Below are 57671 nucleotides of genomic sequence, written 5' to 3' on the forward strand. Positions count from 1 at the left end.
GCTGTGGCGCAGCTTGGTTAGCGCGTTGGTCTGGGGGACCAAAGGTCCCGGGTTCAAGTCCCGGCAGCCCGACTGGCAGAAGCCCTTGCCGGACAAGAGTTGTGGGCGGTGCCGTCGCCTGGTATGCCGACAGTGACGCGCTCACCGACGAGGATCGCTACTACCGGGAGCATGCGCGCGAGGACGTGGTCACGTGGGGGGAGCGACTCGCTTGCGTGGACGGTGGTCGAGGTCTCGACGTGCGTCGCCGGTCCGCGATCTCGTCGGTGGTGGCGCGCACCGCGCGCGCGCTGACGCGCGTCTATCGATCGTTGACCAGCCCAGCGATGCGCGGTGCCAGCCCAGCAGGAAGAGTCACGGGGACGGTCGCGAGCAGGTCCCGGATCTCTGCTGTCGGATCGGGTTGTTCGAGCTTCGGGGATACGAGGCGGATCGTGGTGACCGCGTCGAGGTCGTGCACGCCGCCGAGCAGCGCCGCGTAGGCGATCGTCGGCCACAGCCCGACCTCGAAGACGCGCGGCCCGCGCGGGAGGGCGAACGTGCTCAGCGGAGGTGGCGGGCCGATCGGTGTAAAGAGCGGATCGAAGGGCACGCGCGGGGAGAGGGTGAGCGGCCCCGTGACCTCGTACGGCGCCGCACGGTCGAACCGCACCGGGCGGTCGGCCCACTGCGCACGCAGCACCGCCCCGGGCGCGATCGCGGCGGCGCGGAGGAACTGCTCGATCCAGTCGCCCGTGGGAAGTTCGCCCGGACCAACGCAGGCGACGTACGGCGCGTCGGACTGCGCGAGCGCTTGCGCGTAGCTCGTCACGACCCTCACGCGCGACGCGAACGACGGCGAGAAGAGATCGAGCATCTCGCGCGCGGTGTCGCCGTCATCGGTGACCACCGCGACGTCGACGTCGTCGGTGACCTGCCCGGCCAGGCACGTGATCGTCTCGAGCGGAATGGGTGGCGGCGCGCCGGCGATCACCACCATGGCGAACGTCGCGACCGGGAGAGCCTCGATGGGCGCATCCAGCTCGTCGTTGGGCATGGGGTGTTCCCCGGCCTCAGAACCGGTGCGGCCCGAACGACCCGCCACTCACGAAGTCGGCGACCCGCGCCGCGCCCGGCTCCTCGCTCGGTAGCGTTCCCGCACGTTCACGCGCGCGGTAGTCGTCGATCGCGCGCTTCACGTCTGGATCGTCGCTCGCACCAGCCGCCACCAGCGTTTCCTCGACGATGTCGGGTCGTGCCCACTTGTGCGCGAGAAGCAGCCGGGCGAGGAAGGACCAGTAGATCTCGAGCGGCGACGACGCGGTAAACGGGCGCCCGTCGAGCACGCCGACGCGCTTGTCGTGGAAGAGCACGGCGGTCGGAACATGGACGACGCGAACGCTCCGGGCGCGTACGCGCCACGAGAAGTCCACGTCGTCGCAGTACATCGGAAAGTTGACCGCGTCGTATCCTCCGACGTCTTCGAAGACCGACCGGCGGACCAGTGAGCAACATCCGCTCGCAAAACTCGCGTCCCCGGTGACCGGGTCGAACGCCTTGGGGTGCTCGAGTGGGATCTGGCGGCCTTCGGCGACGGCGACGGTCGGGTCGTCGAGCACCTGCAGCAGTTCGGTGATCATCGTCGGCGCAGGGTACGTGTCCGGGTTCAGCACGAGTAGCGCGTCGGCGGTCGCACCCCCGGCGAGCCGATTGCTGCCCCCGGCCGACCCGAGGTTCTCGCCGAAGTGCGTGGAGGTGGTCGTCGCGAGCTCGCTGCTCAGGGGCAGCGCCCGGAATTCCTCGACGTCAGCCGAGCTCAGGCACGGATCGGGGGAACAGTCGCCGATCACGAGCTCGGCGCGTTCGAGCGGTGTATGCGCCCGTGCGTGGCGCACCGCCGCGCCCACCGCGTCGACTGTGCGGCGCGCGGTCGCGGGGCTGGTTTGGTACAGCACGAGCTGGATCTGCAGCGATGCCGGGGCGCTCACGGCAAGGAAGGTACTCGCGGCGCGCCAGGCGCGTGGCCGACCACGCGAGCCGTTGCGCTCCCATCACAGTGCCATCACTCGCGCCGCGAACAGCTCGCGATAGCTGTGCACCAGCGTGCAGACGCGGTGACGAGGCCGAGCGTTCTGGGCGATCAAAGGTCCCGGGTTCAAGTCCCGCCAGCCCGACCACAAAGATGCGGGGTCAGTGACCCTCACGCGTGACGTCCGCTCTTCCCCGACCTCAGAGATACAGTCGGAAATGCTTTCGTGGCGGGTCGGAGCAGGCCTTCGTGCCGCGGTCACGGGCGCAGGAGCCGGAGAACCGCTCTCGACCGAGGAGCGTGTTCCTTCCGCCGCCGAACCGAAGCAGGAAGACGGAGCCGCACAGCCGCCTTCTGGTCTGCGATCGATCGCCCTCGGACTGGGATGGGTGGGCGTACTTGCCCCGTTCGTCTTCGAGCTCGGAGCGATCGCGCGTGCGAATCACACGGCGCTCATCAATCGTGTTCCGGATGACGCCTTCTACTACTTGGAGATTGCCGCTCGCCTGGCACGTGGACAGGGGTTCACATTCGACGGCATACACGAGACAAACGGCTTCCACCCGCTGTGGCAGGTGTTGCTGGCCCCCTTCGCAGCTTTCCTACACGGAGACGCTCTGGTGCGGGGCGCGCTCGTCTTCGGTTTGTTGTGCTCGCTCGCCGCCGTGTTGCTCGTGATGCGGGTGGTCTGGCGTCTCGGCGGCGCGGGTCCGGCTCTACTCGGCGCGATCATCGCCTCACAACTCGCGATTCGATCTTGGGTCAACGGGATGGAAGGCCCGGCAGTGCTGCTGGGGGTCGCGCTGGTCTTGACCGCGTTGGTCGCAGCCGCAGAAGTACCCGAGCCGCGACGTTTCATGATCTTGGGGCTCGCGTGCAGTGTTCTCGTGCTCGCTCGACTCGACTTCGCTCTGGTTGTCCTCGTCGTCCCCTTCGCGCTGACGTGGCGAACGCGGTCGTGGCGATCAGGAGGTTGGTGGACCGTTGGGGCCGCGGTGATCGCAGTGCCGTTCAGTACGTGGTGGCTCGCCCACTGGAAGCACCTGCTCACGGTGAGCGCAGTCGTCAAGAACGCATCGGTCGCGCAGGCCATCCGCGAGCGCTTCGGCGGCCGTACCTCCGTGGCGTACGTGCACTACCTCGCGGAACGCGCCGAGGACTACCTCAGCAGCCTTCGCCTTTGGAGCTCCACCGACCGCCTGACGATCGGGTCGAGCGGCTTCACTCGGCTGCTCGCTTTCGGTCTACTGGCCCTCGCGGTGCTCGGCTGGTTCACCACGGCTCTGCGCTCGTCTGCCGTCACGGAGCGTCATCGCCCGCGGTTTGGTCCATGCGCGTGGGGGACTCTCGTCGTTTTCGCGATGCTTGCTCTCAAGGCGATCTTTGATCTCGCCGTCGCGCCGTTCTGGGCGGCTGGGTGGTACTCGGCACCGCAGCGCCTCGCAGCCGGTTTTGTCGTCGGTGCCGGCGCGTGGCGAGGACTCCAGTGGCTTTTCAGGCGAGCCGCTCCACTCGCGTACGTGGCGCTCGCCGCAATTGTCCTGACCGCGGTCCCTCTCAACGCGACCGATTGGAACGACGATGCTCACCAGCGCCGTGAATCGACCTCATGGCTCGACCAGATCGATCTCGCGAGCAATTGGATCATCCGCCACGGCCCTGAAGGGCGTTATGGCGCAAACGACGCCGGCCTTCTCGGACATCGCCTCGACCGAGTCCATTCGGTCGTCAACCTTGACGGGCTGGTCAACGACTACGCGGTCGCGGACCTCGTCATCGACAACGTGTCGCGCCGGCGGCGAATATCTGACACACGGATCGACTACTTCGTCGGACGGCTCACCCAGCGTCAGCTCGATGAGCAGCTCGCATGCGGGAAAACTCTGTGGGCGTCGCCAGGCAAGATCCCGTACAGCGATTTGCTTCACGCGTACTCCGTTGGCCGACTCTACGTGCTCGACGTGCGCGCCTGCCGGAGCACCTAACCCGAGGTCAGGCCTCGTCGAGCTTGCCGCCGTGGCGAACGACCCACGACGACGCCGTCGTCACGGGTGCACCCTGGACGAGCACGTTGTCGACGAGGCGATAGTCGGCGCGCCATTCGTCGGGACGGACGTCGTGGAGCACCCACCCTTGGCGTGTCGTCTCGGACCAGCGGAGGTGGGGGCTGTTCTCGTGGATCGTCGGTTCGATCCCCGCGAGGGCGCGACTCGGCGTGGTCGAGACTGCGGGGCCGACGAACTCGACGCCGACGACCGACGAGCTCGGGTCGTCGAAATCCTCGGCCAACGTGCCGACCCAGCTCGAATGTACGTCGCCGGTCAGCGCGACGGTGTCGGCGACTCCGCGGGCGCGGCGCGGCGCTAAGAGCGGGCCGGGCGCGACCGGGTACCCGTCCCACTGGTCGAGGTTCCAGACCGCGTTGCCGGGCGCGAAGCGCCACTGTTGCATGACGACCTGGTTCGCGAGCACGTTCCACCGTGCGTCGTTCCCGCGCAACCCGGCGCCGAGCCAGCGCTCCTGGGCCGGGCCGAGCACGGTGGTCGCCGGGTCGAACGCAGCCTCGCACCGAGCACCGATGTCTCCGACACCACACGTCTGGTCGGTGCGGTACTGACGGGTGTCGAGCACGTGGATCGTGGCGAGTCGGCCCATGGAGGAACGGCGATAGATGCGGGCCCTGGGGCCGGTCGGCGCCGGGAGCCGCACCGGCTGGTGCTCCCACCAGGCCCGGTACGCGGCCGCCCGGCGCGGGAGGAACGACGCGGTGTCGGGCGTGAGGCTGCCGGGCACAGGACTATCGGACGTGTAGTTGTTCTCGACCTCATGGTCGTCCCATGTCACGAGCCACGGCGCGATGGCGTGCGCGGTCTGGAGGTGTTCGTCCGACTTGTAGAGCGCGTAGCGCAGCCGGTAGTCGTCGAGCGTCACGGGCGTTGGGAGCATCGGGTCGCGGACCGGGCCGCCGGAGTACTCGTAGATGTAGTCACCAACGTGCAGGACGAGGTCGAGGTCGTGCTCGGCAAGGTCGGCGTACGCCGTGTAGTAGCCCTGATCGAAGCGCTGACACGAGACGTGGGCGAAGCGCAGGCGGTTGGGGAGCACGTGATCGGCGGGTGCGGTTCGAGTGCGCGCGATCGGTGTCTCGTCGTCACCCGCGACGAAGCGGTACCAGTACGGTCGGCCGGGCTCCAGGCGCTGCACGTCGACGTGGACCGCGTGCCCGTGTTCCGGACGCGCCGTCGCCGTTCCGGATCGGACGATCGTGCGCATCCGATCGTCGCTCGCGACCTGCCACCGCACCGTGACTCCTCTGGCGGGCATTCCACCGCCCGCCAGAGGATCCGGCGCGAGCCGGGTCCAGAGGACGACGCCGTCGGGCAACGGGTCGCCGGAGGCGACCCCCAGGGAGAAGGGATAGCCCCCGCTCGACGGTGGGGCGCCCACCGGCCCGAGAAAGCGGGCGGGGAGCGCCGTCGCGGCCAGTGTTGCAGCCGCTCCACCGAGGAACGCCCGGCGGGACACGCGGCGCCCCGCGAGTGAGATCCCCTCGGATCGGCTGTCGTCCATTGCGCTCCTCTATCAGATCGCGGCCCCACTTGCCGGAGCGCCGGGTGCCGAGACAAACGGCCGTGGGCGTCGTACGCTCTCGGCACACTCGGAACCCTGGGGGGAACGCATGGCAGGTACCGGCATCAGCCGTCCGTCGAAGTGGAAGGTCTGGTTCGCTGCGCTCGTGGTGGTCGCGCTGGCGCTCGGTGCGAGCGGGGGTGTGGCCGCGGCAGGGAGCACCAAGCTGAAGGACCTCGGCCACGGCGTGAGCGCGAAGGACATCAAGGTCGGCATCGCCATCATCAACTACGACTCGATCGCCGAATACGTCGACTTCGAACGAGGAGATCAGGAGAAGACCGCGCAGATCTTCGTCGACAACATCAACAAGAACGGTGGCGTCGACGGCCGCATGATCGATCCCGTCTACAAGACGTACGAGCCGATCCCCGGGCGCACGCCCGACCCGCTCGCGCTCTGCACGTCGTGGACGGAGGACGAGGGTGTCTTCGCGGTGCTCGGCGTGTTCATCGACTTCAGTGGTCAAGGGCAGCTCTGCATCGCCAAGGAGCACAACACCATCCACATCGGGCACGAGCTCGAAGACAAGTGGATCGAGCAGTCGCCTGGCGGACTGCTGCTCACTCCCGACACCACGAAGGAGACCGCGGTCAAGGTCTTCGTGCCCCTGCTCCTGTCGAGCGGCAAGCTCAAAGGCAAGACAGTCGGGTTCCTCACCGATCAGAACGCCGAAGGCCGGGTCGAGGACCTCGTCGTACCGGCGCTGAAGAAGGCGAAGATCAAGACCGGCTCGACGGCGGTGCTGAGCATCACCGGCACCGACACGTCGGCCGCGCAGGCCCAGCTCGACAGCTTCATCGAGAAGTGGAAGAGCGAGGGCGTCAACACGATCTACATGGCCGGCCTCACGGCCTCGGCGAAGCAGTTCGTCGAGAAGATCAAGCAGGCGATGCCGAACGTGCTGTTGCTCGCCGATGCGAGCTCGACGGCGGAACAAGCCCAGGACGAGGTGAAGGCCGGGAAGAGCCCGAACCCGTACGAGGGCATGCTCGGCGTCATCGGGGAGACCTCCGAGGAGAGTTGGGGGAGCAAGACCAAGCTGCTCCAGCAGTGTGTCGACATCTACGAGAAGGCCACGAAGACCACGGTGCCCGGCCCCGACGAGGTCACCACCAACGCCAAGGGCAAGACGGTGGAGCTCTACATCGCGGTCACCGACTTCTGTGGCGAGCTGTTCATGTTCCGGACCATCGCGGAGGAGGTCGGCCCGAACCTGACGATCAAGAACTGGCAGAAGGCCGTCGACAAGTTCGGCAAGATCGAGCTGGTGGCCACCGATATCGCGTCGCTGTGCAAGGGCAAGTACGCGGCCGATGACGCCTTCCGGCTCGCCGCCTTCGACTCGGCCGTCGGTGAGGACGGTGACTGGAAGTCCGTCACCCCGCTCAAGGACGCCAGCGGCGGTCGGTGCACGAAGGCCACCAAGTCATGAGGTAGAGGGACCGTAACGACGATTCGGGGCCTCGCGCGAGCGGGGCCCCGAATCGCGTTATGCCGGCGCGTTGCTGCGCTGGATGGCGCGCTCGTCGGTGCCGAGGTACGACGCCACCACGCGGGGGTTGTCGCGGATCTCGCCCGGCGCGCCGTGGGCAATGATCTGACCGGCCTCGAGGCAGTACACGCGGGTGCTGATGGAGAGGATGAGTGGCAGGTCGTGCTCCACGACGACCAACGTGGCGTCGAGCTCCTGCTGCACCCGGAGGATGAGCGGGCCGAACGCCTCGGCCTCGCGTTGCGCCACTCCCGCGGTCGGCTCGTCGAGACAGATCACGCGGGGAGCGACCGCGAGCACGGTCGTGAGCTCGACGATGCGGCGGGTGCCTGTCGACAGCTCGGCGATGTACCGGTCGGCGTAGCGGCCGAGGCCGAGGAAGTCGATGAGTTCGCTCGCCTCGGAGTGCTTGGAACGCTCTACCTTGATCGACGGGAGCCACAGCAACGATCCCCAGAACGACGTACGGCGACGCGCTTCGAGTGCGAGCTCGATGGTGTCGCGGACGGTCAACTCGGGGTAGAGGCGGGCGGCCTGGAACGTGCGGCCGAGCCCCGCCCGAGCGCGCTGCTGCGCGTTCTTCTTGCTCACGTCGCGTCCGAGGAGCGCCACGGAACCGCGACTGGACACGAAGCCACCGATCGCATTGAGCAACGTCGACTTCCCGGCGCCGTTGTTGCCGATGAGGCCGATCACCTCGCCGGGGTTGGCGTGGAAGTCCACGTGGTCGACCGCCACGAGGCCACCGAACTGCACGCTGAGCTGGTGGGTGGCGAGCACGCTTCCGTCGGCATTGCACCGCGCCGGCTCGAGCGTGGCAGCTCGACGGAGCGACGCCGGGGGCGCGGTGATCGTCTTCGTCTGCTCGACCGGGCCCATGCGCTTGTCGACCCATCGCAGCAGCGAGTCGCGCACGTAGTGGCCGATCTGCACGAAACCCCCGGGGATGTACAGCAGGATCAAGAGCAGCCCGATGCTCGACGTGAACAGAGGCACGATCTCGTTCTGCGGCCAGAAGGCTGGGAGACCGACGACCCAGACCGCCCCGACGACCGCGCCCGACAGGCTGCCGAGGCCACCGATCACCGCGATCGAGATCAGGCGGATCGAGTCCTCCACCAGGAAGAAGCGCTCCGCGGGACCGAACGTGAGGTTCACCGCGCCGAGGAGCACACCGCCGAGGCCGGCGATGAAGCCACCGACGGCGAAGGCGATGAGTTTGGCGCGCGCAGGAGAGACGGTCATCGCCGCGGCCGCGAGCTCGTTCTCACGGACACCGACGATTATGCGACCGATGCCGGTTCGCTTGAGATGCCCGACCAGGAGCAGGACGACGACGAGGACGATGAGCACGAAGTAGTAGTACGCACGGTTCCGGTGCGTGAGCTCCAGTGGCCCGATGTCCGCGCGCGGGATCTCGATGGTCGAGAACCCGGCGGTGAAGAACGGGCGGCTGAACAGGTACAGCTGGGCGGCGATGGCGAACGCAAGTGTGCTGACCGCGAGCAGGAGCCCGCGCACGCGTAACGCTCCGACGCCCACGAGCACGGCGACGAGGCTGGCGAAGCTCGCACCGAGGAGCAGTGCCCACGGGAACGAGACCCCGGGGAGGCTCCCGTTGATGAGGCGCAGGCTGTGCCACCCGATGTCGGCCGAGAGGCCTCGGATGAGCGCGGCGGCCGTGAGCGCGCCGAGTCCCGCGAACGCCATCTGCCCGAGCGACAGTTGGCCGCCCCACCCCGTCAAGACCACGACCGAGACCGCGCACAGGGCGAACGCGACGACCATCGTCCAGGTCTGGTGACGCTCCGACTTGTCGACCAGTAGGGGCCCCACCACCGACGCAACCAGCGCGAGGCCTGCGAGGAACTGCGGCATGCGCTTGACCCACCAGATGTCGCGCAGCCGTTCAGGCACCGCGGCGATGCGCGGCGCGAACTGGAAGCTCTCACCCGCGGAAGCCGTGTCGCGTCGGCTCACGACCGCGACCAGCACGAGCACGGCGAGGAAGAGAACGAACTGCACGAGGCCGGTCTCGTTCGTGTAGTTGAAGAAGAGCACCCGGTCGATGATGCCGATAGCGACGCCTCCGAGCATGGCGCGCGGGAACGACACCATTCCCCCGATGAGTGCGGCGGCCATGCCGCGCAGGAGCGTGTCGGGCCCGATGTTCACGAGGTCGGCGGAGACCTGATCGGTGGCGGTCAAGAAGACGGCAGTCGTCGCGAGGAAGCCGGCGATCGCCCAGACCCCGGTCGACACCATCTTGGGGTTGATGCCGGTCATGCGCGCGAGATCGGCATTTGTCGCCGAGGCGCGCACGGCGTCGCCGAAGGCGGTGTGGCCGAGCAGCCACCACAGCCCGAGCGCGATCAAGGGGACCACGATCAGCACGAGGATCTGACTCGCGCTGACCTCGATGTCGAGGCCGGGGTGCCAGGTGCCGGTGAACGGCAGCGGAAACTGGGTCTGCAGCGAGCCGGTCCGGTATGCGGGCAGCGAGAGCGTGATGGCCTCGCACAGTTGGGCCACGCCGATGGTCGCCACGAACACGATCACCCGGGGCGCCTTGAACAAGCGGCGGATCACCGCGAGCTCGATCAACACACCGGTGAGCACGCCGAGCACGAGCGCGAGGGCCAACGACAACCAGTAGGGCCACCCACTGACCGCGACCATCACCGCGAAGAGCGCGGTGGCGGGCACACCCATGTTGCCGACTGCGAAGTTGATGACACGGCTCGATCGGTACACGAGGACGATGCCCATCGCCACGAGCCCGGTGATCAGGCCACCGACGACGCCCTTGAACAGCAGGTTCCAAGTGACGAACGACGCGAGCGTCATCAGCCGCCTTCGGTCCCGAAGAACACTGCGCGGGCGAGGTCGCCGCGTTCGAGGAGACCCGCGGTAGGGCCTTCGAACTTGACTTCGCCCTTCTCCAGGAAGATCGCACGGTCGGCGACGGCCATCGCCACGTTGAGGGACTGCTCCACGATGATCATCGTCTGGCCGCGCTGCTTGAGCTGCTCGACCAGCTCGAGGAGCCGTTGCACGACCAGGGGCGCGAGGCCCAGCGAGAGCTCGTCGATCATGAGCAGCTCGGGCTCGTGGATCAGGACCCGCGCCAGCGCGACCATCTGTTGCTCGCCACCGGACAGGCTGGACGCAAGCTGCCGTCGATGGCCCGCAAGCTCGGGAAAGAGCTCGAACACGTTCGCCACGCGCCGCTGCACCTCGCTGCGTCCCGACGCGTTGAGCCGCGCGCTCACGTTCATGTTCTGTTCCACCGTGAGGTTGCCGAACACGCCGTGGCCACCGGGGAGCTGCATGACGCGGAGGAACTTTGCCCGTTGCTCGGGCGAGACGTAGGTGATGTTCTGGCCGTTGAGCCGGACGACCCCGCGTTCGGGCACCGCGAGCCCGCTGATCACGCGCAACGCCGTCGATTTACCCGCGCCGTTCGTGCCGAGGAGCGCGAGGGTCTCGCCTTTTCGTACCTCGAAGTCGACTCCGAAGAGCACCTGCACCGGGCCGTACGAGAAGTCGATGTTCGCCAGCTGCAGGAGCGGGATGTCTTCGTGGTCGACGAAGCGCTTCCGGTGTTCTTCTTGTTCCTCGAGCAACTCCTCGACGACCAACGAGAGGTCGTTGCGGATATAGCGCGCGCCGTTCATCAGTAACGCGCCGCCGATGATCGCGCTCGGTACACCGAGGACGATCACCGTGCCGCGTACCCCGATCGCGTCGGTGAAGAAGGCCGCCACCAGGCCGCCCATGAAGCCGCCGATGAAGAAGATGTAGAGGGTCGACATCGCGGTGCCCATGCCGCGCAGGCGGTACGGCACGACTGCCTGGAGCACCGGGCCGACCATCGCGAACGCCGACGCGGTGAGGATCGACTGCGGGATCTTCAGGATCCAGAACCACGTGCTGCTGCTCACGCTGAACTGGATGGGTACGAGGAGTGCCGACGGCAGGATGAGCGCGCCAACGATCGCGAGAGCCTTGGCCGGGTCCAGGCGGTAGACCCGGTCGAAGTAGCGACCCACGAAGGGCAGGATCGGCAGGGCCGCGATACCCGACAGGCTGAGGATGAGTCCCCGCTGCAGCAGATCGTTGACGTGCAGGGTGTCGTCGAGATAGAGCGATTCAAGGGCTGGTTGGCTGAACAGGCCGAAGCCGAGCGCGCAGAACGCCACGAGCACCGTCCGGATCGTGCGGACCCGCTTGATGCGGGCGAATGCGGCTTCCATCGAGATGGGCGCCGGCTGCGCGTCTTCGATCACCTCGCCGAGCACGTCTTGCTTCTCGAACTGGCCGCGCGGGGGTTCCTTCATGAAGAAGGCCAGCACCGCGACGAGGATGACCGGGATACCGAGGATGAACCAGGCCCAGCGCCAGCCCTCGACACCGCCGGCCCAGGTGGCGATCGCGGCGCACAGCACAGGGCTCGCGAGCCCGATGCCGTGGGCACCCATGTTCATGACTGCCGACATCCGGGCGCGGATGCCGATCGGATAGTTGTCGGCGATCAACGACTGGTGCACCGGGATGCTGTTCGCCTTGGCGATCCCTGTCGCGAACCGCGTCCAGAAGAGCATGAACGCGCTCGTGGCCAGCCCCGAGCAGAACACGAAGAAACCGAACGCCATGCTCGCCCACCCGACGATCGGCACGCGCTTCACACGGTCGGCGAGCCATCCCATCGGAACCGCGCCGAGCACGAAGAACGCCGACGAGGCCGTCGCGATGAACACGATCGCGCCCTCGCTGATCCCGAACGTCCTTCGGATCTCGGGTGCGAGCACGCTGATGGCCGCGCCCTCGAGCTCGTCGAAGGCGAGCAAGAGCCCGAGCACGATGAACATGAGCTTGCCGCCCACCCGGAACGCATCGGTGAACGACACCGGCTCCGAGTTGACGCCGGGGAGCAGCTCGTCGGGGAAGATGACCTGCTCTCGAGCGCGCTTCTGGGCGATCTCGCGCGCGTCTTCCTCCTCGAGAACCGTCGCGGCGAGCGCCGCGGCGCTTCCGTCACCCCGTTCTGCGTCCTCCACGCTTGCCCCCCAATCGGCGAGCAGACCGGCGGATCGCTCGCCGCGGGATCGTATCGTTCCTGACGCTCCGGGAGAGTGCGATGGAAATCTGGGACTACGGCACGTCGAGGATGTGGGGGAGGCCCAGCCGGTAACGCTGCTCGTCGACGACCTTGGCCGGCTCCAACTCCGGCGGCCGGTACATCTCGAACACCTCGGCATCGTCGGCTGTGGAGTCGCTCTCGGCGAGCAGCGCGTTCACCGCTCGCCGCGCTGACTCACTGGCCGCTTCCATGCACGCGAGGTCCGTGCTCGTGTGCACGTAGTCGCCGGCGAGGAAGAGATTCGGGATTGCGGTCGCGGCTTCCGGGCGATCGTCCCAGGAGCCGATCGTGTTGATCAGGAGCGGCTCGCGGTTCTCCGCGATGCGACCGTCGGGCTGCGGTGTCTGGGCCGGGTAGGTGATCGCGGGGTCGAGGAACCAGGTGACGACTGCGTCGTCGGTGAGCAGCTGCTGTCCGGTGTCGTTCAGATGCGCCTTGATCTGCTCGAGGACCTCGCGCGCGATCTCTGGTGGCTGCAGGTTCCATGCCGGCTTGCCGAACACGATGCCGGGTTCCCTCCAGTTGGAGATGTCGACGGACAGAACGTCGGCCACCCGTCCGTCGCCGTAGTCACGCTGCAGGTCGTGGTTCGTCCAGAACTGCCCTTGGCTGATCGAGGTGAGCGCCCACGGCGAGTCGATGTAGCTGACATGCCCGGCGACGATCGGCAATGGCCGGTTCAGGAAGAACTGGATCCCGTTCATCCACGACGTCGTGAGGCGTTCCATTCGCGCGAGCTCGGGAGCCGCGGCGAGGACATCCGTGTTCCAGAGCACGCGGGCGCGTTCGACCGGGAGGGCGCAGACGAACCAGTCGGCTTCGATGTGCTCGGAACCGTTCGGACCGTTCGCGGTTGCGCCCGCGACACGGCCGCCTCGGACGTCGAGGCGGCCAAGCGCGCGCCGGTAGCGAAAACGGACGCCGAGCCGGTCGAGCTGCTTGTTCCACGGCTCGAGCAATGCCTCGTTGGTGGGCGCGTTCAGCAAGCGGTCGGGGCCTCCGGTGCCGGCGCGCCGCAACGCTGTGTACAGGAACGCCTCGCACATGTTGCCGATCGTCCGGGTGCTTGCCTCGTTGGCCTTCGCCGCGACGAGATTGCGCGTCATCGCCTCGGCGAGACTGCGGCTGTACTCGGGGGAGAATCGATCGGCGCCGACGAAGTCGCGCCACCCCACGTGCTCCCACTCACCGAAGCGACGCGCGTCGGAGCTCGTGAGGAAGATCGTGAGCCGCCCGACGAAGAAGGCAACTTCGTCCGGCGGCAACCCGGTCGAATTCTCGAGGGTTGCCTGCAGCGAGGGTCCCGACTGCGCGACGCCCTGTGGAGCGCTCACCGCGAAGACGAGATCCTGACGCTGGCCGGCCCTGGCGAAGTTGGCCTGCTGCGCCTCGACGAGATTGTCGAACACTCCGTTCGGATTGGAGCCGAACGGGATCCGGCGCATCGTGTCGGGAACGTTCTGGTAGAAGCCGGGGAAGAACCGGAAGCCGTGCTCCCCGGGCAACGGGCGGCGCTTGCCGGTCGCCGAGTCCGGAACGGCGATGCTCCGCGCCTTGCCGCCCAGTCCTGCGCGCCCGGCAGCCTCGTAGACGGTCACGTCGAAGCCGCGCTCGACGAGCTCGTGGGCAGCGGTGAGCCCGGCGACGCCGGCACCGAAGACTGCGACGGTCGGACGCTTGCGGCGCCGCGGCGCCGCGGCTGCCGATCCCGCGATTGCCGACGTCGCCGACAGGGCGCCCGCAGCAACCGCGGCCGCGCCGCCGAGGAACTGCCGTCGAGAGAGACCGACGCCGCCCTCGACCTCTCCGCTCATGGGCGTCGCGGCGTCACGCGCTCGTGCAATCGCATCCGGTAACGCTACTGACGCGTCAACGGGTTACAACTCGGCGCGCAGGTGTTCGGGCACGTAGGGCTTGCGCATCGCCTGACGCGCGCCGCGCATGACCCACGCGACCGAGATGACGAGGATGACGGGGGAGAGGAGCAGCGCCCATCCGAACAACGCCAGCATCACGTCGTTGCCGTTGAACACGCGGTAGTACACGTTGTTCCAGAGCCACCCGATCGGCCCGAGGAACGGCGTGCCCTTGATGAGCGTCTTGCTGCGAGCCTCGGCTTGGAGTTTGGCGCCCAGCGTGATGAAGTCGTCCTCGCACTCGGGATGCAGCTTCTTCGCCGCGGCGAAGGCGTTGATGCTCTGTTTGACGATCTGTTGTTCTTCCGCGCTGCCGGGGGCGGCGGTGGTGCCCGTGGGATTGAGTTGCGTGATCGACTGACGCAGGTCGCGCACCGGTCCCTGGCATTCCGCCGTGGTTGCCGACGCCGGCGCCCCGAGCACCAGGAGGACCGCGAAGGCAAGGACGGCACCGGCAAGCGCCCGTCGACTGCTGTGGTTCATCACGGTGTCATCTACCAAGATGGTATGGTCGAATGGTTCGGAACCCTAACAGGTACGATACCCGAACGAGATCGACCGGGATGTGCCTCCAGAAGTCCACCCCGATCGTCCACCCATGAGCGCCGGGCGGGAGCTGCTGCGTGACACTGCTGCAAGAACCGTCGACCCAGGAAGAACCGTCGACGAATGGCGCCCGGGTCTTCGTTCCCGCTCCGCCCGCGGCCACGTTCGAGGCTCCCGACGTCTGGGTCGACCCCGACAAATCGAAGGGCTGGATCCGGAGGTTGCTCCCGGTCCTGAAGCCCCACCGTCGCGTGCTCATCGGCATGCTCATGGCGTCGGTCGTGATGCTCGGCATGCAGCTCTCCATCCCGCAGGTCGTGCGCGGGGCCACCGACAACGCGCTGCTCGCGCAGAACACCTCGCTCACGCCGTACGTGTTGGCGCTCGTGTTGCTCGGCACCGGGCAGCTCGTATTCGGGTACGTGCAGCGGTTCGGCATGCAGCGGGCGAGCGTCGAGCTGGAGTGCACTCTCCGGTCGATCTTGTTCTCGCACCTGAGCAAGCAATCGTTCCGCTTCTACGACTCGGTGCAGTCGGGCCAGCTCATCTCGCGTGCCAACTCCGACATCCGCGCCATCCAGATGATGCTCGGGTTCGGGCCGATGATCGCGGTGTCCTTCTTGAGCTTCGTCGCCGCGCTCGCGCTCATGGTGCAGATGGACCCGGTGCTCACCGCGATCAGTGTGATCACGCTGCCGTTCGTGTTCTTCACCGGCCTGAACATGCGCAAGAAGCTGTTCCCGATCGCGTTCATGATGATGGCGCGTACTGCCGACATCGCGACGATCGTCGAGGAGAACGTCACCGGCACGCGCGTGGTCAAGTCGTTCGCTGCCGAGAAGAGCCAGCTCAGCCTCTTCGACCGTGCGGCGCGCCGGCTCCGATGGGCATCGATCCAGCAGGTGAACAACCAGGCGCGCTACGGGCCGATGATGCAGAGCATCCCGCAGCTCAGCCTCGTGATCATCCTCCTCGTCGGCGGCTACCAGGTTATCCACGGGCACATGTCGCTCGGCACATTCATCGTGTTCAACACCTACGTCGTGATGCTCCAGGTCCCGTTCGTGATGATCGGCATGATCATGATGATGGGGCAACGGGCAGCCGCGTCGGCCGCGCGTGTGCTCGAGGTACTCGATACGGCGCCCGACATGGTCGATGCTCCGGGCGCGGTCGATATCGTCAGTTGCGACGGCGACGTCCAGTTCCAAGACGTCGGCTTCGGTTACTTCGAGGGCAGCCCGGTATTGCAGCACTTCTCGCTGCACCTGCGGCCGGGCGAAACCGTCGCACTCGTCGGCCGAACGGGATGCGGGAAGTCCACGGTCTCGCGCCTCATTCCCCGTTTCTACGACGTCACCGGCGGCACGCTGCTGATCGACGGCCACGACCTACGCCAACTCACCATCACGAGTCTGCGTTCGCACATCGGCATGGTCACCGACGAGCCGTTCTTGTTCTCGGAGTCGATTCGCCAGAACATCGCCTTCGGGCGGCCCGACGCTCCGTTCGAAGAGATCGAGGCCGCCGCGCGCGCGGCGGGTGCGCACGACTTCATCCTCGAACTGTCCGAGGGTTACGACACCGTGATCGGCGAGCGCGGCTACACGCTGTCGGGTGGGCAGCGTCAGCGCATCGCGATCGCACGGACGCTGCTGGTGAACCCGCGCATCCTCATGCTCGACGACGCGACCAGCTCGGTCGACGCCCAGCGCGAGTTCGAGATCCACGGCGCGCTGCGCACGCTCATGCGCGGTCGCACCACACTCATCATCGCCCACCGGTTGTCCACCATCAGCCTCGCCGACCGCGTCGTCGTGATGGACGGTGGTCGCATCGTCGCCGATGGTCGACACGACGAGCTGATGCGTGACGTCCCTCTCTATCGGGAGATCCTCGCCCACGCCGAGGAGGAATACGAGCGGGGGCACGAACACGAGGAGGAACAAGAGGAAGAGGAGGCGCGGCGCCGGCGCATCGCGCAGCTGGCACGGGGTGGCATGGACGGCAATGGTTCCGCGCCGGGCGGTGGCCAGCTCCCCGAGCTTCCCGAGATTCCCGGGGGAATCGCCTGATGTGGGGCGGAGGCGGAGGCGGAGGCTTCGGCGGTGGGGTCATGATGGGGCCGCCCCCGAGCGCGCAGGGGGCCGTGTGGGGAACGGCGCCGGGCACTCAGTTCGCCGGCATCCCACCCGAGATGGTCGAGCGGGTCCAGTTCCTGCTCGATTCCGAACCCGACTACCAGCTCCAAGACGTTCCGTTCACGCAGGTCGTCGACGAGAGCGAGAAGCCGTTCTCGCTCGGACGGCTCCTCTGGCCCAAGCGGTGGCCGATCCTCGGCGTACTGATCCTGGTGGCCTTCGAGGCCTTCGCGCTCCAGTACGGGCCGCGCCTCGTGGCCGACGCGATCGACCAGGGCATCAACCCGCAGCCGCCGGCCACGACCGACTTCACGATCGTCTGGCAGCTGTCTCTGGTCTACGTGGGCCTGCTCGTCGCGGCCACCCTCGTCGGCGCTGTCCGCACCGCGTGGTCGGGCCGGATCGGCGAAGACGTGCTCTACGGCCTGCGGAACCGCGTGTTCAGCCACATCCAGCGTCTCTCGCTCGACTACTTCACCGAGGAGAAGGCGGGTCGCATCATGACCCGCGCCACGAGCGACATCGAGGCCATCCAGGTGTTGTTCCAGCAGGGCCTCATCAACATGTGGCTCCAGGTGTGCACGCTCGCCGTCGTGGTCTGGCAGATGTTCTCGATGAACACCACCCTCGCGATGTACGTCGTGCTCGGCGTGGTCCCCACGATGACCATTCTCACGATCTGGTTCCGTTCGCAGTCCGACTACGGCTACCTCGCGGTGCGTGACTGGATCGCGCACTTGATGGCCGATCTCCAGGAGAACCTCTCGGGGACGCGCGTGGTGGCTGCGCACAACCGGCAGCGGTACAACCGGGTGAAGCACACCAATGTCATCGGCGAGTACCGCAGGGCCAACCTCTACACCGCGCACATCGGCGGGGTCTACGGCCCGAGCGCGCAGTTCATCGGCGTGCTCGCGCAGGCGATGATCGTGTTCATCGGCGGGAACATGGTGCTCGACGGCAAGCTGAGCTACGGCGACTTCGCCGCGTTCAGCCTCTACCTCACCCGGCTGTTCGCGCCGATCCAGCAGCTCGCGCAGCTCTACAACACGTACCAGCAGGGTCGCGCCGGCATCATCAAGCTCCGTGACCTGTTCAGCACCCGCCCATCCGTGCGGGAGAAGCCGGACGCGCGGGAACTGCCGCCCATCGATGGTGAGATCACGCTCGAGAACGTCACGTTCGGTTACAACCCCTCCGCGGTCGTGCTCGAGAACGTCGATCTCACGATCGCGGCGGGGGAGACGTTCGCGCTGGTGGGTCCTACCGGCGCGGGCAAGTCCACGATCGCCAAGCTGCTCACGCGCTTCTACGACCCGCTCGACGGCAGGGTGCTCGTCGACGGCTACGACATCAGCGACGTCACCCTGCACTCGCTGCGCAGCCAGCTCGGCGTCGTGCCCCAGGAGTCGTTCCTGTTCGCCGGGAGCATCGGCGACAACATCCAGTTCGCCCGGCCCCAGGCCACGCGCGAAGACGTGCTTGCGGCGTGTGACGCCGTCGGCATCCTCGACCTCATCAACTCGCTCCCCCAGGGACTCGACACGCCGTGCCACGAGCGCGGCGTCACGCTGTCGTCGGGAGAACGCCAGCTCATCGCCCTCGCCCGCGCGTTCCTGGCCGCGCCCCGCGTGCTCATCCTCGACGAAGCCACCTCCAGCCTCGACCTCGCGACCGAGTCGCTGGTCGAGCGCGCCCTCGACGTGCTCCTCGAAGGGCGCACGGCGGTGCTCATCGCGCACCGGCTGAACACGGCCATGCGGGCCGACCGGATCGCGGTGGTGGAAGACGGCCGGCTCGCCGAGGTCGGTCCGCACTCGGAGCTGATCGCCATGGACGGTCGGTACGCGGAGATGTTCCGAGCGTGGCAGCATTCGCACGAGGCCCACGTCTTCGACGGCTGAGATGCAGCCACTCCCACGCGCCACCGCCGTGCTCGCCGAGGGAATCCACCGCGGGCTACATCTCGGCGCGCAGGTGTACGTGTCGCGCGCGGGAGAGACGGTCGCCGATTTCGCGATCGGCGAGGCGCGCGCCGGCACGGCCATGACGCGCGACTCGATGGTCACCTGGTTCTCGATGACGAAGCCGTCGGTTGCGGTGGCAGTCGCGCAGCAGTGGGAGCGCGGGCGACTCGAGCTCGACGACCCGGTGGCGAAGCATGTTCCCGAGTTCGCGCAGAACGGCAAGGAGCGCATCACGCTGCGGCACCTGCTCACGCACACCGCGGGCTTCCGCGGTGGCGACCAGGTCGTGAGCAGCGGCAACCTCGACACGTATTGGGAAGAGGTCGTGGCCGGGATCTGCGCGGTCGAGCCCGAGGAAGGCTGGGAGCCCGGCACGCGTGCCGGTTACCACCTCGGTTGCGGGATGACGATGCTCGCCGAGGTCGTGCGGCGCGTCGACGGCAGGCCGTTCGAGCAGTACGTGCGCGACGAGATCTTCCTGCCGCTCGGCATGGACGACTGTTGGGTGGGCATGCCGCCCGAGCGTCACGCCGAGTACGGCGAACGCATCGGCACGATGCACAACACACAAGGTGAGGCGCCGGTTCGGCTCGACGTGCTCGACACCGCCGACACGTTGGCGAAATGTATCCCCGGCGGCGGCGGCCGGGGCCCGATGCACCAGCTCTCGCGCCTCTACCGCGCGTTGCTCGGACGCGGCGAGCTCGACGGCGCGCGCATCCTCTCGCCACAAGCGGTCGAGGCGATCACCGCACGCCACCGCGTGGGCATGTTCGACGAGACGATGAACGCCGAGATCGACTGGGGTCTCGGTCTCGCGGTGGACACGTTCGCCATGGGACGCTACGCGTCACGGCGTGCGTTCGGTCACGGTGGCGCGCTGTCGTCGCAGGCGACCGCCGATCCCGAGCACGACCTGGTCCTGATCCTCCAGACCAACGGTATGTGCGCGAACGACGACCACTACCAACGGCTCGCGTCGTTCAGCAGCGCGGTCTACGTCGACCTCGGGCTCGCGGCGGAGGACGCCGTCGGACGCGACAAGGCCATGCCGCACGCCGAGCTGCCCGTGTCCGTGACGGGCTGACATTCGATCGAGGGGGCGGCATGGCTGTGATGCCGATCGGCGCCGCGGTGCGCCGGTTCGCCGAGGAACAGCCCGACCGGCCCGCGCTCACGTGCGACGGCGAGACGGTGATGTGGCGAGACCTCGAGCCGCGCACGAACCGGCTCGCGCACACGCTCGCGCGGCTCGGCGTGGGACACGGCGACTTCGTCACGATCGGCCTGCCGAACGGCATCGCGTTCTACGAGACCTGCATCGCGGCGTGGAAGCTGGGCGCGACGCCGCAGCCGATCTCGTCCCGTTTGCCGCCGCGCGAGCGCGACGAGATCGTGGCGCTCGTGCAACCGGCGCTCGTGGTCACGGATCCGATCGAGCCCGACGCGGACGCGAGCGACGAGCCGATCCTGCCGGATCGCATCGCGCCCGCGTTCAAGGCGCCCACGTCGGGTGGCAGCACCGGGCGGCCGAAGATCATCGTGTCGGGCCAGGACGGCACCACCGACCCCGACACTCCGTTCGGGCTGGCGGGACGGTTGCGAGGACAGACCGAGCTCGTCGCGGGGCCCCTGTACCACAACGGGCCGTTCGTGTTCTCGGTGCCCGGCTTGCTCTGCGGCGGGCACCTCGTCGTGATGACACGCTTCGATGCGTCGGACGCGCTCGCGCTGATCGAGCGCCACGGGATCGAGTGGATGATGCTCGTGCCCACGATGATGTTGCGCATCTGGCGTCTGCCCGAGGAGGAGCGGCTCGGGCGCGACCTGTCGTCGGTCCGTGCGGTGCTCCACCTGGCCGCACCCTGCCCCGCGTGGCTGAAGCACGAGTGGATCACCTGGCTCGGTGCCGACGCGATCTACGAGCTCTACGCGGGCACCGAGGCGCAAGGCGTCACCGTCATCACCGGCGAGGAGTGGCTCCGGCACGAGGGGTCGGTCGGCCTGCCGATGCCCGGTCGGATGAAGATCACCGACAACGACGGCAACGAGTTGGGGCCGGGTGAGATCGGCGAGATCTGGATGAAGCCGCCGGAGGAGCACGCGACCTACCGCTACATCGGCGCCGACGCACGGGTTCGTGATGGCTGGGAGTCGCTCGGCGACCTGGGATGGATGGATGACGACGGGTACCTCTACCTCGCCGATCGTCGCACCGATCTCATCCTCGCCGGCGGCGCGAACATCTATCCCGCAGAGGTGGAGGCCGCGCTCATGGAGCACTTGAACGTCGCTTCGTGCGCGGTGATCGGCCTGCCCGACGAGGATCTCGGGCAGCGGGTGCACGCGGTGCTGGAGGTCACGGGCGAGGTGTCCGACGACGAGCTGCGCGAGTTCCTCGCGGAGCGGCTCGTGCGATACAAAGTGCCGCGGAGTTTCGAGCGGGTGAAGGATCAGGTGCGCGACGACGCTGGCAAGGTGCGCCGCACCGCGCTCGCGGCGGAGCGTGCCGATGCGAAGGGACCAGGCCGATGAGCGAGACGTGGGAGACTGTCGAGATCTGCGAGGTCGTTCCCGGCGACCGCGTGCGGTACCGAGACTACGAGTTCACCGTTTCGCGTATCGACAGCCCGTTCCTCGGGATGGACGCGATGGTGTGCCTGATCGAGGACGAGCCCACGCGGTGGTTCGCCTATCCCGGGCCGCGGAACGGCCCCGTCGAAGTGCTGCGGCCTACATGATCGGATTGGCGTGAACTGGTCGGAGGGCGACGTGCGCGTCGACGACGCCAACCTCCACTACTACCGGCGCGGCCGCGGGCCCGCGGTCGTGCTCGCACACGGCGCGCTCGACGACGGCCGGTGCTGGACGCGCGTCGCCGAGGCGTTGGAGTCGGAGTACGACCTGATCGCCTACGACGCGCGATTCCACGGCAAGTCGGACGCGCCCGTTTCCGGCATGCGGCGGGGCGCAGACGATCTGGTCGGGATCATCGAGGCGCTCGGTCTCGAGCGTCCGTACGCGATCGGGCACTCGATGGGTGCCGGCACTGTCGCGGCCGCGCTCGCGACCCTTCCCGGGTTGATCCGCGCTGCGGTGCTCGAGGATCCGGGGTGGGGCGACGCGCCGGCCGATCCCGAGGGCGCAGGCAAGTTCATGGCCGCCTTCGCCGGCATGCTCTCGGGAAAGAGCGCGGATGAGATCGCGGCGATGGGTCGGTCGTCGAGTCCCACGTGGCACGACGACGAGTTCCGGCCGTGGGCGGAGTCGAAGGTGCGGTTCCGCGGGCTGGACGAGTTCGGGAAGGCCGCGCGCGGGATGGGTGAAGGTTGGCAGAACACGGTCGCGGCGTTTCGGTGTCCCGTCCTGCTGGTCTGTGGCGGCAACGAGGGTGGTGGCCGGATCGTGACGCCCGAGGTCGCGGCGCGCGCGGAAGAGCTGTGTCCCACGCTGGAGGTCGCCTGCTTCGCCCACGCCGGCCACAACGTACGCCGCGAGGCCTACGACGAGTTCGTGAGCGCGGTCACGGAGTTTCTCCGGAGGAACTAGCGCCGTGACATCGCAACGTTTGCGATGTCCCAGAACATGCATCTTGGTGACACCGGCACCCGTCTCGCGAGCGCGCGTTATTGGCGGACATTCTGGTCGGGTTCCCGTGTCAGCAACGTGCGCGAGATCAGGCATCAGATCTGGCGCGACCATGCCGCATTGATCTCCTGGCGCGAGAATGACCGGGAACCGAACTGGGCCTTCGGGGGTACTCATCGGACAAGCCGAACCCCATCAGGTTGGAGATCCGGAAGAAGTAGCCACGTACACGAGCGACCGCATAATGCCTGATGCGCGACACGCGGGCCAGCCGCGCCCTCGCGACAGAACGTTCCCCGCACCGAGCGAGGCAGATAGGAGCGCCGCGCGACCGTTCTTATGGCCTTCAGTCCTCGCTGACGCTATTGACGGCCAAAAGGTCGACACGCCTGTCGAGTAGCACCGAATGCCCGGCGCACGTTCTGCCAGGAGTCCAGGCCGCACAGATCAACGAGGTGGAAGAGCGCTCCTGATCGTCGGGCTGAGCGAGGGTCTACAAACGACGAAGGTGGCTGACGCGGCATTAGGTCGGAGACCGTCCGGCACCGAGCGCGCTGAGCGCGTGCTGCGCCACGACGTCGGGTGGTGGCTCGATGTCGACCACGATCGCGTCGGCCGGGGCGTCGAGCGTGTCGAGCTGCGAGGGCAGGAGCGCGGTGCCAGCGAAGTGGCCGTGCCGTGCCACGATCCGTTCGCGGATGAGCTCGGGGTCGCCGGTGAGGAGCACGAACCGCACTCCGGTGAGGCCGGCGGTGAGACGTTGGCGGTACTCGTCGGTGAGGGCCGAGCAGGCGAGCACCGCGCCGGTCGCCGAGTGGTCGTGGAGGGCGTGGTCGAGCCGGTCGAGCCATGGTTTGCGGTCGGCGTCGGTGAGGGGTACCCCGGCGCGCATCTTCGCCTTGGCCGCGTCGTCGTGGAAGTCGTCGGCGTCGAGGAAGGGAACGTGGAGCGCACCGGCGACCAACCGTCCAACGGTGCTCTTCCCGACGCCGGTCACGCCCATCACGACGACGATCCCTCTCACGACGCTGTCGGTCATGTGGACCATGCTCCCATCGACCATCTCTCCTTCGAAAAGGCTGCGACCGCGCCGAGAGTGCAATGATGCGCCAATGAGCGCCGACGCGCCGCGCGCACCGCTGTCAGACCTCAGGGTGCTCGATCTCTCGCGTCTGCACCCGGGCGCCTTCGTGAGCTCGCTGCTCGCCGACTTCGGTGCAGATGTGCTCCGCATCGAGCAGCCGGGTGGCATCGACCCGCTGCGCTACGACCGCGCGATGAACATCGCGTACAACCGCGGGAAGCGATCGATGACGCTCGATCTGCGCCACGAACGCGCGGCCGAGGTGCTCCGGCGTCTCGTGCGCAACACCGACGTGCTCATCGAATCGGCGCGTCCGGGGTCGATGGACCAACGTGGCATCGGGTACGCGGACCTGGCGGAGGCGAACCCGCGTCTGGTGTGGTGTTCGATCACCGGCTTCGGCCGCGGGAGCCCGTACGCCGACCGTCCCGCGCACGATGTCACGTTCCTCGGGTATGCCGGTCTGCTCTCGATGATGGTGGGAGACACGGTGCCCGCCGCGCCGCAGTTCATCATCGCAGTGCCGATCGGCGCGCTCATGGCCACGGTCGGCATCCTCGTCGCGTTACAGGACCGCGAGCGCACGGGGGTCGGCACGCAGATCGACGCCAGCGTCGTCGACGCGGCAATGTGGATGCTCGGTGAGCACATGACGCGCGCCGCGCAAGGCAATGCCGTCGGATGGGGCGACACCGCCTCGCGCCGCACCTACCGCTGCGCCGACGGGCGTCTGATCACCCTCGGCGCGGCCGAGCCGCGCACGTGGGGCTCGTTGTGCGATGCACTCGAACGTCCGGACCTCGTCGATCGCCTGACCGACGCCGACCAGGACGTGCTCACCGACGAGTTGGCCGCCATCTTCGCGGCGCGGCCGGCGACGGAGTGGGTCGAATGGCTCGCGCCGACGGCCGCGTGCCTCGGCCCCGTGAACACTCCGGAGGATCTCCTCGACGATCCGCACGTGGCCGCGCGCGGTGATCTGGTGACGCTCGACGACGGCTCCGGCGAGAAGATCTTCGCCAATCCCCTCCGATTCGTCGACGACGACGGAACGCGCGCCTACACCGCTACCGGCGCGCCCGCGGTCGCCGGCGCGCACACCGGCGATGCGCTCGCAGATGCAGGCTTCACCACCGACGAGATCGCCACGCTGCGCGAGTCCGGCGCGGTCTGAGCAGCAGGAGTCGAGCGGGTGACCGTGGCCATCGACCTCACCGGGCACCGCGCCCTCGTGACCGGCGCGGGCCAGAACGTCGGCCGCGGGATCGCGCGCATGCTCGCGGCCGCGGGCGCCGAGGTGCTCGTGAACGACTTGATCGAGGAGCGCACGCAGAACGTCGTCGCCGAGATCGACTCCGACGGTGGCCGTGCCGTGTCAGTGCCGTTCGACGTGACCGACTACGACGCGGTGAAGGCCGCGATCGACGCGGCCGGGCCGGTGGACGTCCTCGTGAACAACGCCGGAAACGCGGGGGCCCCGAACCTGATCGGGAGCTTCGACACCGCGTACTTCGTCGACACCAGCCCCGATACGTGGGACCGCTACGTGCGGATCAACTACTACGGCGTCCTCAACTGCGTGCACGCCGCGTTGCCGGGGATGATCGACGGCGCCTGGGGGCGCATCGTCACCCTGATCTCGGACGCGGCCCGGGCCGGCGACACCCGTACCGCGGTGTATGGCGGTGCCAAGGCGGCTGCGGCGGGCTTCATGCGTGCGATCGCGCGCGAGGTGGGCCGGCACAACATCACCGCGAACTGCATCTCGCTCGCGACGATGAACAACACCCCTCCGGACGCGCCGCCGCCGTCCGAGCAGGAGAACGAGATGATGGCGAAGGTCATGAAGCAGTACATCGTGCGCCGGAGGGGTGAACCCGCCGACGTCGCGGCGATGGTCTGCTTCCTCGCGAGCGACCTGTCCTCGTGGATCACCGGCCAGACCTACCCCGTCAACGGCGGCTACACCCTCTCCCTCTAACCCGGCGCGGCGAGCGGAGCGAGCTCGCCAGGAGCGCACGGCCGCGAGCCGGGTATCCCGGCGAGCAGTGAGCGACCCATGTGCAGGAGCGCACGGCCGCGAGCCGGGTATCCCGGCGAGCAGTGAGCGACGCATAGACAGGTACGATCAGTGCTGCATGGAGACTGTCGACGACGTTCGCGCCGCGCTCGAAGCGCACCAGTACCTGGCCGACGAGGGGCTCGCCACCGCGATCTTCCTCGCGATGCGCCTGAAGCGGCCCCTGCTGCTCGAGGGCGAGGCGGGCGTGGGGAAGACCGAGGTCGCGAAGGTGCTGTCACGCTGGACGGGCGGCGAGCTCCTGCGGCTCCAGTGCTACGAAGGGATCGACGCCGCGCAGGCCGTCTACGAGTGGGACTACTCGCGCCAGCTCCTCCACCTCCGGGCGGTCGAGGCGAAGGGGGAGGAGGTCGTCGAGGACGAGCTCTACTCCGAGCGGTTCCTGGTGAAGCGTCCGCTGCTGCGGGCGATCGGCTACGAGTCGGAGGCGCTCGGCGCGGTCACGCCGCCGGTGCTGCTCGTCGACGAGGTCGACCGCGCCGACGACGAGTTCGAAGCCTTCCTGCTCGAGATCCTTTCCGACTTCACGATCACGGTGCCCGAACTGGGCACGTTCCGCGCGCAGGAGCCGCCGATCGTCATCGTCACGTCGAACCGCACACGCGACGTGCACGACGCGCTCAAGCGTCGCTGCCTCTACCACTGGATCGCGCATCCCGACTTCGACCGCGAGCTCGCGATCCTCCGGGTGCGCGCACCCGACGTACCCGAAATGCTGGCACGCCAGGTCGCGGCGGCTGTCGAAGCGCTCCGTGGGCTCGAGCTCTACAAGCCGCCGGGTGTCGCGGAAACGATCGACTGGGCGAACGCGCTCGCTGTACTGGGGAACGTCTCGATCGACGAACGCTCGGTCGACGTGACCCTCGGCACGATCCTGAAGTACCGCGAAGACCAGGAGCGCACGCGCGCGAACGGCATTCGTGAGCTCGTGCACTCGGCGATGGAGCGCAGTGCCTGAGTCTGAAGTCTCCGGTCTCGACCGGTTCGCGGTTGGGTTCGCGCGATTGCTGCGCGCAGCAGGGCTCGACGTTCCGCTCGGCAGCACGATCGCGTTCGGCGAGGCGCTCATCGCGGTAGGTGTCGATCGTCGCGATTCGGTGTACTGGGCGGGGCGCACCACGCTCGTACGTCGCCCGGAGGACACCGATACCTACGACCGCGCGTTTCGCGCGTGGTGGGAACACGAGCACGAGCTCGATCTGGTCCCGCCGCCGCCCGCGCGCGAAGTGAGCATTGCCTTCGACGACGCTGACGACGGCGACGCGCCCGAACCCGGCGACACGACCACGGCACCGGCGCTCGCAGTACGCTACAGCGCAGCGGAAGTGCTGCGGCACCGCGACTTCGCGTTGTACACCTCGGACGAGTTCGCCGAAGCGCGCCGGCTGATGGCGGATCTGCGGCTCGCGGGTGCGCTACGACGATCCCGACGCCAGCAACGCAGCCGTCGCCACCGGGGCAAGCCCGACCTCCGGCGAACGGTGCGGCGCGCGCTTCGCACCGGTGGGGAGCCCATCCACCGCGCGTTCGTCGAGCCGGCGTCGCGACCGCGGCGCATCGTGCTGCTCTGCGATGTGAGCGGCTCGATGGAGCCGTATGCACGTGCACTCGTTCGCTTCCTGCACGCGGCCGTGGTGGGGCGCGGGCGGGTGGAGGCATTCGCGATGGGCACCCGGCTCACGCGGATCACGCGAGAGCTCTCGTCGCGCGACCCCGACGCCGCCATCGCGGCGGCGGCCCACCGGGTCGTCGACTGGTCGGGCGGCACGCGGCTCGGCGAGTCGTTGCGGGAGTTCAACGACCGGTGGGGTGTGCGAGGGATGGCGCGGGGCGCGGTGGTCGTGGTCCTGTCCGACGGCTGGGATCGCGGCGATCCCGATGTGCTCGCCGAGCAGATGGCCCGGCTCCAGCGCGTCGCCTACCGCGTCGTGTGGGTGAATCCGCTGAAGGCGTCCCCCGACTTCGCGCCGCTCGCACGTGGAATGGCAGCGGCGCTCCCGTACGTTGACGAGTTCGTCGAAGGGCACTCGCTGGCTTCCCTCGAACAGCTCGCGAAGGTGGTATCCCAATGAAGGTGAACTGGTGAAGGTGAACTGGTGAAGGAAGTGCTGGACGACATCGAGCGGTGGCGTGCCAACGGCCACAGGGTCGCGGTCGCGCGAGTCGTGGGCCTCGAGGGCTCGGCCCCGCGCGACCCCGGGGCCACGATGGCGGTCAACGACGCGGGCGAAGTTGCAGGATCGGTGTCGGGTGGTTGCGTCGAGGGCGCGGTCGTCGAAGCCTCGCTCGAGGTGCTCGCGGGAACGCGCGAGCCGGGCGTCGTCACCTTCGGTTACTCCGACGACGAGGCCTTCGCGGTGGGGCTCACGTGCGGCGGCACCATCCACTTGTTCCTCGAGCCACTCGACTGGTGAGCGGGCATGGCTGCTGAACCCCCGATCTACGAGGCGCTGCGCGACGCGCTCCGCGCCGAGCGGCCGGTCGTGCTGGCCACGGTCACCGCGGGGCCGAGCCCCGGCGTCAAGCTTCTCGCCGCTCCCGACGGCACCACGCTCGGCACGCTCGGTGATCCCGAGCTCGATCGAGTGGTGACACGCGACGCGCTCGGCGAGCTCCAGGCCGGCCTCACGTCCACCCGTCACTACGGAGAGCACGGCGAGGCGCGTGAGGACACGGTGTCGGTGTTCATCGAGTCGTTCGCGCCGCCGCCGCGCATGGTGATCTTCGGCGCGGTCGACTTCACCGCCGCGCTCGCCAAGGTTGCGAAGGTGCTCGGTTACCGCGTGATCGTCTGCGACGCGCGCGCGGTGTTTGCAACGCGACAGCGATTCCCGATGGCCGACGAAGTGGTGAACGACTGGCCCGACCGTTATCTCGAGAAGATCGGTGACGAGCTCGGCGCTCGTGATGCGGTGTGTGTCCTCACGCACGACACGAAGTTCGACGTACCCGCGATCGTCGGCGCGCTGGCCACGAACGTCGGGTATCTCGGCGCGATGGGCTCGCGGCGCACGCACGCGAAGCGGGTCGAGCGGCTGCGCGAGGCGGGTGTCGCCGACGAGGGACTCGCGCGGATCCGTGCCCCGATCGGGCTCGACATCGGCGGCCGCACGCCGGAGGAGACCGCGGTCTCGATCTGCGCCGAGATCATCGCGGTACGAACCGGCCACCGGCCCGCGTCGCTCACCGACACCGCCGGGCCCATCCACTAGAGAAGCAGGCGGAGAGATGGATCTGGGTATCTCGGGCAAGCGCGCAGCTGTCGCGGCAGCATCGCAGGGACTCGGTCGCGGGACCGCCGCGGCGCTCGCGGCCGAGGGGGTGCAGGTCGTGATCTGTAGCAGGTCGAAGGAGAAGATCGAGGCCGCCGCAGCGGGCATTCCCGGCGCGATACCGCTGGTCGTCGATGTGTCTACCGGCGAGGGCGGGGCGCGGTTCGTGCGGGAGGCGCGCGACGCGCTCGGCGGCATCGACATCCTCGTGGCCAACGGAGGCGGGCCGCCATTCGGCAACTTCGCGTCCACCGACCTCTCGCTCTACACGGCCGCGTTCGAGCAGAACTGCCTCGCGGTGATCGCGATGTGCAGGGAAGCGGTTCCGGCGATGCAGGCGCAAGGATGGGGCAGGGTGCTCGCGATCACGTCGGTGTCGGTTCGTCAGCCGATTCCGACCCTCATCCTGTCGAACACGGCGCGCGCCGGGGTGACCGGCTTTCTCAAGACGCTCGCACGCGAAGTGGCGGCCGACGGCGTCACCGTGAACACCATCCAGCCGGGATCCCACGACACCGAACGGATCCGCGCGCTGCGTGGCAGCGCCGGTGGCGGAGATCGGATCGGCGATCCCGACGACTTCGGGAAGATCGCGGCCTTCCTGTGTTCGGAACCGGCGAAGTTCCTCACCGGCGCCGGCGTCCACGTCGACGGCGGCGCCTACGCGGGTCTGCAGTAGGGCCAGTAGTAGGGCCAGTAGTAGGGCCAGTAGTAGGGAACGCGCGAGCGCCTACGCTCTGGGGCGTGATGGAGCGAGACCAACGCATCGTCACGATCCCCAACCTCATCTCGGCGGTGCGCCTCCTGTGTGCCCCGGTGTTCGTGTGGCTGCTCGCCGACGACCAGGAGATCGCCGCCGCCGCGGTGCTCGCGGTGCTCGGCGCGTCCGACTGGGTCGACGGCTGGATCGCCCGCCGCTTCGACCAGGGAAGCAACCTGGGCAAAGTCCTCGACCCGGTGGCCGATCGCGTGCTGCTGCTCGTCGCCGCTGTCGCGCTGCTGGTCGACGGCAGCGTGCCGATCCTCGTGGGGCTGCTCGTGCTGATGCGGGAGGCCGTGATCAGCGTCGCGGTGGTCGTGTTGGCGATAGCGGGTGCGCGTCGCATCGACGTGCAGTGGGCCGGCAAGGCGGGCACGCTGGCCCTGATGTTCTCCCTCCCGCTGTACCTGTTGGCCGACAACATCGACTCGGGCCACGACCTCGTGCTCGTCGCGGCGTGGTGCTTCGCCGTGAGCGGCTTGGTGTTGAGCTACTACGCCGCGATCATGTACGTGCCGACCGCGCGGGAAGCGCTCCGTGCCGGGCGCCACGAGCGAGCGACGAGTGCGAGCGCGAGTGCGAGGAGCATGACGTCGTGAAAGCAGTGATCCTGGCCGGCGGTGAGGGCACGCGGCTGCGCCCACTCACGAGCAACACCCCGAAGCCGATGATGCCGCTCGCCAACAAGCCGATGATGGAGCACATCGTGGCGCTCCTCGCGTTGCATGGCTTCGACGAGATCGTGGTGACGGTCGCGTTCCTCGCCAACCAGATCCGTGACTACTTCGGTGACGGCTCCGACTTCGGCGTGAGCATGCGCTACGCAACCGAGGACACGCCCCTCGGCACCGCCGGGTCGGTCCGAAACGCGTCCGCCGAGCTCGATGACACGTTCCTCGTCATCTCGGGCGACGTCCTCACCGATATCGACATCACCGCGTTCGTGAAGGCGCACCGCGACGCGAACGCGTCGGCGTCGATCGCGTTGAAGCACGTCGACGACCCGCTCGAGTTCGGCATCGTGATCACCAAGCCCGACGGCAGCATCGAACGCTTCCTCGAGAAGCCGTCGTGGGGAGAGGTGTTCTCCGACACGATCAACACCGGCATCTACGTGCTCGAGCCCGACGTCTTCGACTTCATCCCGCAAGACGAAGTGATCGACTTCTCCGGTGACGTGTTCCCGGCGCTGCTCGCGGCCGGACACACGATGCACGGGCACATCATCGACGACTACTGGGAGGACGTCGGCACCCTCGACGCCTACATCCGCGCGCACACCGACGTCCTCGACGGTCATGTGAAGGTCGAGATCGCCGGGTTCCGCCTCGGCGACAATCAGTGGATCGGCAGCGACGTCGAGATCAGCCCGCAGTCTCGCATCGACGGGCCGGTCGTGATCGGCGACAGCTGCCGCATCGAAGCGGGAGCTCACCTGCGCGAGTACACCGTGCTCGGCACCGACGTGATCGTGAAGGCCGACGCGTTCCTGGAGCGCGCGGTGTGCCACGACCACGTCTACGTCGGCCCCGGCACCAACCTGCGCGGCTGCGTGATCGGGCGCAACACCGATCTTCGGGCCCACGTCCGTGTGGAGGACGGCACCGTCATCGGCAACGAGTGTTTCGTCGGCCAAGACGCGGTGATCAACCCGAACGTCAAGATCTACCCGTTCAAGACGGTGGAGTCGGGCGCGATCGTCACGTCGTCGATCGTGTGGGAGAGCCGTGGCGCGCGCACGCTGTTCGGGCGCCGAGGTGTGCGTGGGCTCGCCAACGTCGACATCGGCCCCGAGGTAGTGGCGCGGCTCGCGATGGCCTACGGCACCGCTCTCCCGAAGGGTTCCACTATCAGTACGAGTCGCGACACCAGCCGGCTCGCGCGTGCGCTCAAGCGCGGGCTGATCAGTGGCCTCAACCTCTCCGGCATCAACGTGGAGGACATCGAGCTCGCGACCGTTCCGCTCACGCGCTTCCAGGTGCGCAACGGGACCTCCCAGGGTGGGATCACGGTGCGGCTCGCCACCGGCGACCCCGACACCGTGGAGATGCGCTTCTTCGGCAGCGACGGCCGCGACATCGACCCGTCGATCCAGCGCAAGATCGAGCGACTGCTCAACCGCGAAGACTTCCGCCGGGCGTTCGGCGGCGACATCGGCGACATCGCGTTCCCACCGCGGTCGCTCGAGTTCTACACCGCGGCGCTCGAGCAGGTCGTCGACATCGACATGGTCCGCCGGCGCGGGTTCAAGATCGTGCTCGACTACTCGTTCGGCGCGGTGTCGATCGTGATGCCCAACCTCCTCACCAAGCTCCGGGCGGAGGTGCTCGCGGTGAACCCGTTCGCGAGCACGCTGGCCGCGACCTCCGATTCCGGCGACACGAACGTGGTGCGGGTCGCGGAGCTGGTGAAGGCGTCGGGCAGCGATCTCGGGTTCGTGATCGATCCCGACGGTGAGCTCTCCACCGTCGTCGACGACACCGGTCACATCCTCGAGCCGGAGGAGCTGCTGCTCGCGATCTGCGCGTTGCTCGCCGAGGCGGTTCCCGACGCGCGGGTTGCGGTCCCGGTGAACGTCACCGGCGCGGTCGAGGAGTTGCTCGGCGCCGACGCCGTCGTCCGCACGAAGCTCGCGAGCGCGAACCTCATGGAGGTGGCCGCAGGCGGGAACGTGATCTTCGCGGGTGCGTCCGACGGCGGCTGCATCTGGCCCGACTTCCTCCCGGCGTACGACGCCGCCGCCACGTTGGTGAAGCTCCTCGACCTGCTCGCAACGGTCGACCGGCCGCTCTCCACAGTGTGCGCGGGCCTCCCGCCGGTGTACGTCGCGCACGAGACGATCGTCACGCCGTGGGAGCGCAAGGGCACCGTCATGCGCGAGATCGTCGAACTGGTGAGCTCACGCAAGGTCGAGCTGGTCGACGGGGTCAAGGTCTGGGACGTTGGCCGGTGGGCACTCGTGCTGCCCGACCCGGAGGACGCGCTCACACACGTCTGGGCGGAAGCGGGGAGCACCGCCGATGCGCGGCGCCTCGCGCAGGAGTACGTGCAGCGCATCCGCCAGGTCCTGCGCTGACGCTCGCTCGCGCGGAAGAATTAGTCTGCGCCCATGCATTTTCCCGACGACCTCCGGTACAGCACCGAGCACGAGTGGGTGTCGGTCGACGGCGTGCGTGCCCGCATCGGCATCACCGACTACGCGCAGGACGCGCTCGGCGACGTCGTCTACGTCGACCTGCCCGCCATCGGTCTCGCAGTGGTCGCGGGGTCCACGTGCGCCGAGGTCGAATCGACGAAGTCGGTGTCGGAGATCTACTCGCCGCTCACGGGGGTCGTCGTCGAGGCCAACCAGACACTCGTCGACGCGCCCGAGCACATCAATCAGGAGCCGTACGGAACCGGGTGGATCTTCGCGGTCGAGATCGCCGACGCAGCCGAGCTCGACGGCCTCCTCGACGCGGCTGCGTACCGCCGGCTCGTCGAGGAGGAGTAGCGATTCCGCGCTGGCGCCTCCTCGACCGGCTCGCTGCCTCCGTCGGCGCGGAGGAACAGATGGCCTTGGATATGGCGCTCCTGGCGAGTGTTGCCGGGGGTGCGCGCCCGGCGTTGCGCCTGTACACGTGGGCGCGGCCCGCGTTGTCGCTGGGACGATTTCAGTCCGACGACGAGGTCGACCGCAACGCGTGCGAACAACTCGGCGTGGAGGTGGTGCGTCGGCCCACCGGCGGTAAGGCACTGCTGCACGGCGCCGATCTCACGTACGCGGTGGCGATCCCGCGGCCCGAGGGCGCAGCGGGGAAGGTCGACGCCGTCTACTGCTCGCTCGCGAGCGCGCTGGTCGCCGGGCTCGCGCGGCTCGGCGTGGAGTCGGCGATCGCTCGCCATGCCGGCGGTGCGGGCAAGGGGCCGGTGTGCTTCACGACGATGCAGGGCGCCGACCTGCGGGTGGGGGCGCGGAAACTGTGTGGTTCGGCGCAGGTCCGCCGCGGCGGGGCCGTCCTCCAGCACGGGTCGATCCTCCTCGACCGCCTCCCCTTCGACGAGACCAGCTTGTTACGCAGCCGGAGCGGGGAGACGGTCCCGGACCGCGGCGATTTGCGCCGGGTCACGGTGACGGTGCGTGAGCTCGGTGCACCGCACGATCCTCAGGCTGTGGGTGCGGCGCTGGTGGAGGGGTTCCGTGAGACCCTCGACGTCGAGTTCACCTGACGGATCCAACCCTCGACCTCGGCTCCACGTGCAGGCCACACCACTGATCGGGGCGCGGTCGGGGTACCCTCTCGTGCATGCGATGCCGCCGGTGCGGCCACGACAACGAGGCAGGCGCGAATTTCTGCTCCTCGTGCGGGCAGCCGTTGCCCCGTGAGGAGGAGACCACGCTCAGCCTCACGGAGCTTGCCGAGCGCCTCGAGCTCGACGAGGAGATGGGCGTTGCGCTGTCCGAGCTCCCCGACGGAATGGGCATGCTCGTCGTCCGCCGCGGGCCGAACGCCGGGAGCCGATTCGTCCTCGACGCCGATCTCACCGCCCTCGGCCGTCACCCGGAGTCCGACATCTTCCTCGACGACATCACGGTGTCGCGCCGCCACGCCACCATCCAGCGCGTCGCCGTCGGATACGAGGTGAGTGACGCGGGTTCCTTGAACGGCACCTACGTCGACCATCACCGGGTCGACACAGCGCCGCTGCATCACCTCGCCGACCTCCAGATCGGCCGGTTCGTGCTCGTGTTCCTCGTGGGAGGTCAGCCCGCGTGAGCAGCGATGCAACCAGCGGGAGCCACCTGTCGATCGGTGAGGTGCTCGCCGAGCTGCGCGACGAGTTCCCCGACATCACGATCTCGAAGATCCGCTTCCTCGAGAGCCAGGGGCTCATCGATCCCGAACGCACGCCGTCGGGGTACCGGAAGTTCTACCACCAGGACCTCGCGCGCCTCCGCTGGATCCTCCAGCAGCAGAAGGAGCACTTCCTCCCGCTCAAGGTGATCAAGGAGCGTCTCGACCAGCTCGGCCCGGGAGACGAGCTGCCCTTCGCACCTCCTGCCGCTGATCCAAGTGGTGTGGGGGAGACGGCCGCGACCGTGTCCACCGGGATACAGGAACCAGCCCGGTCGGTAGCGCCATCCGCGCCGACCCGCGCACCGCTTCGCCCGGCGGCCCGCACGAGGCCACCTGCGTTCGTGCCCACCCTGCCGATCGACGACGGCGACGACGACCTCGGCTCGTCCGGAGACGAGCACTACTCGCGCGGAGAGCTCGCCGGCGCCGCCGGTCTCGAAGCCGGGCAGGTGGAGCAGCTCGAAAGCTTCGCCTTGATCACGCCCGCGCTCGAGATCGGGGGCGAGCCGCGCTACGACGCAGAGGCACTCGAGGTCGCGCGCGCCGCCGCCGGCTTTTTCGCCCGAGGTGTGGAAGCCCGGCACTTGCGCATGTACCGCACGTTCGCCGAACGGGAGGCGGTGCTCTTCGGGCAGGTGTTGCTGCCGTTCGTGCGCCAGCGCAATCCCGAGGCGAGGGCCCGGCTCCAAGACGAGCTCGTCGAGCTCTCCGTGCTCGGCCGTCGTCTGCGTACCGCGCTGCTGCGCGAGGCTGTTCGCGACTCGCTCAGCGAGTGACTGTCCCGACCACGTTGCTCGACGAAACCGCGATCCAGGAGTGCGTGGCCCGTGTCGCCGCGGAGATCGCTGCCGATCATCCCGACGGTGTGATCCTCGTCGGGGTGCTCAAAGGGGCGCTCATCTTCCTCGCCGACCTGGCACGCGCGCTGTCCGGCGTCGACGTCGCCGTCGACTTCATCGCGATCTCCCGCTACGCCCCCGATTCGGGGCGCGTGCGCATCCTCCACGACGTCGGGCTCGACCTCACGGGTCGTGACGTGGTGCTCGTCGAGGATCTCGTCGACACCGGGCTCACGATCGCGTACCTCCTCGACCATCTCCGTGCCCGCGGGCCGCGTGAGCTCGACGTGTGTGCGCTGCTCGACCGTTCCGCGCGGCGCATCGTGCCGCTGCCCGTGCGCTACGTCGGCATGGTGATTCCCGACGTCTTCGTGCTCGGCTACGGCTTGCACCTCGCCGACTTGTACCGGAACGTTCCGAGGGTGGTGGAAGCCGACCGCCACATCGTCCAGCACGAACCCGGCGCCTACGTGGGCGCCCTCTACGGGCCCTGACGGGTTGCACGGGTCAGGGCCTGAGGTCGCGGGGGAGGGGAAAGGAGGCCGGTGCTACTGTGACCGCGGACGATCCGGAGGCGCCCGTGATCCCGATGTCCCTGGTAGGTGTTCGAGTGGAGGTTCCCTCGAACCAGCCGATCGTGTTGCTGCGCGAGCACGAAGGCCAGCGCTACCTACCGATCTACATCGGTCCGCCGGAGGCAACGGCGATCGTCTACGCGCTCCAGGGCATGGAGACGCCCCGGCCCATGACCCACGACCTCTTCAAGACCGTGCTCGACGACCTCGGCGCCAAGCTGGTCCAGGTCGTCATCACGGAGCTGCACGACGGCACCTTCTACGCCGAGATCGAGATCTCGCGGGCCGAGGGCTCCACCCGGCTGTCCTCCCGCCCCTCCGACGCCATCGCCCTGGCTGTCCGCTATCCCGAGCCAGTGCCGATCTTCGCCAAGGAAGAGGTGCTGGAGGAGGCAGGTGTGCTCTTCGAGCAGGACGACGACGAGCAGTTGATCGAGCAATTCACCGAGTTCCTCGACCAGGTCCGCCCCGAAGACTTCGCCCACGGCACCGAGTAGTCCACCCCGTTTCGGGTAGCCGCGTTCGTTGACGGGCCTCGCCGATGCGGCTAACCTGACACTCCCGTAACTACGACCGTGTACTTCAGGGTCATCCCCCCTCGAGTACCGCTGGAGTGTCGTCACGATGCAGCAGAGGCTCGACGGTTTCGACGGTTCGGAAATCGACGCTTCGGAAGCGGTGCCGGTCAACTCGGGATTCCGCGGCCCGCAGGTGTGCGCGATCGTCGGCATCACGTACCGGCAACTCGACTACTGGGCGCGCACTGATCTCGTGCGGCCGTCGATCGCCGACGCGCGGGGGAGCGGCACGCAACGCGCGTACTCCTATCGCGACCTCGTGCGGTTGAAGGTCGTGAAGAACCTCCTCGACGCGGGCGTGAAGCTCCAGGCCGCGCGCAGAGCGATCGAGTATCTCCGCGAAGACCTCGGTGACAGCTGGGCCACCGCGAGCCTCGTGCTCGACGGCGCCGGCTCCGTGCTCGCGCGCACCGACGACGCGTTGATCGACCTCGTGCGCCGCGGCCAGGGTGTGCTCAACATCGTGCCGCTCGGGCAAGTGGTACAGGAGCTCGACGCGCGCATCCACGAGCTCATGCCGACCGGCACCGGAGGCTGACCATCTCGCAACTGCCTCACGAGCAGGTGCGCTTCGCGCACAACTCCGAACGGCAGTTCGCGAAGCTCCTCGACTTCTACGCGATCGAGTGGAGCTACGAGCCGCGTACGTTCGTGCTCGAATCAAATCGCGACGGCAACCCGCAGCAGGCGTTCACTCCCGACTTCTACCTCCCCGCGTACGACCTCTATATCGAGATCACCACGCTCAACCAGAAGCTCGTCACGAAAAAGAACCGCAAGGCGCGCCGCGTACAGGAGCTCTACCCCGAAGTGCACGTGCGCGTGCTCTACCAGCGTGACTACCTGCACCTGCTCGTGAAGTACGGGCTCGAGCTGCCGTCGCAACTCGTGGAAGACGGTCTCGCGGGAACGGAACCGCAACCGCTCGATCTCGCTCCGCCGGCTCCGCACCCGAGCGGCGAATCACCGCAAGCCACCGCCGAGTCTGCCTGAGGTGGCGCTGCGCCACAGCCCGCTCGACGCGGAGCACCGCGCGCTCCACGCACGGATGGCCGAGTTCGGCGGGTGGGAGATGCCGATCCAGTACCGCGGCGTGCTCGAGGAGCACCGCGCGTGCCGCGAGCGGGCCGTCGTGTTCGACGTGTCGCACCTCGGAACGCTCCGCGTGCACGGCGAGGGTGCGCTTGCCCTGTTGCAATGGGCGTTCACGAACGACCTCGACCGCATCGAGCCGGGGCGCGCGCAGTACACCCACCTGCTCGATCCCGACGACGCGCACGTCGTCGACGACCTCATCGTGTGGTGGGTCGCTCCCCGTGACTTCCTCGTGATGCCCAACGCGTCGAACACGAGACCCCTGCTCGACGCGCTGCACGAGGGACCGGGGATGGAAGTGGCGGTGGAGGACATCACCGCGGGCCGGGTGGTGCTCGCGGTGCAGGGACCACACGCACGTGAGCTCCTCGGGGGGGTCGCGCCCGGCGCGGCCGCGGTCGGCCGGTTCCGGGTGGCGCCGGTCACGTACCCCCGAGGCGCGGGCGGTTGGGCGGCCGGCACCGGGTACACCGGAGAGGACGGCGTGGAGCTCCACGTGCCCACGGAGGCCGCGGTCGCGGTGTGGCAGGCCGTGATGCACGCGGGGATCGCACCCGCAGGGCTCGGCGCCCGTGACACGCTCCGGTTAGAAGCGGGCTTGCCACTGCATGGCCACGAGCTCGGGCCGGGAATCACGCCCTTCCAGGCCGGGTTGGGGTGGGTCGTGCGCTTCGACAAGGGCGACTTCCGCGGCCGCGCCGCGCTGGAGGCAGAGAAGCAACGGGGCATCGCGCGGCGGTTACGGGGCCTGCTGCTCGACGGACGGCAGATCCCGCGCGCAGGGCACGACGTGCTCCGCGACGGCGAGGTGGTGGGTGCGGTCACCAGCGGCAACTTCTCGCCGACGCTCGAGCGGGGGATCGCCCTCGCGTTCGTGCCGCCCGACGTCGTTCCCGGCGACGCGCTCGCCGTCGACATCCGCGGCAAGAGTGTGGCGGCGACAGTGGCGGAACTTCCGTTTGTCCGCCGGTAGCCTCTGAACGGTATGGCGGAAGGGTTTCCAGCGCGGCATATCGGCCCCGACGAGGCCGAGATCGAGGCGATGCTCCGCATGTTGAGCGTCGCCTCGCTCGAGGAGCTGATCGACCGCGCGGTGCCCGAGACCATCCGCGACCGCACACCGCTCTCGCTCCCGCCCGCATTGACCGAAGCCGAGGCGCTCACCTGGCTCCGGCAACTCGCCGACCGCAACCAGGTGCTGACGTCGCTGATCGGGCAGGGGTACTCGAACACGTTCACCCCGCCGGTGATCACGCGAAACATGCTCGAGAACCCCGCGTGGTACACCGCGTACACGCCCTACCAGCCCGAGATCTCCCAGGGCAGGCTCGAGGCGCTCCTCAACTTCCAGACGATGGTGAGCGACCTCACCGCGATGGACATGGCCAACGCGTCGCTCCTCGACGAGCCCACCGCGGCCGCCGAGGCGATGGCGATGCTGCACCGCGTCAACGGCGAAAGAGCAAACGTCTTCTTCGTCGACGCCGAGTGTCACCCGCAGACCATCGACGTGGTGCGCACGCGTGCCGAGCCCGTCGGCATCGAAGTGGTGGTCGGCGACCCGCACGCCGATGTGCCGCTCGACGGTGTCTTCGGCGTGCTGTTGCAGTACCCCGGCACCACGGGTGTCGTGCGCGACGACCGCGCGCTCGTGGCAGAACTGCACGCGCGCGGCGTGCTGGTCGCGGTGGCGGCCGACCTGCTCGCGCTGGTGCTGCTCACACCGCCGGGGGAGTGGGGCGCCGACGTCGTGGTCGGTTCGGCGCAGCGCTTCGGTGTGCCGATGGGGTACGGCGGCCCGCACGCGGGGTTCTTCGCGACCCGGCACGAGTACCGCCGCAACGTGCCCGGCCGCTTGGTCGGGGTCTCGGTCGATGCCGCCGGGCGCCCCGCGCTGCGCCTCGCGCTCCAGACGCGTGAGCAGCACATCCGCCGCGAGAAGGCCACCAGCAACATCTGCACCGCGCAGGTGCTGCTCGCCAACATCGCGGGCATGTACGCGGTGTACCACGGGCCCGTCGGCTTGCGCGCCATCGCCGAGCGCGTGCACCAGCTCACTCGAGATCTCGCCGCCGGGCTCCCGCTGCGGAACGACTCGTTCTTCGACACCATCAGTGTCCGGGTGGCGAGCGCCGACGACACGCTTGCGCGAGCACGAGAGGCAGGCATCAACCTGCGGAGGATCGATGCCGCCACCGTCGGTATCGCGCTCGACGAGACCACCACCGGCGACGTCGTTGCTCGAGTGCGTGAGATCCTCGGAGCCGGCGACGCCCCTGCAGTGGAGGGGATCCCTGCGCAGCTTCGGCGCGCGTCGGAGATCCTCACGCATCCGGTGTTCCGCACGTACCACTCCGAGACGCAGATGCTGCGCTACCTGCGCCGGCTCTCCGATCGCGACCTCGCGCTCGACCGCACGATGATCCCGCTCGGGTCGTGCACGATGAAGCTCAACGCGACCACCGAGATGACCCCGATCACGTGGCCGGAGTTTGCCGACCTGCACCCCTTCGCGCCCGTCGACCAGGCCGCGGGGTACGCGGAGCTCTTCGCCGATCTCGAAGCTGCTCTGTGCGAGATCACCGGGTACGACGCGGTGTCGTTGCAACCGAACGCGGGGTCACAGGGAGAGCTCGCGGGTCTGCTCGCGATCCGCGCGCACCACGAGAGCCGGGGCGACGGCGGCCGTACGGTCTGCCTCATCCCGTCGTCCGCGCACGGCACCAATGCCGCGAGCGCGGTGATGGCCGGTATGCGCGTGGTCGTCGTGGCGTGCGACGACGGCGGCAACGTCGACTTCGACGACCTGAAGGCGAAGGCGCACGACCACGCTGCCGACCTCGCCGCGCTCATGGTCACGTACCCGTCGACTCACGGGGTGTTCGAAGCCCACATCGGCGACGTGTGCGACGTCGTGCACGAGTGCGGCGGTCAGGTCTACCTCGACGGCGCCAACCTCAACGCGCTCGTCGGCGTCGCGAAGCCCGGAAACTTCGGCGCCGACGTGTCGCATCTCAACCTGCACAAGACGTTCTGCATCCCGCACGGCGGTGGGGGACCCGGTGTCGGCCCGGTCGCGGTGCGCGCGCACCTCGCTCCGTTCCTGCCGCGCCACATCGCGGGCGCGCCGTGGGGCTCCGCGGGCATCCTGCCGATCTCGGCGTCATACATCAGGCTCATGGGCGCCGACGGCCTGCTGCGCGCGACGCAGGTCGCGATCCTGAACGCCAACTACGTCGCGTTGCGCCTGCGGCCGCACTACCCCGTGCTCTATACGGGCCCGTCCGGGATGGTTGCACACGAGTGCATTCTCGACCTGCGCCCGATCACGCAGGCCACGGGCGTCACCATCGACGACGTCGCCAAGCGGCTCATCGACTACGGCTTCCACGCACCCACGGTGTCGTTCCCGGTGGCGGGCACGCTGATGGTGGAGCCCACCGAGTCGGAAGACCTCGCCGAGCTCGACCGCTTCTGCGACGCGCTGATCGCCATCCGTGACGAGATCCGCGGCGTCGAGCGGGGGAAGTGGCCGGTGGAGCAGAGCCCGCTCCGTCACGCGCCCCATCCCGCGGCAGACGTGGTCGTCGACGAGTGGGGCCGTCCCTATTCGCGGGAGCTTGCCGCGTTCCCGAACGGAGCGGACCCGGCGCGGAAGTACTGGCCGCCGGTGAGCCGCATCGACGCGGCCTACGGTGACCGCAACCTCGTATGCTCCTGCCCGCCCGTGTCCGCCTTCGAGGACTGACCGATGGCAGTTCCGCAACCCGGGATCTTCGCTCAGGGCACGCGTTCGCACTACCACCTCGAGTTCGACGCGCGTCCTGGCGCGACCGACGCCGAGATCTGCGCCGCGCTCGCCGGCTTGCGTGAGCCGTCGGTGACCGCCGGCGGGTCGAACATCGTCGTCGGCTTCGGCGCCGACCTCTGGCGCCGGCTCCGACCCGACGACGCGCCCGACGATCTGCAGCCGTTCGAGACGATCCAGGGCGTTGGCCGCGCCGCGCCCGCCACCCAACACGACATCTGGGTGTGGAGCCACGGCACCGGCGAAGATGTCGAGCTCGACGTTGCACGCGGCGTCGTCGCGGCCCTCACGCCCGTGGCCACCCTCGCGCTCGAGCAACCCGGCTTCGTCTACCGCGACAGCCGCGACCTCACGGGCTTCATCGACGGCACCGAGAACCCGCCGGTCGAGGAGGCCCACGACGTCGCGATCGTGCCCGACGGCCAACCTGGTGCGGGCGGCGCGTACGTGATCGCAATGCGGTGGGTGCACAATCTCGCGGCGTTCCACGCCCAGCCCGTCGACGACCAGCAAGCCACGATCGGTCGCACCAAGCCCGTCAGCGTCGAGCTCGACGACAAGCCGCCCACCGCGCACATCAGCCGCGTCGTGATCGAAGAAGACGGCGAGGAGCTCGAGATCTACCGCCGCAGTGTCCCGTACGGCCGCGTCGGAGAGCTCGGCCTCTACTTCATCGCGTTCAGCGCCGACCCGAGCCGCTTCACGAAGATGCTCGCGAACATGTTCGGCACGAGCGGCGACGGTGTCCACGACCGCCTTACCGACTTCACCACACCGGTGAGCGGTTCCTTCTTCTTCGCGCCCTCCCTCGACGCGCTGGACGGCATCCTCCCGAGCGACTGACCCGCGACGTCACGGCGGGCCGCGTTCCTTGCGCTGGCCGTTGAGGAGCCCGGCTTGCCGGTCGCGTTCGGTCTTCTCGACGTGGTGGGGGTAGCAGAGCGGTTGGAAGTTTTCCGCGCTGCTGGGTCCATCGTTGGCGACCGGATCCTTGTGATCCCACTGGAGCCCGAAACGCCGGTCGCAGCCTTCTTCGGCGCAGGCGACGCCGTCGAAATCGGGTGGGTCGCCGAGATCGAGCACGGTTTGGAGCAGCGCGGGGCGGCGGCGGCCGTAGTGGACGATGGTGTCGACCTTGGTGCCGTCGTGTAAGACGACCTTGACGAACGCGTCCACCGCAAGCTTGCGCGCCAGGGACACCGGGCACGGTCCGCCACCGAGGATGTGACCGACTTCGCCGGGATGGGTGTGCCCGCGTACCCATCCGTTGAGGTCGTACACGAACACCAGATCAGGGGTTCGCGTGTTGCCGTTTCCCGTGCCCTCGAATAGCCGCTCGAACGCGTCCGCGGCGCATTGCGCGCGGGTCGTGCTGCGTCCCGCGCGACGGGCTTCGCGCCAGACGCGGTCGGTTTCGGCATCCAACCGGTTCGCGAACCGGGTCCCGAACTCGGGAGTGAAGGCGAAGGTGCCGCGGCGCATCCCGAGCTCGTCGTTCCAGTGTCGGACCTCGCGGCAGCGGTGCTGCTCGGCGTGGAGGTCTTCGGGATCGATGCTCTCGAGGTGCTTGCGGCGCGCCTTTCGTTTCAGCGACGACAGGCTCTCGGTGCGCGCCACTTCCAGAAGCTCGGCCTCGCACCCCGGCACGCGTGCGATCTCGGCGGCTTGTGCCAGTGACACCTCACCCGCCACCAACGCCTTCTTCGTGGCCGGGCACGTCTCGACCGCAGCGACCGTGGCCAGCTCCGTGCGCACTGCACCTTCCGACGACCCCGCGGCCCGGGCCAACCAGTCGTTCGCGCCCGCGAACCCGCGCTTGCGATGCGCGCCGCACTCCGATGCACGCGCCCCGAAGCGCACTCGCGCCGTGCCGCATGCCTTCTCCGCGAGTGCGAGGTGCTCCGCGATCTCCGCGCAGTCGTCACCCGAGTAGCGACCCGGCTCCACCCGCGCAAGCTCCGAGCAGAGCTCGCCAATGAGGTCACGAATACCGGGCACGGGCGCACCTCCTCTCGATCGCGCAGGTGGGAACTCGAAAGGAGAGCCATGCACGCCAGGCTCTCGAGGCGTGCCCGCATCATCACACGGGGGTACGACACTTATCCTCCGGTCGCGGTGCTCTGCTCGTGCTTCTGTGACAAGAGATGCCGGGGCACGTGGGCGAGCGGGCTGCGTGGTGCCGAATCCGCGGGGTCCGCGGTCACGATCGCGGTCGACGAATCCGGCGTGCTCCGATGGAAGCGCACCGCCACTCTCGGCTCCAGGAGGTCGAGCAGCGCACGCTGGGATCGCTCGTCGACGATGTCACGGTGGTTGTTGCGCACGATGACCGCGACCGGCGCATCGGCCACCATGAGTACGCGCAGCAACAGTTCGTCGGGCTCACGACGTAGATCGATCACCGCGCCATCCGGTACGAGCGCGGCGGCCGCTTCCCCGGCGGGGGAGTGGGGGTCGCCTCTTGCCGCCCCAGCTTGCGGACCATGCGTGTAGAGGTTGCGCGCCGCAACCGCGCGTCCGAGTCGTCGCCAGGTGCCCGCGGTGGGACGGCACACGTAGAGATCGCTCCACCCGCCGATTGCTTGCGCGAGCACGTAGCGGTTGAACGACGGGTAGATCGCTTCGATGACGACGCGGAGCCGCTGCATGCGCTCCTGCACCGCGAGCGCGAGGTCGGGACGATGGTCGCCCGCGCCGTAGGCGATGACAACGCGGCCGCGGTTACGGTTGGCGAGGGCCGCGAGGGCGCGCTCGAGGAAGAGCGCGACGCCGTCGGCCGAGTACGGCGGGTCGGTGAACACCAGTGCTGCGGTGCCGTGCAGGACATCGGGAAGACCGTCGCGCAGATCGCCAAAGAGCGTGTGGATTGTCAGGCTGCGTTCGCGCGCAACACCGTCGATGAACTCCAAAAGCGCTTCGTCGATGTCGACGACGGTGATCTCGGTGCGGGGCATCGCGAGCGCGGCTGCGATCGACGTGAGGTCGTGGTCGCCGAGGAATAAGAGCTGACCGCCGGCGACGTCGAACTGCGAGCTCAGTAGCGCGGCGCGGGCGACGACCGTCTCGGCGTCGGCCGGGATCTGGTCCAGCATCGGTCGAGGCGACGGCGCGCGGTCGATGAGGTCGGCGAGCAAGCGAATTGTCTCCGGATCGATGTCGAGATGGGGGAGTCGGGCGCGATCCGGCGCCGTATCGACGGTAAGCGAGACCGAAGGGTCGACCGCGGCGACGATCCGCTCGACCGTCCGGCGCGACAACCCGCTTGCGTGCACGAGCTCGTCCGTTGTGGCCGGACCTGCAGCCAAACGGGTCACGACGACACGGGCCCAGCGCGCGTCGGGGCCGAGCTGTACGAGGAGCTCCGGTAGCGACTTCGCCTCGGTCACCGAGCCCCTTCGATGAAGCCGACGATGGTCGGGTAGTCAGGCCGGTAGCCGTCGGTCGTATCAACCACCAAAGTGGGGATATCGAGCTCCATCGGTGCGTAGCGGGCCACGTTGAACGGCGTGACTTCCACGTCGAAGTGCACCGGGTGACGCTCGCCGCGCGCCGCCCGGTCGAGCACACGTTCGGTGATCAGCTCGTCCGGCGCGGTGCAATGCACGAGCACCGCTGTCGACCCGTCTACCAGAGGCACCACTGCATCGGCGAAGGCCTGGTGGAACGCATGATCCACGACCACTGAGACGCCGAGGTCGAGCTGCCCCTTGACGAGCGCGTACAGGACCTCGACGGACGCCCTGCCGAGTTGCTGGCTGCGCTCCACCGAGTCGACGACCAGCGAGTCGCCCAGCGCCTCCTTGATCGTGTCCTTGCCGAGCAGCGGGATCACCAGGTCGGCAGCGAGCCGGCGTGCCAGCGTCGTCTTCCCCGAGCCCGGGGATCCCGACACGAGCACGAGCAGCGGCGCCATCGCCGGCCATCTTGACCGACCACGGGGGATCGGGTCCCTCCCAAGCGAACCAACCACAACTTCACATAACGAGGATTATGGGCGTTGGTTACGTCCCGCAGCTGAATCGTGCGCAGAGGAAGGCCGCCGTGCGGTCCAGGATGTCGGCACGTACCCAGGGCACCTGGGCGACTCCATGGCCTTGTCCCTCGTAATAGTGAGCTTCGACGTCGACACCGCGGGCGCGCAGCGCGGCCTCGAGGTCCTGGGACTGGCTGACCGGTACCGCGTTGTCGTCGACACCGTGCAGGAGCAGGACGGGCACGTTGATCCCGTCGGCACGCTCGACGATGTTGACCTCGCCGCCGGGGACGACGCTGCCGATGCCGTTCCAGCCCTCGAGCAGCCCGGCGACGGAGACGACGGGCTCCGGCCGTCCCGCCGAGGCGCGGAGGGCGACGATCCCGCCACCCCGGCTGAAGCCCATGACGGCAACTTTTGACGGCGCACCGAGGGCATGGGAGACCCCTTCGACCAGCGAGTCGAGATCCGGGACGGCGGCGTCGACCACTCCCTTGAAGGACGGGGCGTCGGCACAGATGATGCGGAGGGTCGCCGTGGTGTCCTCCTCGGGAAGGGGCAGGTTGGCCCACCAACATCCGAACCCGACGTCAAAGCCTCGGGCCGAGAGCTCCTCCGCGAACGCGACGTAGTCCGTGTTGAGACCTCGGCGACATGCGTGTCGGACGACAGCACCACGTTGGGCAGCGCGGTCACGTGAGCACCTCTACTTCGCGCAGGAACTCGTAGAGGCCGTCGACGAGCCGCAGCTCTGAGAGTTCGTGGAGCGGCACCCACGCGACCTCGGCCGCGTCGTCACCGGCGACCGCCACTGACGCGCCGGAGTCGAGCACCGTCACTTCGAAGTCGAGTATCACAAAGTGATACGTATCCGCGATCCTCTCCACCCAGCCGAGGAACCGGTCGACCACCACCTCGAGGCCTGTCTCTTCGAGCACCTCGCGCACGACAGCCGTGTGCAGCGTCTCCCCCGTCTCCACGCGCCCGCCCGGTACCGACCACTCCCCCGCAGCCGGCCCCCTCCCCCGCCGGACGAGGAGCAACGCGCCGTCCTGTACCGCGACCGCGCCCACTGCGACTTCCGGCGACGGCGACGTCATGCGTCAGGCGTGAGCCGGCGGTGCATGGTGAGCGCGCGCGCCGTGAAGTGGTGCTCCTCGAAGAAGTTCTTGGTGGCGCGGTGACCGGGGAGCGCGGTCGCGTCGATCCCGACGCAGCCGCGCTCGGCGCAGAACACGATCAGGTGGTCGATGATCCCCTCCCCTACCCCGACTTCGCGCGCCCCCTCGTCGACGAAGAGATCGGTGACGATGCCGAGATGCGCGCCGGACCGCAGCCGTTCCACCACCACCGCGCCGAACCCGAGCACGACGTCGTCGATGGTGCCCACCACCACACGCGTGTCGTCACGCGCGAGCAACGCGCGGTACGAATCGTCGAGCGGCTCGGGCCACGCCTCGCGCTCGACCCACAGGGCGCCGCCTCGAATCGCGGCGAGCTCCGCGCGCATGGCGACGGCGAGCTCGACAATGGGAGCGATGTCGTGCTCGCCGGCGGGCCGGCTGCCTTCCACGTCAGGTGAGCTGCGCGATTTTACCGAGGATCGTGTTGCGGCCACGGTGACCGGCCTCGTACGCGCGGATTGCCTCGAGGGAAGCGGCGTCGAGGCCGTCGAGCCGCTCGATCACCTGTGATGCCGAGAGCTCGTCGTAGTCGGGAATCGGGAGCTCCTCGACCGTTGGCGCGCTCGCGGCTCGGTCGGCCACAGGGGCGGTCGCGGGAGAGGTGAAGGCGGACGCGGACGCGCCCGACGCCATCTCGGGCTCGGGCCGCCACGCGGTCGAGTCGGATGCGTTACCCGATTCGCCCGTGCGCCACGACATGAATCCCTGCAGCGCGCTCCCGGTGACGTCGCGCGCGAGTCCGATTCCGCCGCCCGCGACGCCGCGCGCGCGACCGATGCCTTCACCCATGCGGCGCCGGATGTCGGCGACGTCGGGAACGGGCACGGGTGGCACCGACGGTATGGGTACGTCCTGGCCGCCGAGGTGCGACGTCACTTCGCGCTTCCCGCGCGACACGAAGATGCCCATCATGCTCGGGAACATGTCGCGTACGTAGAGCGCCATGCCGACGGGTGCGTACACGAAGAGGTCGAGCGCGCGGTCGATTGGTGGCTTCTCGTCGGGCACGGTGGTCAGTCTACGGTGCCGGGCACAATGTCGGTCCTCGAGGCGATCCTGGTCGTCGGCGTCGGCTTCTTCGCGGGCTCGATCAACACCATCGTGGGTTCCGGGTCGCTCGTGACGTTCCCCACGCTGCTGGCGATCGGGTATTCGCCGGTGGTGGCCAACGTGAGCAACACGGTCGGGCTCGTCTTCGGCTCGATCAGCGGAGCGTTCGGCTACCGGCGTGAGCTCGTTGGTCAGCAGCGGCGGGCGACGGTCCTCGGCGGCGGGTCCCTCATCGGTGGCCTCACGGGCGCGGTCCTGCTCCTCACGCTGCCCAGTTCGGTGTTCGACGCCGTGGTGCCGGTGCTGATCCTGGTTGCGTGCGGGCTCGTGATCGCACAACCGCGGCTGAGCGCGATGATCGCCGCGAGGCGCACGAAGGTGGTCGAGCACGGTGGGTTCGCACTCTGGATCCTCGTCCTGCTCACCGGCATCTACGGCGGCTACTTCGGCGCCGCCCAGGGCGTGATCCTGCTCTCCCTCCTCGGCATCTTCATCGCCGAGGATCTGCAGCGCCTCAACGGCGTGAAGAACATCCTCGCCGCGATCGCCAACGGTGTTGCGGCGTGTGTCTTCGTGTTCGCGGCCGACGTGGCCTGGGACGTCGCCGCGCTGATCGCGGTGGGATCGATCGCAGGCGCGCAGTTCGGCGCGCACTTCGGACGGCGGATGCCGGCACCGCTGTTACGTGGTGTGATCGTCGTGGTCGGTGTGATCGCCGCGATCAAGCTGATCGTCGACTTCTAGTGCTCCACACGATCGCGACCACGGTGACGGCGACCAACCCGAGCGCGGAGAGCGGCACGATCCAGTCGCCGAAGCGTACGTAGGGTGTCTCTCCGGTCGTGGTCGGGATGGTCGACCGCACGATGGCTTGCTCGAACAGGTCGGTGGTGTCGTGCACCGTGCCGTCGGGTTCGATCACCGCGCTGATACCCGACACCGACGCCTGGAGCACCGGGCGCGCGGTCTCTGCCGCCCGCATCTGGCTGTTCGCCAGATGCTGCTCGGAGTTACCCGACCGGTGGTACGAGCGATTGTTGGTGCTCACCACGATCGCCTCGGCGCCCGTGCGCACCGAGTCGCGCACGAGCGGGCCGAAGGCAGACTCGAAGCAGATCACGCTCCCGATCTTGTGCTTGCCGGCCCTGAACACGACCGTCTCGTCACCGGGCTCGAAGTCGTACGGGATCTGGCGCAGTTCGCCGATGAAACCCAGCGCACCGCGCCACGGCACGTACTCCCCGAACGGTACGAGATGCTGTTTCGAGTAGATGCCCTGGAACTTGCCGGTGGGCTCGTACATGAGGTTCGAGTTGCGGTCTTTGCCGTCGCCGACCGCCGGCTCCGTGCCTGAACGGGGAGCGGGAGTGCGGGCGTTCACCAGAAGGCTCGCATGGTGCTTCCGGGCAATCGCGGTGAGCCGGGCACGGAGGTCGGGATCGAGCTGGGGATCCGTGTCGAGCGCGCCCTCGGGGAACACGATCAGGTCGTAGTCGCCCTCCAGTTCGTCGGCGAGCGCGAGGTGGTTGGCGGTGAGCAACTGCTGCTGCTGGCCGGCGAGTGACAGCTCCTGGTCGTCGCCCTGGAGTATGGCGACGCGCAGGCGGCCGGTCTCCTGAGGTTCGTACCTCGTCACGTCGGCGAGGAGCGTCACGACGAGCACTGCGGCAACACCCGACGACGCCAGCACCAGAGCGTGCCGTTCGTGCACGCGCGCCGCGAGCATGAGGTCGAGGAGGAAGCCCGCCGCCGCCACGCACACGAAGCTCACCAACGGTACGCCCCCGAAGCTCGCCAGTGCGCGGGCGGGTGCGAAGTTGTGGAGCGCGACACCCACGTCGGCCCACGCGAAGCCGCCCAGCGGCGCCCGGCCCCGGACGGCTTCGAGCGCCACCCAGGCCGCCGCGGTGAGCAACGGCGACGCGATACCCCGCCGCGCGAACACGGCGACGATCACGCCCACGAGCGCGACGGCCGCGGCCATCGCCGCGACGAACGGCACGATCGCGACCGCGCCGAAGTAGCGAACCCACTCGAGGACGACGCCATACGCGCCGGCGCCGAACGCGAAGCCGTAGAGCGCGGCATGGAGCGGGCGTGCGTCGCGCCACGTCCAGAACAGCGCGGCGAGCGGGACGACGATCAGCAGGCCGAGATCGAGGGGCGGGAAGCAGAATCCGGCGAGCACACCCGCCGCGAGCGCGACGCCGAGGCGCGCGGCGGACAGACGGTCGGGCTTGATCAGCTCAGGCGCAGTCGTCGCAGTACTGCCGTTCTTTGTCGGCGAGTCGTCGGCGCGGGAGGACGAGGAAGCACGACTGGCAGAGGAACTCGTCGGGGCGACGGGGGACGATGCGTGTGGACCCATCCCCTCGGTCATCGACATCGATCTCTTCGTCCTCGAGCTCCTCTTCGTCGTCCTCGAGGGTAGCGCTCGCCGTGCGTTCCTGGAGGAGGACGTCGAGCGGCTCCTCGACGTCGTCGGGATGGAGCTCCTCCTCGAGATCGAGGACGTCGTCCTCCTCGTCCTCTGCGGTCTCGGTGGCGGTGTCGTCGGTGACGACCACGACCGGAGCTTCGGGACCGAGCTCGAGGGCGTCCGAGTCGTCGGTCTCGTCGAGCAGCACGACCTCGTCGACGACGTCGAGGGCGTCCGAGTCGTCGGCCTCGAGCACGTCCTCGTCGAGGTTCGCCTCGTTGAGTTCGAGACCGCCGGTGTCTTCGAAGTCGTCTTCGCTCATGGTCTCTTCGGGGGTCGAGGGGCGCGGACTCTACACCGGCGTCCGGGATTCGTCGCGCACCAAACCGCGGACGTACGGGGGCTATTCCCGGAGACCTACGAAACGCGTGAGCGAAGGGATGGCGCGAATCCCCGCCCGGTGCCGGCCAGTGAATGGTGCGGGTCATGGTGCGGGCGCGTGGTGGGGGGTCCAGGAGACCGTTGGGGCCACTGTTTGGCCCGACCTGACCGAGCAGGCGGGTTATTCCAGCGTTCTCTACTTGGTCTCCTGAACCCCCGATGCCCCTACTGCTCCAGGCGCTGCGGGAGATACACGACCGGGCCGGCAAGGACGCCTTAGTACGCCCGAAGCGGGGGGTCCCTGTCAAGCTGTACCTGCCTTCGCGGCGACGCCGTGACCTGCACCGACGCGCGTCGATCCTGGTCAGAGCAGACGAAACTTTTTTCGCGCGGAAGCGTTGAGCCGGAGGCGTTTGGTCGGAGACGTCAGACGGGGTCGGCGGTACGCCGGGCGTCGGCCGCGCGCTCGGCCGCGAGACGTTCGAGCTCGTAGGTGGTGTGGTCGACGTGCGACATCGCCGCGGCGATTGCACGGTGACCCGCCTGCTCGGCGATGAGATGGTGCATCTCCTGCGCGACCTGGCGGTACGCGGGATGCCCCGACGGCATGGTGCGCAACTCGATCAGGTGCATCGCCTCACGCGCGTTCATCTGCATCGCGAACCGGATCCGGTACGCGAGCGACACCGCGTACGACGCCTGCTCGGGGAACGGGCCAGCGAGCGCGTCGTAGAGATCGGCGGAACGCGCCATCGCGTCGTCGAACTCATCGCGCAATCCGGCCTCGTCGATCGCCTCGGGTACGTCGTAGCCGTGGAGCGTGCACAGCGGCTGCCATTCGATCGTGAGCATCCGGTGGCGCTGCAGGTCGCGGAACGCGCCGTAGTCGGCGACGATGTCGAACCGGTAGTCGACCCGCTCGAAGGCGCGGCCGGGGCGGTGGCGGCGGTTCTCGCGCTCTCCCACGTACGCCCGGAGCAGCTCGACCCGCTCCCCCTCCCCCAACGTCCGCACCCGCGCCAGGATCTGGTCGTCGGGAAGCTGGGTGTACGGGTAGCAGATAGCGGCGAGGAGCTTGTCCTCGGCGTCGGGATCGAAGTCGGTGAGCGTGACCGAGGGGCGAGGCTCGGGCTCGGCGGCGGCGAAGATGCGATGGACGAGATCCGACGTGCGGTTGCGCGTCTCCGCGAGGTACGCGCTCCACGCGACGCCACGATCGATGCGGTCGACGCGCGCGACGAACGACGGGATGACCTTGCGCAGCTCCTCGAGGATCATCGTCGCGTACGTCTGGGCTTCGGGCAGCGGGTGGGCGCGCATGCGGAGCAGCAGTGCCTCGAACGCCTGACCACTGCCGTACACGCCGACGTTCGACAGCGTGGCCGCGGGCAGGATGCCGCGCGCCGCGTCACACGCCTTCGCTTTGATGCTCTGCTTGTAGGCGAAATGCGAGTCGGCGGGATCCATCGGGTAGCGCTCGCGCGCCCAGTCGAGGAGCTTCGGCAGCATGCTGGCGTAGGTGTCGAAGAGCCCGTCGAGATCGGCGATGTAGCGCCACGCGAGGTTGGGGTCGGCGAGCACGGCGCGGTCGCGGTAGTAGCGGTAGCGGCCGCCGAGCTTGCCGTCGTAGTTGATGTAGCGGGTGGACTGCTCCATGTACGACATCACGCGACCCCACTCGAGGATCTTCGTGAGCACGTTCGACGCCTGCTCGCACGCGAGGTGCACGCCACCGAGTTGCGCGACCGAGTCGTCCCCGTATTCGAGGAAGATGCGCTCGTAGAGCTCTTCGGCGCGCTTCAGGCCGACGGCCGCATCGACGGTGAGGTCGCCGGTGAGGTCGAGGTCGGCGACGAACTCGTCGAGGAACAGTCGCCGGAGGCTCTTCGGGCTCCGCGAGTAGCGAGCGAACAGGGCGCCCTTCACCACCTCGGGCAAGTTGACCACTCCGAACACCGGACGATCGAGGTTGGTGAAGTACGGCCGGAGGATGGCTTCCTCGCCGTCGGTGAACTGCTCCATGGGGTATACGCCCACTGCTTCCGCCTCCGTCACCATGTGCGGCTCGCTCACGCTCGCTGCCGTCACCACGGACCGGCGATCGTATCGGCGGCCCGCCGCCGCTTCGCGGACCCGAATCCGAGGCGGATTACACCAGCAGCGTAAAGGCCGCCGGGGCGACCGCCACCATCACTACCCGTGCCGCCGTGGCGGGTACGCCGTCGACCTCGACCTCGAGCGGCCGGCCGGCTCCGTGCCTGAACGGAAAACCCGTGGCCCGGACCTCGACCCGCCGACCGGTCACCGACCGGATCCGCGGGTGGGGAACGTGCGTGCCGAGCGGCAGCCGCGAGCGCATCGTCGCGCGCTCGCGTCGCGCGACGGCGTACACCTGTACCTCGATGCGGCCGTCGCCGGGATGGCCGCGCGGCACGACGTCAGCGCCGCGCAGGTACTGGCCGCTTGCCGCGACGATCGCGACCGCGTCGCCAGCGTGCACGACGCGGTCGTCAACCTGCACGACGATCCGCGACGCGCGGGTCCACCATCGCTGGCGATCGGGTGGTACCCCGACCACCACCATGTTCACGGCGGTGTGTGCGACGCCATCCAACTCGACCTGCAGCGCGTCGCACGGAAGCTCCGTGGTGTTCGTACTCACCTCGGACAGCCCCACGGCGCGCGCGAGGTCGGAGCCGTGTGCTGGAGAGAACGCGATCCGAGCGTGCGGATGCGCGGCAACCGCGCGCGCCAGCGCGTCGTCGCCACCCTCGACGACGAGATCGGCGGGCCCGCCGGCCGGACGTCCCCAGGGTTCTCCCTTGCTGATACTCATCCGGCCACCCCCGACGCGGCCACAACGCCGCGGTGACACGCGTCGGCCGCGTCTCGGGCACGCGCCCGAGTGGTGTCTTCGGTCGCGACCTCGGCGATCTGACGGAGCAGGTCGATGCACTGCTTGACGTTGCGCACGAAGTCGCCGCCCGTCATCTCGTCGTCGTCGAGGACGTCGGCGAGCGCGTCGCCGGCCGCCCAGTCGTACACGTAGGGAGTGAAGCCCGGATCCGGAGCGCGGGTCTCCGGCAGACCGGCGTCGTCCTCGTTGGCGTTGAGCTCGCCCGCGATCCGCTCGAGTGCCCGCGCCCGCTGCGCGACGGTCTTGGTGGGCCACCGCGCCGGCGCCATCGGCTGCTGCCCGTCGGGGCCGCGCCGCTCGTACGTGAAGCACGACACGACCGCCGCAAGCTCCGGCGCGCGCAATCCGTCGAGCAGTCCTCCGCCGATCGCTTCGGTGACGAGCAGGTCGGTCTCGGTGTACACGCGCGCGAGTCGCTCGCCTGCCGGGGTGAGCGCCCAACCTTCGACGTACCCCCACGCTTCGAGGACGCGCAGCACGCGGTCGAATTGACGAGCCAGGCTCTCGCTCCGACCGCGCACGCGGCGTTCGAGCCGGTTCACCTCGCGTTCGAGACGTTCGATCGCCTCCGACGCGCGCAGGCGGGTGGCGAGCTCGGGATCGCTCGCCGCCGGGTGGTTCGCGAGGGACTGCTCGAGTTCGGTGATGTGTGCGTCGGCGCGCCGGGAGCGGCCGTCTTCGTGGAGCGTCGCGTGTCGCAGCCGCTCGGCTGCCTGGCGGCGGAACGCCGGGTTGCGCGGCGCGAACGGATCCGGCAACTGGATCGTGGCCGCGCGGCGCGGCGGTGTCTCGAAGTCGTCGGCCCCGAGCCGCACGACCTGGCGATCCGCGCTCAGTCCGACGATGCGAGGCGAACCGCTCCGCCGGTGCTCGTGGCTCAGCACCACGACGCGCCCGCCGTAGCGCCGGGCCACGATGACGTCACCCGGCCGGAGCGCGTCGATCGCCTCGGCGACCCGCCGGACGTTGCCGCGATTCTTGCGCGCCGTCCCGAGCGCGCTCTGGAGGCGGCGGTACTCGTCGACGTCGCCTTGCTCGCTCTGCGCGGCGGCGCGGCGCCGCTCGAGTATCTGCCGGCTGCGGTCGAGCTGCCGTTCGAGTGCGACGACGTCGCGGTCGGCATGGAATTGCGCGAACGACAGGTTGAGGAGATGGTGTGCCTCGAACTGCGAGTAGCGGCGCACGAGGTTCGTCGCCATGTTGTACGTGGGCCGGAACGACGAACGCAGCGCGTCCGTACGCCGCGACGCGAGCGACGCGACCTGCTCGAAGGGTACGAACGGGCTCCAGCAGACGATCGCGTACCCGAGCGCGTCGATGCCCCGGCGGCCCGCCCGGCCGGTGAGCTGGGTGTACTCCCCCGGCGTGAGGAACTCGTGGCGTTCGCCCGTGAACTTCGAGACCTTCTCGATCACCACCGACCGTGCCGGCATGTTGATGCCGAGCGCCAGCGTCTCCGTAGCGAAGACCACCTTCGCGAGACCGGACGCGAACGCCTCCTCCACCGCCTCCTTCATCGGCGGCACCATTCCTGCGTGATGGGCGGCGAACCCTGCCTCGAGGCCGGCGAGCCACTCGCCGTAGCGCAGGACGTCGAGGTCGTCGTCGGCGAGCGATTGGGTCTTGGCCTCCGCGATCGCGCGGATCTGCGCGCGCTCGGCCGGATCGGTGAGGCGAAGTCCGGCGGCGAGGCACTGCTGCACAGCCTGGTCACAACCTGCCCGACTGAAGACGAAAGCGATCGCCGGGAGCATCTCTTCGACGTCGAGCCGCTCGACCGTCTCCACGCGACCGGGTGTGCGCAGCGGCGTGCGCGGGCGGCCCCGGTGACCTGCGTGACGTGAAGCGCGCGCGTCGAGTTTCGCCGCGTCAGGATTCGGACGGAGCTGGCCGTGCTGGGTGACGAACGTGGGCAAGAGGTGAAGCGTGTCCCGACCGCGCTCCCCCACCAGGTAGCGGTGCTCGAGGGTGACCGGACGGTGTTCCTCGATGACCGCGGCGGTGGGCCCGCGCACGGTCTCGATCCACGCGGCGACCTCTTCGGCGTTCGACACCGTGGCCGACAGGCACACGAGCTCGACCGACGAGTCGAGGTGCACGATGACCTCTTCCCATACCGGACCGCGGTAGCGATCCTGGAGGTAGTGCACCTCGTCGAGCACCACCGAGCGCAGGCCGCCGAGCGCAGGTGACGCAGCGTAGATCATGTTGCGGAGCACTTCGGTGGTCATGACGATGATCGGCGCGTCGCTGTTCACCGAGTTGTCGCCGGTGAGGAGCCCGACACGCCTGGTTCCATGAGCACGCACGAAATCGGTGTACTTCTGGTTCGAGAGTGCTTTGAGCGGCGTGGTGTAGAAGGCCTTCGCTCCGGCCGCGAGCGCCCGCTCCACCGCGTACTCGGCGACGACTGTCTTGCCCGACCCGGTTGGCGCGGCAACCAGCACGTGCTCGCCGGCATCGAGCGCGTCGAGGGCGCGCTGCTGGTACGGGTCCAGCGGGAAGCCCCGCGTCGCCTCGAAGTGCTTCCGGAGGTCGTCGGGCGGTGTCACCGTGGCGCTCCCTCAGGGAGTTTCCGCCGGCGTCGTATCAGCGGGTGTGGTGTCGGTGGGCGCGACTGTCGTGGAGGTCGGCGCGGTCGTGACGACGGGGGTGGTCGTGATCGGCTGCGTCCCCGAGTCCTTGTTGGGTCGCAGGACCCATACCAGCACCGCTACGGCCACGATGATCCCAAGGGACGACAGCACCGCCACGGTGAGCTCCCGGCGGTTGCGGGGCGCCTTGTACGTGCTGCGTCGTCGAGGGGGACTCATCGTTTCAATATCCTCCCGATCAGGATCGAGGCCTCATAGAACAGGTACATGGGTATCGCCATCGCGAACAGCGAGTAGGGATCCTGGCTCGGGGTGATCACCGCGGCGAAGATCACGATGACCACCGCCGCGTACCGGCGCCAGCTTCGCAGCTGCGCAGTGGTGAGGACGCGGGCGATGAGGAGGAACACGAGCACCACTGGGAACTCGAAGGAGATCCCGAAGGCCACGATCATGAGCGAGACCAGCGAGATGTACCTGTCGGCGGCGAGCAGCGGTTTGAGATCGGATCCGCCGATGGTCAGCAGGAAGTGCAGCGCGGGCTCGAGGGTGACGAGCGCGACGGCTGCCCCGCACACGAAGAGGAACAGCGAGAAGAACAGGAACGGAACCGCGTAGCGCTTCTCGGTGGGGTTGAGCCCAGGGGTGATGAAGCGCCAGAGCTCCCACAGCCACACCGGCGACGCGACCACGATGCCGCCGTAGGTCGCGATCTTGAGGCGGGTGGCGAACGCGTCGAGCGGCCCGGTGAAGATGAGGGCGTTCCGTTTGCCCTCGGTGGCGTCTCGGTAGAACCGCACCAAGAAGCTGATGATCTGCGGCGCGAAGATGAAGCAGATCGTCGCGCCCACCGCCAGCGCGATCAGCGAGATCACGAGTCGCGATCGCAGTTCGGTGAGGTGCTCGACGACCGTCATGCGGCCTTCGGGCATCCGGCCGTCGGGACTGGTACGCCGGTGCGCCACGGTGCGGGGTCAGGCGGGTTCCGCGGGTGGCGACAGCGGGGCCTCGCCGGTGGAACCGGGCGCGTCCGGGAGAGGGCTCGGGCTGGTGTCGGGGATCGGCGTGTCCTTGGGCGGAAGCGTCGGCGGCGGGTCGCCGCCAGGGGTGGGTTCCGGAGACGTCGCCGGGTTCAGGTCGAGCTCGGAGACGACGCCCTGCAACTCGCTGCTCAGATGCTGCTGGACCTTGCGGAACTCGCGGACACCGCGTGCGAGCTGCCTTCCGATCTCGGGCATCTTGTCGGGGCCGAAGACGAGCAACACGACCACGAGGATCACCAGGATCTCGGCCGGGCCGAGCGAGGGCATCGGGATCCTTTCCGCCGGGCTGAGCCGCTCGCAGCCTACAAGGGCAAATGGGTGGCGGCTCGCCGGGAGCTCCTGCCACAGTGCACCTGTGCCAAAGATCTACTTCGACGAACGGATAGCCGAGGGGTACGACGCGGCCTCAGCTGACATGTTCGAGCCTGCGGTCGTTGACGCGGCTGTGAGCTGTCTCGCCGATCTGGCGGGAGAAGGCGGCGCCCTCGAGCTGGGCATCGGCACCGGCCGTATCGCGTTGCCGCTCAGCCAACGGGGTGTTCACGTGCACGGGATTGATCTGTCCCCGGCCATGGTCGCGCGGCTGCGGGCGAAGCCGGGCGCGGACGACATCAGCGTAACGATCGGCGACTTCGCCACCACCAAGGTGGGCGGCACCTTCAGGCTCGCCTACCTCGTGTTCAACACGATCATGAACCTGACGACGCAGGACGAACAGGTTGAGTGCTTCCGCAACGTCGCCGCGCA

Annotated in this window: 52 protein-coding genes and 1 pseudogene (1 of these 53 running past the window's edge); 30 read left to right on the plus strand and 23 right to left on the minus strand. The window is 68.5% G+C overall.

Going from position 1 to position 57671, the window contains the following annotated elements; translation table 11 throughout:
• Positions 1-301: 301 nt before the first annotated feature.
• Positions 302-1036: a hypothetical protein gene (locus WD271_06350; protein MEX1007449.1), complete on the minus strand. Its 735-nt coding sequence runs from the start codon at positions 1034-1036 to the stop codon at positions 302-304.
• A gap of 16 nt (positions 1037-1052) precedes the next feature.
• A complete protein-coding gene (locus WD271_06355; protein ID MEX1007450.1) occupies positions 1053-1967 on the minus strand; it encodes a glycosyltransferase in 915 nt (304 codons plus the stop codon).
• Positions 1968-2628: 661 nt separating this feature from the next.
• Here WD271_06355 and WD271_06360 point away from each other — a divergent pair.
• Entirely contained in the window at positions 2629-3993 is a 1365-nt protein-coding gene (locus WD271_06360) for a hypothetical protein (GenBank protein ID MEX1007451.1), read from the plus strand.
• A gap of 7 nt (positions 3994-4000) precedes the next feature.
• Here WD271_06360 and WD271_06365 read toward each other — a convergent pair whose 3' ends face one another.
• A complete protein-coding gene (locus tag WD271_06365; protein MEX1007452.1) occupies positions 4001-5578 on the minus strand; it encodes an alkaline phosphatase D family protein in 1578 nt (525 codons plus the stop codon).
• Between the two features lie 109 nt (positions 5579-5687).
• Here WD271_06365 and WD271_06370 point away from each other — a divergent pair, with 109 nt between their 5' ends.
• Positions 5688-7073: an ABC transporter substrate-binding protein gene (locus tag WD271_06370; protein MEX1007453.1), complete on the plus strand. Its 1386-nt coding sequence runs from the start codon at positions 5688-5690 to the stop codon at positions 7071-7073.
• A gap of 57 nt (positions 7074-7130) precedes the next feature.
• Here the strand turns inward: WD271_06370 and WD271_06375 are convergent, their stop codons facing one another.
• The 4 genes from WD271_06375 to WD271_06390 all read right to left on the minus strand — a co-directional run bounded on the left by WD271_06375 (position 7131) and on the right by WD271_06390 (position 14693).
• On the minus strand, positions 7131-9980 hold the full coding sequence (locus WD271_06375) for a branched-chain amino acid ABC transporter permease/ATP-binding protein (protein MEX1007454.1): 2850 nt from the start codon (positions 9978-9980) through the stop codon (positions 7131-7133).
• Complete coding sequence (locus WD271_06380; GenBank protein ID MEX1007455.1) at positions 9980-12193, minus strand: ATP-binding protein; 2214 nt, start codon at positions 12191-12193, stop codon at positions 9980-9982. Before WD271_06380 ends, WD271_06375 begins: the two co-directional genes overlap by 1 nt.
• Positions 12194-12287: 94 nt before the next feature.
• Positions 12288-14090, minus strand: coding sequence for an FAD-dependent oxidoreductase (locus tag WD271_06385; GenBank protein ID MEX1007456.1), 1803 nt, complete (start codon positions 14088-14090; stop codon positions 12288-12290).
• A 63-nt stretch (positions 14091-14153) separates the two neighbouring features.
• Entirely contained in the window at positions 14154-14693 is a 540-nt protein-coding gene (locus WD271_06390; GenBank protein MEX1007457.1) for a hypothetical protein, read from the minus strand.
• A 122-nt stretch (positions 14694-14815) separates the two neighbouring features.
• Here WD271_06390 and WD271_06395 point away from each other — a divergent pair, with 122 nt between their 5' ends.
• Genes WD271_06395 through WD271_06420 form a run of 6 tightly spaced genes read left to right on the plus strand, consistent with a single transcriptional unit; the run spans position 14816 to position 22395 of the window.
• Complete coding sequence (locus WD271_06395) at positions 14816-16813, plus strand: ABC transporter ATP-binding protein (GenBank protein ID MEX1007458.1); 1998 nt, start codon at positions 14816-14818, stop codon at positions 16811-16813.
• A gap of 41 nt (positions 16814-16854) precedes the next feature.
• The gene (locus WD271_06400) at positions 16855-18783 is read left to right on the plus strand and encodes an ABC transporter ATP-binding protein (GenBank protein ID MEX1007459.1); all 1929 of its coding nucleotides are present in this window, start codon (positions 16855-16857) and stop codon (positions 18781-18783) included.
• A gap of 1 nt (position 18784) precedes the next feature.
• Positions 18785-19933 (plus strand): serine hydrolase domain-containing protein, encoded by a 1149-nt coding sequence (locus tag WD271_06405; protein ID MEX1007460.1) that lies wholly within the window; start codon positions 18785-18787, stop codon positions 19931-19933.
• A gap of 20 nt (positions 19934-19953) precedes the next feature.
• Entirely contained in the window at positions 19954-21381 is a 1428-nt protein-coding gene (locus WD271_06410) for an AMP-binding protein (protein MEX1007461.1), read from the plus strand.
• Positions 21378-21587 (plus strand): hypothetical protein, encoded by a 210-nt coding sequence (locus WD271_06415; protein ID MEX1007462.1) that lies wholly within the window; start codon positions 21378-21380, stop codon positions 21585-21587. Before WD271_06410 ends, WD271_06415 begins: the two co-directional genes overlap by 4 nt.
• A gap of 10 nt (positions 21588-21597) precedes the next feature.
• Complete coding sequence (locus tag WD271_06420; protein ID MEX1007463.1) at positions 21598-22395, plus strand: alpha/beta hydrolase; 798 nt, start codon at positions 21598-21600, stop codon at positions 22393-22395.
• Positions 22396-22957: 562 nt separating this feature from the next.
• On the opposite strand, the gene WD271_06425 is transcribed toward WD271_06420, so the two are convergent.
• Positions 22958-23473, minus strand: a complete 516-nt coding sequence (locus tag WD271_06425) for a gluconokinase, GntK/IdnK-type (protein MEX1007464.1) — start codon at positions 23471-23473, stop codon at positions 22958-22960.
• Between the two features lie 73 nt (positions 23474-23546).
• On the opposite strand from WD271_06425, the gene WD271_06430 reads away from it, so the two are divergent.
• The 20 genes from WD271_06430 to WD271_06525 all read left to right on the plus strand — a co-directional run bounded on the left by WD271_06430 (position 23547) and on the right by WD271_06525 (position 42206).
• Positions 23547-24692, plus strand: coding sequence for a CaiB/BaiF CoA-transferase family protein (locus WD271_06430; GenBank protein MEX1007465.1), 1146 nt, complete (start codon positions 23547-23549; stop codon positions 24690-24692).
• Between the two features lie 18 nt (positions 24693-24710).
• On the plus strand, positions 24711-25499 hold the full coding sequence (locus WD271_06435) for an SDR family NAD(P)-dependent oxidoreductase (GenBank protein MEX1007466.1): 789 nt from the start codon (positions 24711-24713) through the stop codon (positions 25497-25499).
• A gap of 157 nt (positions 25500-25656) precedes the next feature.
• Positions 25657-26556: a MoxR family ATPase gene (locus WD271_06440; protein MEX1007467.1), complete on the plus strand. Its 900-nt coding sequence runs from the start codon at positions 25657-25659 to the stop codon at positions 26554-26556.
• Positions 26549-27670, plus strand: a complete 1122-nt coding sequence (locus WD271_06445; GenBank protein MEX1007468.1) for a VWA domain-containing protein — start codon at positions 26549-26551, stop codon at positions 27668-27670. The genes WD271_06440 and WD271_06445 overlap by 8 nt, the downstream gene beginning before the upstream one ends.
• A 24-nt stretch (positions 27671-27694) precedes the next feature.
• A complete protein-coding gene (locus tag WD271_06450; GenBank protein ID MEX1007469.1) occupies positions 27695-28012 on the plus strand; it encodes an XdhC family protein in 318 nt (105 codons plus the stop codon).
• Positions 28013-28018: 6 nt separating this feature from the next.
• Entirely contained in the window at positions 28019-28810 is a 792-nt protein-coding gene (locus WD271_06455; protein ID MEX1007470.1) for an XdhC/CoxI family protein, read from the plus strand.
• 16 nt (positions 28811-28826) lie between these two features.
• The gene (locus WD271_06460; protein MEX1007471.1) at positions 28827-29549 is read left to right on the plus strand and encodes an SDR family oxidoreductase; all 723 of its coding nucleotides are present in this window, start codon (positions 28827-28829) and stop codon (positions 29547-29549) included.
• A gap of 68 nt (positions 29550-29617) precedes the next feature.
• A complete protein-coding gene (locus WD271_06465) occupies positions 29618-30229 on the plus strand; it encodes a CDP-alcohol phosphatidyltransferase family protein (protein ID MEX1007472.1) in 612 nt (203 codons plus the stop codon).
• A complete protein-coding gene (locus WD271_06470) occupies positions 30226-32706 on the plus strand; it encodes a sugar phosphate nucleotidyltransferase (protein MEX1007473.1) in 2481 nt (826 codons plus the stop codon). Before WD271_06465 ends, WD271_06470 begins: the two co-directional genes overlap by 4 nt.
• 33 nt (positions 32707-32739) lie before the next feature.
• A complete protein-coding gene (gene gcvH, locus WD271_06475) occupies positions 32740-33123 on the plus strand; it encodes a glycine cleavage system protein GcvH (protein ID MEX1007474.1) in 384 nt (127 codons plus the stop codon).
• Positions 33124-33182: 59 nt separating this feature from the next.
• Complete coding sequence (locus WD271_06480) at positions 33183-33839, plus strand: lipoate--protein ligase family protein (GenBank protein MEX1007475.1); 657 nt, start codon at positions 33183-33185, stop codon at positions 33837-33839.
• Between the two features lie 77 nt (positions 33840-33916).
• Positions 33917-34387 carry an FHA domain-containing protein gene (locus WD271_06485; GenBank protein ID MEX1007476.1) on the plus strand — a complete coding sequence of 157 codons (471 nt, stop codon included), beginning with the start codon at positions 33917-33919 and terminating at the stop codon, positions 34385-34387.
• Positions 34384-35244 (plus strand): MerR family transcriptional regulator, encoded by an 861-nt coding sequence (locus tag WD271_06490; protein MEX1007477.1) that lies wholly within the window; start codon positions 34384-34386, stop codon positions 35242-35244. Before WD271_06485 ends, WD271_06490 begins: the two co-directional genes overlap by 4 nt.
• Positions 35241-35801: a phosphoribosyltransferase family protein gene (locus WD271_06495; GenBank protein MEX1007478.1), complete on the plus strand. Its 561-nt coding sequence runs from the start codon at positions 35241-35243 to the stop codon at positions 35799-35801. The genes WD271_06490 and WD271_06495 overlap by 4 nt, the downstream gene beginning before the upstream one ends.
• Positions 35802-35887: 86 nt before the next feature.
• A complete protein-coding gene (locus tag WD271_06500) occupies positions 35888-36379 on the plus strand; it encodes a bifunctional nuclease family protein (GenBank protein MEX1007479.1) in 492 nt (163 codons plus the stop codon).
• Between the two features lie 127 nt (positions 36380-36506).
• A complete protein-coding gene (locus tag WD271_06505; GenBank protein ID MEX1007480.1) occupies positions 36507-36998 on the plus strand; it encodes a MerR family transcriptional regulator in 492 nt (163 codons plus the stop codon).
• Between the two features lie 26 nt (positions 36999-37024).
• The gene (locus WD271_06510; protein MEX1007481.1) at positions 37025-37453 is read left to right on the plus strand and encodes a hypothetical protein; all 429 of its coding nucleotides are present in this window, start codon (positions 37025-37027) and stop codon (positions 37451-37453) included.
• A gap of 1 nt (position 37454) precedes the next feature.
• A complete protein-coding gene (gene gcvT, locus WD271_06515; GenBank protein ID MEX1007482.1) occupies positions 37455-38528 on the plus strand; it encodes a glycine cleavage system aminomethyltransferase GcvT in 1074 nt (357 codons plus the stop codon).
• A 12-nt stretch (positions 38529-38540) separates the two neighbouring features.
• Positions 38541-41303 (plus strand): aminomethyl-transferring glycine dehydrogenase, encoded by a 2763-nt coding sequence (gene gcvP / locus WD271_06520; protein ID MEX1007483.1) that lies wholly within the window; start codon positions 38541-38543, stop codon positions 41301-41303.
• 3 nt (positions 41304-41306) lie between these two features.
• Positions 41307-42206, plus strand: coding sequence for a Dyp-type peroxidase (locus WD271_06525; GenBank protein ID MEX1007484.1), 900 nt, complete (start codon positions 41307-41309; stop codon positions 42204-42206).
• Between the two features lie 9 nt (positions 42207-42215).
• Here the strand turns inward: WD271_06525 and WD271_06530 are convergent, their stop codons facing one another.
• From WD271_06530 to WD271_06560, 7 genes and pseudogenes are all read right to left on the minus strand, one after another.
• Positions 42216-43361, minus strand: a complete 1146-nt coding sequence (locus tag WD271_06530; GenBank protein ID MEX1007485.1) for an HNH endonuclease signature motif containing protein — start codon at positions 43359-43361, stop codon at positions 42216-42218.
• Positions 43362-43462: 101 nt separating this feature from the next.
• On the minus strand, positions 43463-44749 hold the full coding sequence (locus WD271_06535) for a bis-aminopropyl spermidine synthase family protein (protein MEX1007486.1): 1287 nt from the start codon (positions 44747-44749) through the stop codon (positions 43463-43465).
• Positions 44746-45276 carry an ATP-binding protein gene (locus WD271_06540; protein ID MEX1007487.1) on the minus strand — a complete coding sequence of 177 codons (531 nt, stop codon included), beginning with the start codon at positions 45274-45276 and terminating at the stop codon, positions 44746-44748. Before WD271_06540 ends, WD271_06535 begins: the two co-directional genes overlap by 4 nt.
• Positions 45277-45364: 88 nt before the next feature.
• A pseudogene (locus WD271_06545) lies at positions 45365-45985 on the minus strand (dienelactone hydrolase family protein).
• Between the two features lie 43 nt (positions 45986-46028).
• On the minus strand, positions 46029-46436 hold the full coding sequence (locus WD271_06550) for an NUDIX domain-containing protein (protein MEX1007488.1): 408 nt from the start codon (positions 46434-46436) through the stop codon (positions 46029-46031).
• The gene (locus WD271_06555; GenBank protein ID MEX1007489.1) at positions 46433-46909 is read right to left on the minus strand and encodes a GNAT family N-acetyltransferase; all 477 of its coding nucleotides are present in this window, start codon (positions 46907-46909) and stop codon (positions 46433-46435) included. Before WD271_06555 ends, WD271_06550 begins: the two co-directional genes overlap by 4 nt.
• A gap of 1 nt (position 46910) precedes the next feature.
• On the minus strand, positions 46911-47528 hold the full coding sequence (locus tag WD271_06560) for a hypothetical protein (GenBank protein ID MEX1007490.1): 618 nt from the start codon (positions 47526-47528) through the stop codon (positions 46911-46913).
• 27 nt (positions 47529-47555) lie between these two features.
• Here WD271_06560 and WD271_06565 point away from each other — a divergent pair, with 27 nt between their 5' ends.
• Positions 47556-48314 carry a sulfite exporter TauE/SafE family protein gene (locus WD271_06565; GenBank protein MEX1007491.1) on the plus strand — a complete coding sequence of 253 codons (759 nt, stop codon included), beginning with the start codon at positions 47556-47558 and terminating at the stop codon, positions 48312-48314.
• Here the strand turns inward: WD271_06565 and lnt are convergent.
• The 8 genes from lnt to tatA all read right to left on the minus strand — a co-directional run bounded on the left by lnt (position 48292) and on the right by tatA (position 57191).
• Positions 48292-49758 carry an apolipoprotein N-acyltransferase gene (lnt, locus tag WD271_06570; protein ID MEX1007492.1) on the minus strand — a complete coding sequence of 489 codons (1467 nt, stop codon included), beginning with the start codon at positions 49756-49758 and terminating at the stop codon, positions 48292-48294. The genes WD271_06565 and lnt overlap by 23 nt on opposite strands.
• A 58-nt stretch (positions 49759-49816) precedes the next feature.
• On the minus strand, positions 49817-50311 hold the full coding sequence (locus WD271_06575; GenBank protein ID MEX1007493.1) for a DUF4193 family protein: 495 nt from the start codon (positions 50309-50311) through the stop codon (positions 49817-49819).
• A gap of 485 nt (positions 50312-50796) precedes the next feature.
• Positions 50797-52461: an FAD-dependent thymidylate synthase gene (locus tag WD271_06580; protein ID MEX1007494.1), complete on the minus strand. Its 1665-nt coding sequence runs from the start codon at positions 52459-52461 to the stop codon at positions 50797-50799.
• Between the two features lie 58 nt (positions 52462-52519).
• On the minus strand, positions 52520-53206 hold the full coding sequence (locus WD271_06585; GenBank protein MEX1007495.1) for a hypothetical protein: 687 nt from the start codon (positions 53204-53206) through the stop codon (positions 52520-52522).
• Positions 53203-55839 carry a DEAD/DEAH box helicase gene (locus tag WD271_06590; GenBank protein MEX1007496.1) on the minus strand — a complete coding sequence of 879 codons (2637 nt, stop codon included), beginning with the start codon at positions 55837-55839 and terminating at the stop codon, positions 53203-53205. Before WD271_06590 ends, WD271_06585 begins: the two co-directional genes overlap by 4 nt.
• 12 nt (positions 55840-55851) lie before the next feature.
• Positions 55852-56100, minus strand: coding sequence for a hypothetical protein (locus WD271_06595; protein ID MEX1007497.1), 249 nt, complete (start codon positions 56098-56100; stop codon positions 55852-55854).
• A complete protein-coding gene (tatC, locus tag WD271_06600; GenBank protein MEX1007498.1) occupies positions 56097-56798 on the minus strand; it encodes a twin-arginine translocase subunit TatC in 702 nt (233 codons plus the stop codon). The genes WD271_06595 and tatC overlap by 4 nt, the downstream gene beginning before the upstream one ends.
• Positions 56799-56855: 57 nt before the next feature.
• Complete coding sequence (gene tatA, locus WD271_06605; GenBank protein ID MEX1007499.1) at positions 56856-57191, minus strand: twin-arginine translocase TatA/TatE family subunit; 336 nt, start codon at positions 57189-57191, stop codon at positions 56856-56858.
• Positions 57192-57339: 148 nt separating this feature from the next.
• Here tatA and WD271_06610 point away from each other — a divergent pair, with 148 nt between their 5' ends.
• A protein-coding gene (locus WD271_06610) for a class I SAM-dependent methyltransferase (protein MEX1007500.1) crosses the window boundary here: on the plus strand, positions 57340-57671 show its 5' portion. Its footprint extends 340 nt past the window's final position; only the first 332 of its 672 coding nucleotides appear in the window; it begins with the start codon at positions 57340-57342; the stop codon falls past the right edge of the window.

The sequence above is a fragment of the Acidimicrobiia bacterium genome (assembly GCA_040880805.1).
In the GTDB taxonomy this organism is placed as follows: Bacteria; Actinomycetota; Acidimicrobiia; order IMCC26256; family DASPTH01; genus DASPTH01.

What these genes read in the sequence shown, in the direction of transcription:
- WD271_06350 (MEX1007449.1), bottom strand. Translation starts at nt 1,036, where the DNA reads ATGCCCAACGACGAGCTGGATGCGCCCATCGAGGCTCTCCCGGTCGCG.
- WD271_06365 (MEX1007452.1), bottom strand. Translation starts at nt 5,578, where the DNA reads ATGGACGACAGCCGATCCGAGGGGATCTCACTCGCGGGGCGCCGCGTG.
- WD271_06370 (MEX1007453.1), top strand. Translation starts at nt 5,688, where the DNA reads ATGGCAGGTACCGGCATCAGCCGTCCGTCGAAGTGGAAGGTCTGGTTC.
- WD271_06375 (MEX1007454.1), bottom strand. Translation starts at nt 9,980, where the DNA reads ATGACGCTCGCGTCGTTCGTCACTTGGAACCTGCTGTTCAAGGGCGTC.
- WD271_06385 (MEX1007456.1), bottom strand. Translation starts at nt 14,090, where the DNA reads ATGAGCGGAGAGGTCGAGGGCGGCGTCGGTCTCTCTCGACGGCAGTTC.
- WD271_06400 (MEX1007459.1), top strand. Translation starts at nt 16,855, where the DNA reads ATGATGGGGCCGCCCCCGAGCGCGCAGGGGGCCGTGTGGGGAACGGCG.
- WD271_06405 (MEX1007460.1), top strand. Translation starts at nt 18,785, where the DNA reads ATGCAGCCACTCCCACGCGCCACCGCCGTGCTCGCCGAGGGAATCCAC.
- WD271_06410 (MEX1007461.1), top strand. Translation starts at nt 19,954, where the DNA reads ATGGCTGTGATGCCGATCGGCGCCGCGGTGCGCCGGTTCGCCGAGGAA.
- WD271_06415 (MEX1007462.1), top strand. Translation starts at nt 21,378, where the DNA reads ATGAGCGAGACGTGGGAGACTGTCGAGATCTGCGAGGTCGTTCCCGGC.
- WD271_06425 (MEX1007464.1), bottom strand. Translation starts at nt 23,473, where the DNA reads ATGACCGACAGCGTCGTGAGAGGGATCGTCGTCGTGATGGGCGTGACC.
- WD271_06430 (MEX1007465.1), top strand. Translation starts at nt 23,547, where the DNA reads ATGAGCGCCGACGCGCCGCGCGCACCGCTGTCAGACCTCAGGGTGCTC.
- WD271_06440 (MEX1007467.1), top strand. Translation starts at nt 25,657, where the DNA reads ATGGAGACTGTCGACGACGTTCGCGCCGCGCTCGAAGCGCACCAGTAC.
- WD271_06455 (MEX1007470.1), top strand. Translation starts at nt 28,019, where the DNA reads ATGGCTGCTGAACCCCCGATCTACGAGGCGCTGCGCGACGCGCTCCGC.
- WD271_06460 (MEX1007471.1), top strand. Translation starts at nt 28,827, where the DNA reads ATGGATCTGGGTATCTCGGGCAAGCGCGCAGCTGTCGCGGCAGCATCG.
- WD271_06465 (MEX1007472.1), top strand. Translation starts at nt 29,618, where the DNA reads ATGGAGCGAGACCAACGCATCGTCACGATCCCCAACCTCATCTCGGCG.
- gcvH (MEX1007474.1), top strand. Translation starts at nt 32,740, where the DNA reads ATGCATTTTCCCGACGACCTCCGGTACAGCACCGAGCACGAGTGGGTG.
- WD271_06480 (MEX1007475.1), top strand. Translation starts at nt 33,183, where the DNA reads ATGGCCTTGGATATGGCGCTCCTGGCGAGTGTTGCCGGGGGTGCGCGC.
- WD271_06485 (MEX1007476.1), top strand. Translation starts at nt 33,917, where the DNA reads ATGCGATGCCGCCGGTGCGGCCACGACAACGAGGCAGGCGCGAATTTC.
- WD271_06505 (MEX1007480.1), top strand. Translation starts at nt 36,507, where the DNA reads ATGCAGCAGAGGCTCGACGGTTTCGACGGTTCGGAAATCGACGCTTCG.
- gcvP (MEX1007483.1), top strand. Translation starts at nt 38,541, where the DNA reads ATGGCGGAAGGGTTTCCAGCGCGGCATATCGGCCCCGACGAGGCCGAG.
- WD271_06525 (MEX1007484.1), top strand. Translation starts at nt 41,307, where the DNA reads ATGGCAGTTCCGCAACCCGGGATCTTCGCTCAGGGCACGCGTTCGCAC.
- WD271_06540 (MEX1007487.1), bottom strand. Translation starts at nt 45,276, where the DNA reads ATGGCGCCGCTGCTCGTGCTCGTGTCGGGATCCCCGGGCTCGGGGAAG.
- WD271_06550 (MEX1007488.1), bottom strand. Translation starts at nt 46,436, where the DNA reads ATGACGTCGCCGTCGCCGGAAGTCGCAGTGGGCGCGGTCGCGGTACAG.
- WD271_06565 (MEX1007491.1), top strand. Translation starts at nt 47,556, where the DNA reads ATGTCGGTCCTCGAGGCGATCCTGGTCGTCGGCGTCGGCTTCTTCGCG.
- WD271_06575 (MEX1007493.1), bottom strand. Translation starts at nt 50,311, where the DNA reads ATGAGCGAAGACGACTTCGAAGACACCGGCGGTCTCGAACTCAACGAG.
- WD271_06585 (MEX1007495.1), bottom strand. Translation starts at nt 53,206, where the DNA reads ATGAGTATCAGCAAGGGAGAACCCTGGGGACGTCCGGCCGGCGGGCCC.
- WD271_06595 (MEX1007497.1), bottom strand. Translation starts at nt 56,100, where the DNA reads ATGAGTCCCCCTCGACGACGCAGCACGTACAAGGCGCCCCGCAACCGC.
- tatC (MEX1007498.1), bottom strand. Translation starts at nt 56,798, where the DNA reads ATGACGGTCGTCGAGCACCTCACCGAACTGCGATCGCGACTCGTGATC.
- tatA (MEX1007499.1), bottom strand. Translation starts at nt 57,191, where the DNA reads ATGCCCTCGCTCGGCCCGGCCGAGATCCTGGTGATCCTCGTGGTCGTG.